This window comes from Pseudomonas parakoreensis (assembly GCF_021602155.1).
GTDB classification, from domain to species: domain Bacteria; phylum Pseudomonadota; class Gammaproteobacteria; order Pseudomonadales; family Pseudomonadaceae; genus Aquipseudomonas; species Aquipseudomonas parakoreensis.
The window spans coordinates 115,343-171,989 of sequence record NZ_BQHY01000013.1 but is presented as its reverse complement, the minus strand read 5'-3'; the positions used below and the strand labels follow the sequence as shown (position 1 = coordinate 171,989).

55 protein-coding genes and 1 pseudogene (2 of these 56 cut by a window edge) are annotated in these 56,647 nt (G+C 60.3%); 21 read left to right on the top strand and 35 right to left on the bottom strand.

What is annotated here, in order from left to right:
• The 4 genes from L6D63_RS20805 to L6D63_RS20790 all read left to right on the top strand — a co-directional run.
• A protein-coding gene (locus tag L6D63_RS20805) for a hypothetical protein (RefSeq protein ID WP_003223109.1) crosses the window boundary here: on the top strand, positions 1-116 show its 3' end. It extends 256 nt beyond the left edge of the window; 116 of the gene's 372 nt are visible here — the last part of the coding sequence; the start codon falls outside the window, past its left edge; its stop codon occupies positions 114-116.
• Complete coding sequence (locus L6D63_RS20800; RefSeq protein WP_047292920.1) at positions 117-515, top strand: SEL1-like repeat protein; 399 nt, start codon at positions 117-119, stop codon at positions 513-515.
• Positions 516-761: 246 nt separating this feature from the next.
• Positions 762-5,405, top strand: a complete 4,644-nt coding sequence (locus tag L6D63_RS20795) for an RHS repeat-associated core domain-containing protein (protein WP_131670028.1) — start codon at positions 762-764, stop codon at positions 5,403-5,405.
• A complete protein-coding gene (locus tag L6D63_RS20790) occupies positions 5,402-5,704 on the top strand; it encodes a contact-dependent growth inhibition system immunity protein (protein WP_121184442.1) in 303 nt (100 codons plus the stop codon). The genes L6D63_RS20795 and L6D63_RS20790 overlap by 4 nt, the downstream gene beginning before the upstream one ends.
• 81 nt (positions 5,705-5,785) lie before the next feature.
• Here L6D63_RS20790 and L6D63_RS20785 read toward each other — a convergent pair whose 3' ends face one another.
• Entirely contained in the window at positions 5,786-7,576 is a 1,791-nt protein-coding gene (locus tag L6D63_RS20785) for a bifunctional diguanylate cyclase/phosphodiesterase (protein WP_131670029.1), read from the bottom strand.
• A 133-nt stretch (positions 7,577-7,709) separates the two neighbouring features.
• Positions 7,710-9,794 carry a carboxy terminal-processing peptidase gene (locus L6D63_RS20780; protein ID WP_161794910.1) on the bottom strand — a complete coding sequence of 695 codons (2,085 nt, stop codon included), beginning with the start codon at positions 9,792-9,794 and terminating at the stop codon, positions 7,710-7,712.
• A 138-nt stretch (positions 9,795-9,932) separates the two neighbouring features.
• On the opposite strand from L6D63_RS20780, the gene L6D63_RS20775 reads away from it, so the two are divergent.
• Positions 9,933-10,895 (top strand): zinc-binding dehydrogenase, encoded by a 963-nt coding sequence (locus tag L6D63_RS20775; protein ID WP_121184446.1) that lies wholly within the window; start codon positions 9,933-9,935, stop codon positions 10,893-10,895.
• A 27-nt stretch (positions 10,896-10,922) separates the two neighbouring features.
• Here the strand turns inward: L6D63_RS20775 and L6D63_RS20770 are convergent.
• The 6 genes and pseudogenes from L6D63_RS20770 to L6D63_RS20745 form a co-directional block, all read right to left on the bottom strand.
• Positions 10,923-11,552, bottom strand: a pseudogene (locus tag L6D63_RS20770) (HAD family hydrolase); the annotation flags it as partial.
• A 34-nt stretch (positions 11,553-11,586) separates the two neighbouring features.
• Positions 11,587-12,576: an ABC transporter ATP-binding protein gene (locus L6D63_RS20765; RefSeq protein ID WP_047292927.1), complete on the bottom strand. Its 990-nt coding sequence runs from the start codon at positions 12,574-12,576 to the stop codon at positions 11,587-11,589.
• Positions 12,573-13,373, bottom strand: a complete 801-nt coding sequence (locus L6D63_RS20760; RefSeq protein WP_047292928.1) for an ABC transporter permease — start codon at positions 13,371-13,373, stop codon at positions 12,573-12,575. The genes L6D63_RS20765 and L6D63_RS20760 overlap by 4 nt, the downstream gene beginning before the upstream one ends.
• A complete protein-coding gene (locus L6D63_RS20755) occupies positions 13,360-14,196 on the bottom strand; it encodes an ABC transporter permease (protein ID WP_163005303.1) in 837 nt (278 codons plus the stop codon). Before L6D63_RS20755 ends, L6D63_RS20760 begins: the two co-directional genes overlap by 14 nt.
• Positions 14,197-14,201: 5 nt before the next feature.
• Positions 14,202-15,008 (bottom strand): alkaline phosphatase family protein, encoded by an 807-nt coding sequence (locus L6D63_RS20750; protein ID WP_041071912.1) that lies wholly within the window; start codon positions 15,006-15,008, stop codon positions 14,202-14,204.
• 133 nt (positions 15,009-15,141) lie between these two features.
• Entirely contained in the window at positions 15,142-16,209 is a 1,068-nt protein-coding gene (locus tag L6D63_RS20745) for an ABC transporter substrate-binding protein (protein ID WP_041071914.1), read from the bottom strand.
• Positions 16,210-16,561: 352 nt separating this feature from the next.
• Between L6D63_RS20745 and L6D63_RS20740 the strand changes: the two genes are divergently transcribed.
• Positions 16,562-17,275, top strand: coding sequence for a UTRA domain-containing protein (locus L6D63_RS20740; RefSeq protein WP_131670030.1), 714 nt, complete (start codon positions 16,562-16,564; stop codon positions 17,273-17,275).
• 414 nt (positions 17,276-17,689) lie between these two features.
• Here the strand turns inward: L6D63_RS20740 and L6D63_RS20735 are convergent, their stop codons facing one another.
• The 8 genes from L6D63_RS20735 to minC all read right to left on the bottom strand — a co-directional run bounded on the left by L6D63_RS20735 (position 17,690) and on the right by minC (position 25,917).
• Entirely contained in the window at positions 17,690-19,015 is a 1,326-nt protein-coding gene (locus L6D63_RS20735; RefSeq protein WP_131670031.1) for an amidohydrolase, read from the bottom strand.
• A 66-nt stretch (positions 19,016-19,081) separates the two neighbouring features.
• A complete protein-coding gene (locus L6D63_RS20730) occupies positions 19,082-21,235 on the bottom strand; it encodes a mechanosensitive ion channel family protein (protein WP_131670032.1) in 2,154 nt (717 codons plus the stop codon).
• Between the two features lie 77 nt (positions 21,236-21,312).
• Positions 21,313-21,489, bottom strand: a complete 177-nt coding sequence (locus L6D63_RS20725) for a hypothetical protein (RefSeq protein WP_177327380.1) — start codon at positions 21,487-21,489, stop codon at positions 21,313-21,315.
• Between the two features lie 196 nt (positions 21,490-21,685).
• A complete protein-coding gene (locus tag L6D63_RS20720) occupies positions 21,686-22,975 on the bottom strand; it encodes a M18 family aminopeptidase (RefSeq protein WP_131670033.1) in 1,290 nt (429 codons plus the stop codon).
• Positions 22,976-23,153: 178 nt separating this feature from the next.
• Positions 23,154-23,789, bottom strand: coding sequence for an RluA family pseudouridine synthase (locus tag L6D63_RS20715; RefSeq protein ID WP_007960625.1), 636 nt, complete (start codon positions 23,787-23,789; stop codon positions 23,154-23,156).
• A 124-nt stretch (positions 23,790-23,913) separates the two neighbouring features.
• The gene (gene minE / locus L6D63_RS20710) at positions 23,914-24,168 is read right to left on the bottom strand and encodes a cell division topological specificity factor MinE (RefSeq protein WP_003223146.1); all 255 of its coding nucleotides are present in this window, start codon (positions 24,166-24,168) and stop codon (positions 23,914-23,916) included.
• On the bottom strand, positions 24,168-24,980 hold the full coding sequence (gene minD / locus L6D63_RS20705) for a septum site-determining protein MinD (RefSeq protein ID WP_007960626.1): 813 nt from the start codon (positions 24,978-24,980) through the stop codon (positions 24,168-24,170). Before minD ends, minE begins: the two co-directional genes overlap by 1 nt.
• A 199-nt stretch (positions 24,981-25,179) precedes the next feature.
• On the bottom strand, positions 25,180-25,917 hold the full coding sequence (gene minC, locus L6D63_RS20700; protein WP_027613349.1) for a septum site-determining protein MinC: 738 nt from the start codon (positions 25,915-25,917) through the stop codon (positions 25,180-25,182).
• A 117-nt stretch (positions 25,918-26,034) separates the two neighbouring features.
• Between minC and L6D63_RS20695 the strand changes: the two genes are divergently transcribed.
• Both L6D63_RS20695 and L6D63_RS20690 read left to right on the top strand, forming a co-directional pair.
• The gene (locus L6D63_RS20695; RefSeq protein WP_047292940.1) at positions 26,035-26,970 is read left to right on the top strand and encodes a lipid A biosynthesis lauroyl acyltransferase; all 936 of its coding nucleotides are present in this window, start codon (positions 26,035-26,037) and stop codon (positions 26,968-26,970) included.
• Positions 26,971-27,005: 35 nt separating this feature from the next.
• Positions 27,006-28,178 (top strand): patatin-like phospholipase family protein, encoded by a 1,173-nt coding sequence (locus L6D63_RS20690; protein ID WP_047292941.1) that lies wholly within the window; start codon positions 27,006-27,008, stop codon positions 28,176-28,178.
• A gap of 137 nt (positions 28,179-28,315) precedes the next feature.
• Here the strand turns inward: L6D63_RS20690 and L6D63_RS20685 are convergent, their stop codons facing one another.
• The 8 genes from L6D63_RS20685 to puuE all read right to left on the bottom strand — a co-directional run bounded on the left by L6D63_RS20685 (position 28,316) and on the right by puuE (position 36,522).
• Positions 28,316-29,101 (bottom strand): outer membrane protein OmpK, encoded by a 786-nt coding sequence (locus L6D63_RS20685; RefSeq protein ID WP_041068818.1) that lies wholly within the window; start codon positions 29,099-29,101, stop codon positions 28,316-28,318.
• Positions 29,102-29,474: 373 nt separating this feature from the next.
• Positions 29,475-30,260 carry an outer membrane protein OmpK gene (locus L6D63_RS20680; protein ID WP_047292942.1) on the bottom strand — a complete coding sequence of 262 codons (786 nt, stop codon included), beginning with the start codon at positions 30,258-30,260 and terminating at the stop codon, positions 29,475-29,477.
• Between the two features lie 159 nt (positions 30,261-30,419).
• The gene (locus tag L6D63_RS20675; RefSeq protein WP_047292943.1) at positions 30,420-31,778 is read right to left on the bottom strand and encodes a nucleobase:cation symporter-2 family protein; all 1,359 of its coding nucleotides are present in this window, start codon (positions 31,776-31,778) and stop codon (positions 30,420-30,422) included.
• A gap of 192 nt (positions 31,779-31,970) precedes the next feature.
• Complete coding sequence (locus tag L6D63_RS20670; RefSeq protein ID WP_041068826.1) at positions 31,971-33,287, bottom strand: urate hydroxylase PuuD; 1,317 nt, start codon at positions 33,285-33,287, stop codon at positions 31,971-31,973.
• A gap of 51 nt (positions 33,288-33,338) precedes the next feature.
• The gene (locus L6D63_RS20665) at positions 33,339-33,842 is read right to left on the bottom strand and encodes an ureidoglycolate lyase (RefSeq protein WP_041068829.1); all 504 of its coding nucleotides are present in this window, start codon (positions 33,840-33,842) and stop codon (positions 33,339-33,341) included.
• Between the two features lie 157 nt (positions 33,843-33,999).
• The gene (alc, locus tag L6D63_RS20660; protein ID WP_007960036.1) at positions 34,000-34,995 is read right to left on the bottom strand and encodes an allantoicase; all 996 of its coding nucleotides are present in this window, start codon (positions 34,993-34,995) and stop codon (positions 34,000-34,002) included.
• Between the two features lie 88 nt (positions 34,996-35,083).
• Positions 35,084-35,599 carry a 2-oxo-4-hydroxy-4-carboxy-5-ureidoimidazoline decarboxylase gene (gene uraD / locus L6D63_RS20655; protein ID WP_047292945.1) on the bottom strand — a complete coding sequence of 172 codons (516 nt, stop codon included), beginning with the start codon at positions 35,597-35,599 and terminating at the stop codon, positions 35,084-35,086.
• Complete coding sequence (gene puuE, locus L6D63_RS20650) at positions 35,596-36,522, bottom strand: allantoinase PuuE (protein ID WP_047292947.1); 927 nt, start codon at positions 36,520-36,522, stop codon at positions 35,596-35,598. The genes uraD and puuE overlap by 4 nt, the downstream gene beginning before the upstream one ends.
• 420 nt (positions 36,523-36,942) lie before the next feature.
• Between puuE and uraH the strand changes: the two genes are divergently transcribed.
• A complete protein-coding gene (uraH, locus tag L6D63_RS20645) occupies positions 36,943-37,296 on the top strand; it encodes a hydroxyisourate hydrolase (protein WP_007913983.1) in 354 nt (117 codons plus the stop codon).
• A gap of 183 nt (positions 37,297-37,479) precedes the next feature.
• Here uraH and L6D63_RS20640 read toward each other — a convergent pair whose 3' ends face one another.
• From L6D63_RS20640 to L6D63_RS20630, 3 genes are all read right to left on the bottom strand, one after another.
• The gene (locus tag L6D63_RS20640; RefSeq protein ID WP_003223174.1) at positions 37,480-38,106 is read right to left on the bottom strand and encodes a LysE family translocator; all 627 of its coding nucleotides are present in this window, start codon (positions 38,104-38,106) and stop codon (positions 37,480-37,482) included.
• Between the two features lie 90 nt (positions 38,107-38,196).
• Complete coding sequence (locus L6D63_RS20635; protein WP_027613339.1) at positions 38,197-39,546, bottom strand: NCS2 family permease; 1,350 nt, start codon at positions 39,544-39,546, stop codon at positions 38,197-38,199.
• A gap of 298 nt (positions 39,547-39,844) precedes the next feature.
• Positions 39,845-40,291, bottom strand: a complete 447-nt coding sequence (locus L6D63_RS20630; protein ID WP_047293052.1) for a MarR family winged helix-turn-helix transcriptional regulator — start codon at positions 40,289-40,291, stop codon at positions 39,845-39,847.
• 82 nt (positions 40,292-40,373) lie between these two features.
• On the opposite strand from L6D63_RS20630, the gene L6D63_RS20625 reads away from it, so the two are divergent.
• On the top strand, positions 40,374-41,540 hold the full coding sequence (locus tag L6D63_RS20625; RefSeq protein ID WP_047292949.1) for an aminotransferase-like domain-containing protein: 1,167 nt from the start codon (positions 40,374-40,376) through the stop codon (positions 41,538-41,540).
• A 166-nt stretch (positions 41,541-41,706) separates the two neighbouring features.
• On the opposite strand, the gene L6D63_RS20620 is transcribed toward L6D63_RS20625, so the two are convergent.
• From L6D63_RS20620 to L6D63_RS20600, 5 genes are all read right to left on the bottom strand, one after another.
• Entirely contained in the window at positions 41,707-42,078 is a 372-nt protein-coding gene (locus L6D63_RS20620) for a glutathione S-transferase N-terminal domain-containing protein (protein WP_007960660.1), read from the bottom strand.
• Positions 42,079-42,180: 102 nt separating this feature from the next.
• Positions 42,181-42,726 carry a GTP cyclohydrolase I FolE gene (gene folE / locus L6D63_RS20615; protein ID WP_003442011.1) on the bottom strand — a complete coding sequence of 182 codons (546 nt, stop codon included), beginning with the start codon at positions 42,724-42,726 and terminating at the stop codon, positions 42,181-42,183.
• A gap of 77 nt (positions 42,727-42,803) precedes the next feature.
• Entirely contained in the window at positions 42,804-43,361 is a 558-nt protein-coding gene (locus L6D63_RS20610; protein WP_047292950.1) for a Smr/MutS family protein, read from the bottom strand.
• A 74-nt stretch (positions 43,362-43,435) separates the two neighbouring features.
• Positions 43,436-43,756 (bottom strand): hypothetical protein, encoded by a 321-nt coding sequence (locus tag L6D63_RS20605; protein WP_041068857.1) that lies wholly within the window; start codon positions 43,754-43,756, stop codon positions 43,436-43,438.
• Between the two features lie 130 nt (positions 43,757-43,886).
• Positions 43,887-44,477: a cysteine hydrolase family protein gene (locus L6D63_RS20600; protein WP_003223193.1), complete on the bottom strand. Its 591-nt coding sequence runs from the start codon at positions 44,475-44,477 to the stop codon at positions 43,887-43,889.
• A gap of 239 nt (positions 44,478-44,716) precedes the next feature.
• Here L6D63_RS20600 and prmB point away from each other — a divergent pair, with 239 nt between their 5' ends.
• Positions 44,717-45,625, top strand: a complete 909-nt coding sequence (gene prmB, locus L6D63_RS20595; protein ID WP_047292951.1) for a 50S ribosomal protein L3 N(5)-glutamine methyltransferase — start codon at positions 44,717-44,719, stop codon at positions 45,623-45,625.
• Between the two features lie 160 nt (positions 45,626-45,785).
• Here the strand turns inward: prmB and L6D63_RS20590 are convergent, their stop codons facing one another.
• Both L6D63_RS20590 and L6D63_RS20585 read right to left on the bottom strand, forming a co-directional pair.
• Positions 45,786-46,577, bottom strand: a complete 792-nt coding sequence (locus tag L6D63_RS20590; RefSeq protein WP_047292952.1) for a hypothetical protein — start codon at positions 46,575-46,577, stop codon at positions 45,786-45,788.
• Positions 46,578-46,676: 99 nt separating this feature from the next.
• Entirely contained in the window at positions 46,677-47,630 is a 954-nt protein-coding gene (locus L6D63_RS20585) for an alpha/beta hydrolase (protein WP_047293054.1), read from the bottom strand.
• Between the two features lie 130 nt (positions 47,631-47,760).
• Here L6D63_RS20585 and aroC point away from each other — a divergent pair, with 130 nt between their 5' ends.
• From aroC to mtnC, 5 genes are all read left to right on the top strand, one after another.
• Positions 47,761-48,852 carry a chorismate synthase gene (gene aroC / locus L6D63_RS20580; RefSeq protein WP_041068866.1) on the top strand — a complete coding sequence of 364 codons (1,092 nt, stop codon included), beginning with the start codon at positions 47,761-47,763 and terminating at the stop codon, positions 48,850-48,852.
• A 31-nt stretch (positions 48,853-48,883) separates the two neighbouring features.
• Positions 48,884-50,029: an MFS transporter gene (locus L6D63_RS20575; protein ID WP_131670034.1), complete on the top strand. Its 1,146-nt coding sequence runs from the start codon at positions 48,884-48,886 to the stop codon at positions 50,027-50,029.
• On the top strand, positions 50,026-50,652 hold the full coding sequence (locus L6D63_RS20570) for a methylthioribulose 1-phosphate dehydratase (RefSeq protein WP_047292955.1): 627 nt from the start codon (positions 50,026-50,028) through the stop codon (positions 50,650-50,652). Before L6D63_RS20575 ends, L6D63_RS20570 begins: the two co-directional genes overlap by 4 nt.
• A 92-nt stretch (positions 50,653-50,744) precedes the next feature.
• Complete coding sequence (locus L6D63_RS20565) at positions 50,745-51,290, top strand: 1,2-dihydroxy-3-keto-5-methylthiopentene dioxygenase (protein ID WP_047293056.1); 546 nt, start codon at positions 50,745-50,747, stop codon at positions 51,288-51,290.
• Positions 51,291-51,294: 4 nt separating this feature from the next.
• Entirely contained in the window at positions 51,295-51,978 is a 684-nt protein-coding gene (gene mtnC, locus L6D63_RS20560) for an acireductone synthase (protein ID WP_047292957.1), read from the top strand.
• Positions 51,979-52,149: 171 nt separating this feature from the next.
• Here mtnC and L6D63_RS28665 read toward each other — a convergent pair whose 3' ends face one another.
• The gene (locus L6D63_RS28665) at positions 52,150-52,428 is read right to left on the bottom strand and encodes a DUF3509 domain-containing protein (protein ID WP_027613327.1); all 279 of its coding nucleotides are present in this window, start codon (positions 52,426-52,428) and stop codon (positions 52,150-52,152) included.
• 377 nt (positions 52,429-52,805) lie between these two features.
• Here L6D63_RS28665 and L6D63_RS20550 point away from each other — a divergent pair, with 377 nt between their 5' ends.
• From L6D63_RS20550 to speE, 5 genes are all read left to right on the top strand, one after another.
• Positions 52,806-54,644 (top strand): long-chain-acyl-CoA synthetase, encoded by a 1,839-nt coding sequence (locus L6D63_RS20550; RefSeq protein ID WP_131670035.1) that lies wholly within the window; start codon positions 52,806-52,808, stop codon positions 54,642-54,644.
• 97 nt (positions 54,645-54,741) lie between these two features.
• Positions 54,742-55,260: an ankyrin repeat domain-containing protein gene (locus L6D63_RS20545; RefSeq protein WP_236170379.1), complete on the top strand. Its 519-nt coding sequence runs from the start codon at positions 54,742-54,744 to the stop codon at positions 55,258-55,260.
• A 204-nt stretch (positions 55,261-55,464) separates the two neighbouring features.
• Complete coding sequence (locus L6D63_RS20540; protein ID WP_047292960.1) at positions 55,465-55,995, top strand: hypothetical protein; 531 nt, start codon at positions 55,465-55,467, stop codon at positions 55,993-55,995.
• Positions 55,996-56,066: 71 nt separating this feature from the next.
• A complete protein-coding gene (locus tag L6D63_RS20535) occupies positions 56,067-56,258 on the top strand; it encodes a PLDc N-terminal domain-containing protein (protein ID WP_007960694.1) in 192 nt (63 codons plus the stop codon).
• A gap of 227 nt (positions 56,259-56,485) precedes the next feature.
• Positions 56,486-56,647: the start of a polyamine aminopropyltransferase gene (speE, locus tag L6D63_RS20530; RefSeq protein WP_041068886.1), read on the top strand. Its footprint extends 714 nt past the window's final position; only the first 162 of its 876 coding nucleotides appear in the window; the start codon lies at positions 56,486-56,488; the stop codon falls past the right edge of the window.

Below are 56,647 nucleotides of genomic sequence, written 5' to 3'. Positions count from 1 at the left end.
TTGAACGTCTGGGACGTTTCTCCGGGCCATCCGATGGCGTTGCGGCTGCCTCTTGGCATGCGTCGGAAGTGGTCAGGGTTTTCGAATACGAGTACCCGGAATCGGCGGAGGCCTGAGTGTTCTTTCGACTCAAGGCGTCGGCCAGTTACTGGTTGGCCCGCAGGCTGTTTCACTGGTCGTGGTTCGTCCGCCAGCCCAGAGGCTGGCGCTGGCTCGAAGGGCAGTTTGCGCGCATGGCCAATCTTGGCGATGTCGGCGCGCAAAGCTTTTATGGGCACATTCTGACGTTTCGCGGTGTTGGCCTGGGCGCCCGCGAAGAAGGTGTGCGGCTGTTGCGTCTGGCGGCGCTCGCCGGCGATGGCAAAGCGGCTTATCAGGTCGGCGTGATCAGCCTGGCCGGTACTCCGAGCAAAGCGCCGGATCCGACAGAAGCGGCGCGCTGGTGGACGCTGGCCGCCAAGGCCGGCCACCCGTTGGCCGAGCTCAAACTCCAAGAGTTGAGCGCTCGGGATTAAACCCAGTAAATCATTTTGTATCGTCCGATAAACGTGGCGTGAGGGAAACCTCACGCCACGTTTGCGTTTATCGCCATACGTTTTGTAGTAATCAGTCCTTTGCAGATTTGTCCTACAGCAAAAGCCTACTCGCCTGACTTCTTTCCTGATTGATCCCCCGCAAAGTCCCCGCGCCTAATTTTTGCGCGAGGGAACGCTCATGTTTGACCCGGTTTTTCATTCCACCCCGCATCGTTGCGTGCGCTGATGGAAGCCGTCAGCCGTATCGAGCAGGAACTCGACAGCTTTCCCGACACCCTCAGCCTCTATCGCCAGCAGCTTGAACACTGGTTCAGCAGCGCGGCGGATCAGGTCAGCCACGCGGCGGATTTGCCGTCGCTGATGGGCATGGAGCGGATCATCCGTTTCGGTGATCGCATCACCGCTGTCAGCACAGGAGACAGTGAGTTTGCCTCCGGCGTCGTGCAGTGCCCGAAAAGCGGGGTGCTGACGATCGAGAGCAAATTCGAGTCGCTGTACGACATTCCGCTGGGCGACATCGTGGTCGATGTGGTGGCGGTGGATGATGGCCAAATCTTCCCCGTCGGACTTGATGCGCAAGGCCGGGGAACATTCACCGGGACGCCCGGCAAGTTCTATCGCGTGCAGGTGCACAGCGAGGTTACCTCGGAGCAGATCGAGGCGCTGTTCAAGTCCTACGACGGCTTGACCGGTAATCTGGAGGGCTGGCTGCGCAGCGAGTGGCAGGGGTTCAAGCCGCAGTGGTCGCAGTCGGTGGCGACAGCGGCAGGCAACGGCATGCTCGCCGGGAGCTGGGCGGCGATCGAGGGGGTGTGGGACAGCCTCGGCATGCTGTCGGAAATTCTGCAGGATCCAGGCGCGTTTGCCGATCGCCTTGGAAGCGGCGCGGCCGATCTGATCCGCCTCGCAGAATCAGCTCCGGATGTCATGCAAAAGCTGCAGTTGCTGGTCAGCGATGAGGCGGCGCTGTGTTTGCTGCTGCGCAGTGCGAGTCTCTGGCTGGAGATGCTGCCGCCCAGCCAGATCGCCGGCAAAACCGCTGAAATGGCGTCGATGATGATCGTGCAGGTGCTGCTCGATGTGCTGATCGGCGTTGTGTTGACATTCGTCGGGGCTGGCGCAGGGATCGCTTATCTGACGCTACGTCTGGCGGATCGCGCCGCCCAGCTGCTCACGGTTGTGAAACGTCTGGTCAAGGCGATGTTCGGCATCGTCAACACGTTCATCCATTACATCGACCAGTACAAAACCGTCGCCGCGCGAGGCATTGCCGCCGGCGTTAAAAAGGGCCGTATGCAGTTGCGCTGGGATGCGAAGCGCAACGCCGCCCTGAAGAAAAACGAGCATCACGACGACTCGCCGGAACAAGCGAAAAACCCCAACGGCGACAGCGCCGATTGCGCGCCGCTGACCTGCACCAACGGCTGCCCGGTGTCGATGGTCACCGGCGAAGAACTGCTGACCCTGACCGATGGCACGCTCGATGGCTTGCTGCCGTTCGAGTTCACCCGGCTGTATCGCACCAGCGCGGTGGAGATCGATGTCGGGCTGGGGTTTGGCTGGAGCCATTCGCTGGCGCATCGGCTGGAGTTCGCTGGCGAGGCGGTGACCTGGGTCGATCACGAGAATCGCCGCACGCGGTTTCCGTTGCCCAGTGTTGAACGGCCGCAGATCCACAACAGCCTGTCGCGGGCGGCGATTTTTCTCGGCGATGAGCCGGAGGAACTGATCCTCGCGCTGGCGGGGGATGCGGCGCGGTTTTATCACTTTCGTGCCGGGCGGTTGACGGCGGTCAGTGATGCATATGGCAATCGTCTGACGGTGCATCGCGATCATTCCGAGCGTGTGCAGCGTCTGGATAGCGGGGCCGGGCGCTCGCTGCTGTTGCGCTACGACCGGGCGCATCTGGTGGCAGTTGATTACCAGGTGTTTGAGGCGGGTGGCTGGCGCACCGAGCAAACGCTGGTCAGTTATTGCTACGACGCCCGTCAGCGATTGTTGGCCGCGACCAATGCCGTCGGGGACAGCGAGCGTTACGACTACGACGATCAGCACGTCATCCTGCAGCGGCAACTGAGCGGCGGCGCGAGCTTTTTCTGGGAGTGGGAGCGTTCCGGCAAAGCCGCGCGTTGCGTGCGCCATTGGGCCTCGTTCGCGCAGATGAATACGCGGTATGTCTGGGACGACAGCGACCGCGTCACGGTGCATTACGTTGATGGCACCGAGGAAACCTACGTCCACGATGACAGCGCACGGCTGGTGCGCAAGGTCGAGGCCGATGGCGGTGAGCATCTCAAGGCGTATGACGCTGCGGGCCGGTTGATCGCCGAGCAGGATCCGCTGGGTGCGGTCACCGAATACCGCTACGACGACGTCGGACGGCTGATCGCGCTGCTTCCGCCGGACGATGAGCCAACGTCCTACGAGTATCGCAACGGTTTCCTGCACAGCCGTTCTCGTGGTGACGCGGTGTGGACGTATCGGCGCAACGCCGAAGGGGATGTCACCGAGGCGGTCGATCCTGACGGCCAGGTCACCCATTACTACTACGACACGCGCGGGCAGTTGCTGTCGATCCGCTATCCGGACAGCAGCCGGCACAAGTTGTCGTGGAATGACCTCGGCCAACTGATCGAGGAAACCCTGCCTGACGGCGGTGTACGGCGTTTTTCCTACGATGCGCTGGGGCGACGGACGACCACTTGCGACGAACACGGTGCCGTTACTCGCCAGCAGTGGGATGCCATTGGCCGACTGGTTCAGATGACTTTGCCTACAGGCGCCACCCGCGCCTACAGCTACGGCGCGTACGGCCAGGTCACGGCCGAGCGCGACGAGCTCGGGCGCATCACCCGCTACGAGTATGACGACGACCTGCACCTGGTCTCGCGCAGGATCAATCCCGACGGCACGCGGGTGCAGTATCGCTACGACCATGCGCAACTGCTGCTGACGGAAATCGAGAACGAGTCCGGGGAAAAGTACCGCCTGGACTACACGCCCACCGGATTGATCCGACAGGAAACAGGCTTCGACGGCCGGCGCACCGCATACGCCTACGACCGTAACGGGCACCTGCTGGAGAAGACCGAGTTCGGCGACGACGGCTCGACGCTGGTCACTGCCTACGCGCGTGATGCGGCCGGGCGTCTGCTGCTGAAAACCCTGCCCGACGGAGTTCAGGTCGAGTATCGCTATGACCGCCTGGGCCGGTTGATCGGCGTCGATGACGGCCAGCAACATCCACTGGCCTTTGAATACGACCTGCAGGACCGACTGATCACCGAGCATCAGGGCTGGGGCACCCTGCGTTATGCCTATGACGCCTGCGGTCAGCTCAAACGCCAGCGTCTGCCGGACAACAGCAAGCTCGACTATCACTACGCCAAGGGCGGTGCGCTGACCGCCATCGACCTTAATGGCACACGGCTGACCAGCCACATCTATCAATCGGGTCGTGAACAACAACGCCAGCAAGGCCTGCTGCTCAGCGAATACGCCTATGACGACCAGGGCCGTTTGCTGGCCCACGCTGTAGGTCATCAGCACGCTTCGCTGTATCGCCGCGATTATGCCTACAGCGCCAACGGCAATCTGGAACACATTGCCGACAGCCGTCACGGTCAGCGCACCTACGGCTACGACGCCCTCGACCGCTTGATCCGCGTACGTCATTCGCGCGACGAACTGCCGGAAGCCTTCGCCCACGACCCGGCCGGCAACCTGCTGATGCAGGACCGTCCCGGCCCCACGCGGATCAAAGGCAACCGCCTGCTGATGCAGGGCGACCGGCATTACGATTATGACGCCTTCGGCAACCTGATCCGCGAGCGTCGCGGCCGCGATCAACTGCTGATCACCGAATACCGCTACGACTGCCAGCACCGCCTGATCGGCCTGACCCGCCCGGACGGCCAAACCGCGACCTACCAATATGACGCTTTTGGTCGACGCATCCGCAAGACCGTCGACGGCCACAGCACCGAGTTCTTCTGGCAAGGCGACCATCTCGTCGCCGAAAGCAGCAAGGTCCAATACCGCAGCTACGTCTACGAACCCGGCACCTTCCGCCCGCTGGCGCTGCTCGACGGTAAAGGCCCGAAACGCGCCTGCCCGTTCTACTACCAGCTCGACCACCTCGGCACCCCGCAGGAACTGACCGATTACAGCGGCGAAATCGTCTGGTCGACGCAATACGACGCCTACGGCAAAGTCGCAGCCATCACCCTCGCCGGCGAGGACTACCTCGACCAGCCGCTGCGCTTTCAGGGGCAGTATTTCGACGCGGAGAGTGGGCTGCATTACAACCGGCATCGGTATTACGACCCGAGGTTGGGACGGTATCTGACGCCGGATCCCATCAAGTTGGCAGGTGGGTTGAATCAGTACCGGTATGTGCCGAATCCGACGGGGTGGGTGGATCCGTTGGGGTTGGCTTGCAATCCGTGTCCGGGGGCAATACAAGCTGAAGGGCCTTACAGCGAGATAGTTCCAGGTGGGGGCTTGGCTGCGCATGAGGCTCAGGGCGGACATCTAATAATCAAACATATTGGTAGAACAGATGCGCAGTTAGCCCAAAGATTAATGGCGGAGCCACATATTCCAGCAGCTTCTACATTTTCCAACCGCGCCGGAGCTGAGGCCGCTGTTTCAGAAGCTTTGAGGGTGAATGCGCAAAAGGTGCAAGATTTTTTAAATAGCACAAAGGGAAAGACAACTATCACCCACGATCTCAACCAGCCGGTGGGAGTGAGCTTGCTGAATGGCGCCACACATCCTCGGTCGGCACTAAAACTCCTGCTAGTTCTGAAAAAAGACCCTACACTCCCTTTGGGATATTTTTTGCTGACCGGATTTCCAGAACTATGAATCAAGAATTTCCCGAGCTTCACGACTTTTTTGGGGCCTACTTTCATCAAGATTGGCTAATAGAGTACGACACCCCCGATAAAGTTATTGCTGACTTCTTACAAACCTCAGATCCGGAAATAATACTTTTGGTTTGTGAAGAGTTGCAGTCTTTGCTGAGTCAAGATAAAGATGAGGTGACGATAAGAGATTACTTGTTGAGAGATCTCAGTTGCTACTACTGCTATTGGAATAAGTGGACTTCCGGTCAAGAATGGTTAAGCCACGTGCTGGCTATGCTGCAAAGTGGAAAAAATTAGAGTGAGTTGCTTTTTTAAGTTCTGGAGTTGATCTGAATAATTTTTTTCAGATTTGGAAAAGTGGTTATGTCGTCTGTGGAATCATCGTTGACCAATCAGTTGCGGCAGTTGAAGGTCGGCAGCACTGAGACTATCAATCACATGCACGCTATACCCCGGAACATTCTTCGCATGATGCTTCGCCTGCGAAGCCATTTCCGCGAGTTGGCTGGCATCCAGTTCTGCGCAGGCCTCGGGTTGCAGGTGGACGACGCCGATCGATAACGAGAGCAGCGGAAACTCCTGCCGCACACCCTGGCGATTCGGCGCGATGAAGCAGCCAGCTTCAAGGTGCTCCGGGCGATAGAAACGACGGCATTGGCTCTGGAAGTCGTCGAGCAGTTGATTGAGGCGTTTGCGCCAGTCTTCCGGGCCGAGCACCAGCAGGAAGTCGTCGCCGCCGATGTGGCCGACGAAGTCGCGGGACGGGTCGACGCGTTCGTTCAGGCATTGCGCCAGGCACAGCAGGACTTCGTCGCCACGGCCGTAGCCGTAGATGTCGTTGAAGGGTTTGAAGCTGTCGATGTCGACGTAGCAGATGATCGACTCGCGGCCCTGTTGCAGCAGGCGGGTCAGGCATTGCTGGATCGGCACGTTGCCGGGCAGCAGGGTCAACGGGTTGGCGTAGCGCGCCTGCTGGATTTTCAGTTCGGTGATCAGTTTGAGCACGTCGATCACCCGACCGAGGCCGAGATAGCCGCCATTGAGGGTGATGATGAAATCTTCTTCGATGCGCTGTCGGGCGCGGCTGGTGATCAGGCGGCTGACCTGTTGCAGCGACTGGCTCATTTCCACGGCGAGGAAGTCGTCGTTCATCAGGCGGCTGATCGGTTTGCGCGCGAACAGGTCGGTGGCGAACGGTTTCAGCAGTGCGTCGGACAGCGAATGGCGATGGACGATGCCGCATGGCTGGCCCTGTTCGTCGAGCACTGCCAGTGAATTCAGATTGGCTTGGCGGCGGAAGGCCTCCAGCACCGTGGCAGTCGGCGTGTCGCGATGCACCGCCGGTTGGTCGTTGAGCAGGGCGCTGAGGTCGCTGCCTTCGTCATTCAACGCCACGGCGCTGCTGTCGTGTTTCGGCATCAAGGCCCGGGCATCGCGAGATGGATGTTCCTGTGGGCGACCGAGCAGGTAGCCCTGCACCAGATCGACACCCATTTCGGTCAGCACCGCCAATTCTTCCGGCAACTCGATCCCCTCGGCGATCACCTGCGCGCGCGAGGCCTTGGCGATTTGCAGGATCGAGCCGACGAACTCTCGTTTCAACGCGTCCTGATGAATGCCGTCGATAAAGTGCCGGTCGATCTTCACGTAATCCGGGCGCAGTTCTGACCACAGACGCAGGCTCGAATAGCCGGCGCCCAAGTCATCCAGCGCAATCGAAAAGCCCATCGCCCGATAGTGATGCAGCGCGGTTTGCAGCAACTGGAAATCGTCGATCGGCGTCTGTTCGGTGAGTTCGATGACCACTTGGCTCGGCGGAATGCCGAAGTCCTGCAGCAGTTGCAGGGTTCGTCCCGGTTGGTGCGCGGCTTCGAGCAGGGACTCCGGCGAGACGTTGAGGAACAGCTTGCCCGGCAGTTGCTGCTCGTTGAAACGACGGCAGGCCGACTGGCGGCAGGCGATCTCCAGTTCGCTCAAGCGGCCAGCCTGACGCGCCACGGCGAACAGCGCGATAGGCGAGTGTAGCGGGCTGTTGGACGGGCCTCGGGTAAGGGCTTCGTAGCCGAGAATGCGACGCTCGGAGAGACAGATGATCGGCTGGAACAGGCTGTGCAAACCGCTTTGAGTCAGGATCGAGCTCAAGGCACTCAGCTGTTCGGTCGTGGTCATGGCAATCTCTGGCGATAAAAAAAGGACTGGGAGCGCTCTTGTTTGAAGAGGCGCTCCCAGTCCTTTATTTCACGACAGAATGATGACTGTTTGATGACGCTCCGGGGAGCGTCACCACTAAATTGCCATCATCTTACTTCTTGGCCACCTGATTGCTCAGCTTCAGGTAATCCAGCAGCACGCGCCCGGTTTCGCTCAGGTAGGCGTCGTCTTCTGGTTTGACCTTGTCCGGCTCGGCTGCAGCCAGCGCGTCTTCATCTTCTTTCTTCAGCTCTTTGAGCGGCTCTTCGCCTTTGGCTTTGCGACGGATGTTTTCCATCGCCAGTTGCTTGGCATCGATGTCCGCGTGCTGGGCACGACGATCAGCTTCGTTGAGGCTGACGGTTTTTTCTTCCATCAGCTTCTGCGCCAGGGCCAGCTTGTCGCGGATGAACACGAACTCGGCGTCTTTGGCGCTGCGTGCGTCGTGCTCGGACTTGAGCTGCGCGAGGAACGGTTTGAACGGATCGGAGGCCGGCTTGATTGCCGCCTTGATGGTGTCCCACGGCATGGCTTCCGGCAGGGCACTTTCGCCGATTTCCTTGGTGTCGATGATCGACGGGTAGTCGATGTCCGGCAGCACGCCCTGATGCTGGGTACTCTGCCCGGACACCCGGTAGAACTTGGCCAGCGTCAGTTTCAGTTCGCCATGGTTCAGCGGCTGAATGGTCTGTACGGTGCCTTTGCCGAAGGTCTGGCCACCGATGATCAGTGCGCGATGGTAGTCCTGCATGGCGCCGGCGAAAATCTCCGAAGCCGAAGCGGACAGGCGGTTGACCAGCAGTGCCATCGGGCCTTTGTAGAACGCGCCCGGGTTTTCATCTTCGAGGACATCGACGCGGCCATCGGCATTACGCACGAGGACGGTCGGGCCCTTGTCGATGAACAGGCTGGTCAGTTCGGTGGCTTCCTGCAGGGAGCCGCCGCCGTTGTTGCGCAGGTCGATGACCACGCCGTCGACTTTCTCTTTCTGCAGTTCGGTCAGCAGTTTCTTGACGTCACGGGTGGTGCTCTTGTAATCCGGATCACCGGCACGGAACGCCTTGAAGTCGAGGTAGAAGGCCGGGATCTCAATGACGCCGAGCTTGTAGTCCTTGCCGTCCTGTTTGAGGTTCAGCACGGACTTTTTCACCGCCTGGTCTTCAAGCTTCACCGCTTCGCGAGTGATCGGCACGATCTTGCTGGTCTGGTCGTTCGGCGCATTGCTCGCCGGAATCACTTCCAGGCGCACCACGGTGCCTTTCGGGCCGCGGATCAGCTTGACCACTTCGTCCAGACGCCAGCCCACCACGTCGACCATCTCTTTGTTGCCCTGGGCAACGCCGATGATCTTGTCGGCCGGTGCGACCTGTTTGGTCTTGTCGGCCGGCCCTGCCGGCACCAGACGCACGACTTTCACTTGATCGTTGTCGCTCTGCAACACGGCGCCGATGCCCTCCAGGGACAGGCTCATGTTGATGTCGAAGTTCTCCGCGTTATCCGGCGACAGATAATTGGTGTGCGGGTCGTAGGACATGGCGAAGGTGTTGATGTACGCCTGGAAGATGTCTTCCGCGCGGGTCTGATCGAGGCGCGCCAACTGATTCTTGTAGCGCTTGGTCAGGGTTTCCTGGATCTGCTTGGAATCCTTGCCGGCAATCTTCTGCCGCAGCACTTCGTCCTTGACGCGTTTGCGCCACAGGTCGTCGAGTTCAGCGGTGGATTTGAGCCAAGGGGCGTCCTTGCGATCGATCAGCAAGGTCTCCTTGGTGGTGAAGTCCATCTTGTCGACGCCCTTGTTCAGCTCCGCAATGGCGAAGTCCAGACGCGCCTTGACGCGGTCCAGATAGCGCTTGTAGATGGTGAACCCGGCGTTGAGGTCGCCGCTTTTGAGGAAGTCGTCGAACTGGGTCTTCCACTTGTCGAATTCGGCGATGTCGCTGGCCATGAAATAGCTGCGCGACGGGTCCAGCAGCTTGATGTAGCTGTCGTAGATGATCACCGAGCGCGCATCGTCGAGCGGCGGCTTGCTGTAGTGGTGACGCTTGAGCAACTCGACGACGTTGAGACTGGCGATCACTTCGTCGCGATCAGGCTGCAAGTTGTCCCAGCTGTTGGCTGCGAAGGTTTTGCCCGACATCGGCAACAAGCCGATACCGATGAAAAGAGCGAGGGCGGTGCTGGGGAGCAAATGCTTCATGCTGATTCGACGCGGGGACAATTGATAACGCATATTAGGCCGTCTTTGAAGTCGCCGGTTCTACGAGAGCCGGTCGCATAATGCAAAAAGCCCGGCGCTACAGCTTCGGGCTCAGTCCAGACTCACTATGGAGGCACTGTGAAGGCATTGCAAGGCGTTGAAGGTCAAGTGGCATGGGTTGAAGAGCCGAGTCCGGCATGTGATGTAGGACAAGTGCGCATTCGTGTGGCGGCAGCCGGCCTCAATCGCGCCGATTTATTACAGAAAGCCGGGCTTTATCCACCGCCGCCCGGTGCCAGTCAGGTGCTCGGTCTTGAGTGCTCCGGGGTGATCAGCGAAGTCGGCGCCGGCTCGTCCTGGCAGGTCGGCGACCGGGTCTGCGCGTTGCTGGCCGGGGGCGGAATGGCTGAAGAGGTGGTCGTCGACGGACGGCACGTGCTGCCGGTGCCCGAAGGTGTTTCGTTGATCGAGGCCGCGGCATTACCCGAGGTTTATGCAACGGTCTGGCTCAACGTGTTTCAACTGGCGGCGTTGAAACCGGGCGAGAAGGTTCTGCTGCATGCTGGCGCGAGTGGAATTGGTTCAGCCGCCATTCAGCTGTGCAAGGCGTTTGGCAATCCCTGTTGGGTCAGCGTTGGCTCGCCCGAGCGTCTGGCCTACTGTGAAGCGCTGGGTGCCCAGGGCGGGGTGGTGCGCAGCGATGACCTGGAGAGTCTGCGCGACTTCGGTCCGTTTGACGTGATCCTCGATCCGGTCGGCGGCAATTACGCGGCGCTGAACCTCAAGCTGACGGCGCTGGATGGACGCTGGGTGCTGATTGGTCTGATGGGCGGGCGTGAGGCGAAACTGGACCTGGCGCAGGTACTGGCCAAACGTGTGCAGTTGCTCGGTTCGACGTTGCGCAGTCGCGATGATCAGTTCAAGGCCGACCTGTTCAGCGACTTGAGCCAGCATGTATGGCCGCTGTTTGCCGAAGGACGGTTGAGTCCGCAACTGGCGAAAACCTTTCCGGTGAAAGACGCCGAGGCGGCGTTTGCCGAGCTGGCGAGCAATACGGTTTCGGGGAAAGTGGTGCTGGTGATTGACGACAGTCTGAGCTGATTGGAAGGGCAAGATCAAAAGATCGCAGCCTGCTTTTTCGGCATGCTCCAGCAGCACCGGATCCGGATTCACCACATGCGGGAAGTCCACCTTCAGCAGCAACGGCAAGTCATTGCGTGAGTCGGAGTAGAAACTCGCGCCTTCCAGGTTCTCTTCCTCGGCGTCCAGCCATTCCAGCAGGCGGGTGATCTTGCCTTCGCGGTAGGTCAGGGTGCCGACGGTCTGGCCGCTGTAAACACCGTGTGCGACGTCCAGTTCGATGCCGAGGATTTCGTCGATGCCCAAGCGCTCGGCGATCGGTTTGACCAGGTGCGTGCCCGAGGCCGAGATCACCAGGATCCGGTCGCCGGCCTTGCGGTGAGCGGCGATGGTTTTGGTCGCGTCGCTGAAGATGATCGGTTCGATAAAGTCTTCGACCCATGGGCCGACCAAGTGCTCGACCTCTTCCGGGGTACGCCCGATCAACGGTTCGAGGCTGAACACCATGAATTCTTCCATGCGCAATTTGCCATGGCTGTAGGCGTCCATCAGCTCGTTGTTCTTGCGCATGAACGACTCGGGATCGACCCAGCCCAGGCGCCCCATCTGCTCGCTCCAGAGGGTGGCGCAGTCGCCGTGGATCAGGGTTTCGTCCAGATCAAAAATTGCCAGGGCCATCAGTGCAGTTCTCTCTTCAACGTCAGCAAAGTCATCAGGCTACCTCACACAGGGCCGTCGGATCGATGGAAAGCGCCAGACGCTGACCGTCGGGATGCAGATCCGCCGCCGAGCGGTTGAGCACATCCACCACCAGTTCTACGCCGCGCGCCTCGACCCGATAGCGGATCACGTTGCCGAGCAGGCTGTGGCTGCGGATCTGCGCATCGAGTTCGCCATTGAGGCTCAGTTCGATGGCTTCCGGACGTATGGCGATGCGGTGGTTGATCGGCCGTTGCAACAGCTTTGAGGCACTGTCGGCGTCGAGCAGGTTGTAGTTGCCGATGAAGCCGGCGGCGAACACATCGACCGGTGCGGTGTAGAGGGTTTCGGCGTCTCCGCTTTGCACGATCTTTCCCTGGTTCATCAGGAAAATCCGGTCGGACATGGTCAGCGCTTCTTCCTGGTCGTGTGTGACGAAGATGGTGGTCAGGCCGAGTTCGCGCTGGATCTGGCGGATCTGTTCGCGCAGGTGTTTGCGGATTCGCGCATCCAGCGCCGACAGCGGTTCATCCAGCAACAACAGGCGTGGGCGGGTGACCAAGGAGCGGGCGAGGGCGACACGCTGGCATTGGCCACCGGACAACTGATGCGGATAGCGGCTGGCGAAGTCGTGCAGTTCAACCAGTTTCAACACTTCGCTGACGCGTTTGTGACTGTCGTCAGGATTCACCTTCTGCATGCGCAGACCGAAGGCAACGTTCTGCTCGACGGTCATGTTGGGGAACAGCGCGTAGCTCTGGAATACCATGCCGATCCCGCGTTTCTGCGGGCTCAGCGGCACGATGTCGACGCCATCGAGCAGGATCTTGCCGCCATCCACCGGCGTCAGCCCGGCGATACAACGCAGCAGGGTGGACTTGCCGCAACCGGACGGGCCGAGCAGGGTGACGAATTCGCCCTTGTTGATCTCGCAGTTGATGTCGCTGAACACCGTGGTGCCCGCGTAGTTTTTCTGCAGGTGTTGGACGCTGACGTAGCTCATTCGTTTTTGTCCTTGTTCAAGATGTTGGCGATCCAGGTCAGGACCAGCACGAAAAAGAAGTACGAGATCACCAGCGCACTGGTGAAGTGGCCGCTGCTGTTGCGCATGTTGTTCAGGTATACCTGCAGGGTTTCGTAGCGCGTGCCGACGAGGATGTTGGCGAACACGAATTCCCCGAACAGGAACGAGAACGACAGCAACAACGCGACCATCAGGCCTTTGCGCAGGTTCGGCAGTACCACCAGAAACGCGGCCTGAAAGGTGCTGGCGCCGAGCAGTTGCGCGGCGTCCATCAGGTCGCGCAGGTTGATCGCCTGCAGGTTGTTGGTGATCGCCCGGTACATGAACGGCAGCGCCACGGTGAAGTAGCAACCGATCAGGATCCACGGCGTACCGACCATCGCCAGCGGCCCCGAACCGTACAGTTGCAACAGGCCTACCGACGACACCACTGGCGGCACCGCGAAGGGCAGCAGGATCAGGATGTTCATCAGCGCATCGAGTTTCGGGAAGTGGTAATGCACCACGAACAGCAACGGCAGGATCAGCACCACCGACAGCACCAGCGCGCCCACGCACACCAGCAGCGACTGGCCGAAAGCATGCAGGAAGCGTGGATCGCTCCACAGCTGGAGGTACCACTTGAAGGTGAAGCCGCTGGGCAGAATGGTCGCCGACCAGCTGCTGGCGATCGAATAGATCAGCGTACCCACCAGCGGCAGCAGCAGGATCGCGAACAGCAAATAAACCACGACGCGGTGGTAGACGCCGGCCGGGCCGGATTCAGCGCGAGACATGGTAGCTCCTCTTCAGCAGCAATTGATGCACGACGGTGACGATAGTCATCAACGCCACCAGCACCACGGCCAGGGCACTGGCGAGATTCGGGTCGAGGGAAATGTCCCCGGAAACCATTGCCGCGATGCGGATCGGCAGCACGTTGAAGTTACCGGTGGTCAAGGCGTACACCGTGGCGTAGGCGCCGAGAGCGTTGGCCAGCAGGATCACAAACGTACCGAGCAGTGCCGGGGTCAGCACCGGCAGACCAATATGCCGCCAGAACTGCCAGCCGTTGGCGCCGAGCAGCGCAGCGGATTCGCGCCAGTCTTCACGCAAGGCGTCGAAGGCCGGGTAGAGCAGCAGCACGCCGAGGGGAATCTGGAAGTAGGTATAGAGGATGATCAGACCGGTTTTCGAGTACAGGTTGAAGTCCTGAATGATCCCGGCCTGCTTGAGCATGATGGTGATGCTGCCGTTGAAACCGAGCAGGATGATGAACGCGAAGGCCAGGGGCACGCCGGCGAAGTTGCTGGTCATGTTGGCGAAGGCATTCACGAAGTTGCGCAGTTTCGAGTCGACCCGGCGCAGGGAATACGCACCGAGCACGGCGATGATGATGCCGAACACACTCGACCAGAAACTGATCTCCAGGCTGTACTGAATCGCCTGCAGATAGAACTTGGAACTGAAGATCTTGCTGAAGTTGGCGAAGCCCCAGCCGAATTCTTCCGATTGCAGGCTGTTGATCATCACCCAGACCAGCGGGGCGATTTCGAACACGATAAAGAACAGGGCGAACGGCACCAGGCACAGGGCTGCCAGCCATTTGCCGCGAGTCATGGCATTCACTTGAGCAGCTCCCGGCATACAGGTTTGTCGTGGGGGGCGCCGAGCAGTTCGCAGACGGTGCCGCAGATCTCGGTTTGTTTCGGCGCGGCATCAATATTGAAGCTGAAGGCGTCACCGAGAACGAACAGCGGCACCTGGCGTTCTTCCGGCAGCAGGCCGTTGTGCGAGCGGTCGTTGTTCATGCCGTGGTCGGCGGTGACCAGCACCTGATAGCCCGCATCGAGCCAGCCTTGCAGGTAGTCGGCGAGGATGATGTCCGCCGAGCGTGCGCTGTTGCGGTATTGCGTGGAGTCGAGGCCGTGCTTGTGGCCGGCGTCGTCGATGTTCATCGGGTGAATCAGCAGAAAGTTCGGCGCATGGCGCAGGCGCAGGTTTTCCGCGTCGGCAAACAGGTGCGAATCCGGGTAGTGATCACTCCAGTAGAAGTGGCCGTGCTGGATCGGCAATGACAGGTTTTCGGTATGCCGGTCGCGGGCCACGACGAACGGCGAGCGGTTATACAGCTCGCTGACCCAGTGATAGGCCGCTGCGGCGGTTTTCAGGCCGGCGTCGCGGGCGTAGTGATAGATGCTGCGCTGGTTGGACAGACGCGCGACGTTGTTGTGGACGATGCCACTGTCGATCGGCGGCACGCCGGTGAGGATGCATTCGTAAAGCGGTCGGGACAGGGCCGGCAACTCGCACTCCAACTGATAGAGCGCGGCGCGTCCTGCGCCAACGTAAGCCTGCAGATGCCCCATGGCGTGACGCGCGACCTCGTAGTTGAGACCGTCGAGCACGACAAGGATGACGTTGTGCTTCATAGGGGCAAAAACTCCGAAAACAAAACTTGGATCGTTCAATGTAGGAACTGCCGCAGGCTGCGATCTTTTGACTCTGCCTTTTAAAAGCAAGATCAAAAGATCGCAGCCTGCGGCAGCTCCTACAGATGAAGGATTACTTCATCTCGACGATGACTTCTTCGTTCCACTTCTGCGGCAGGGCCTTGGAGGTTTTTTCCCACGCGTCGGCGTCCTTGATTGGCGTGACCTTCTTGTACTGCTCGTTTGGCAGCAGCTTGGCTTTCACGTCTTCCGGCAGTTGCAGATGTTCGGCACGGATCGGACGGGCGTTGCCGCGCGCCAGGTTGGTCTGGCCGGCGTCGCTGAAGATGTATTCGCGGGTCAGCTTGGCGGCGTTCGGGTTTTTTGCGTACTTGTTGATGATGGTGGTGTAGCCGGAAATCACCGAGCCGTCGGACGGGATCAGCACCACGTAGTCATCCGGGTTGGCCATCTTGGCCTTGTAGCTCAGACCATTGAAATCCCAGACCACGCCGACTTCGATCTCGCCTTTTTCCATGGTGGCGATGGTCGGGTTGGCCATCGACAGGCGACCTTGCTTGGCGATGTCTGCAAACAGCAGCAGGGCCGGCTGGAGGTTCTTCTCGTCGCCACCGTTGGCCAGGGCCGCGGCGAGTACGCCGTTGGCGGCTTGCGCGGCGGTGCTCACGTCACCGATGGAAACCTTGTATTTGCCGCCCTTGAGGTCAGCCCATTTGGTCGGTACTTCGGAACCGTGCAGCAGTTTCTTGTTGACGATGAAGGCGATGGTACCGGTGTAGGCCAATGCCCAGTTGCCGTCCTTGTCCTTGGCCCAGGCCGGCACCTGATCCCAAGTGCTCGGTTTGTAGGGTTGCACCACGCCCTGCTTGACCGCGATCGGGCCGAAGGCGGCGCCGACGTCGCCGATGTCGGCGGTGGCGTTGTCTTTTTCAGCGGCGAACTTGGCGATTTCCTGGGCCGAGCTCATGTCGGTGTCAATGTGTTTCAGGCCGTAGGTCTTGGCCAGGTCTTCCCAGGTGCCTTTCCAGTTGGCCCAGTCATCGGGCATGCCGACGCTGTTGACGGCGCCTTCCGCTTTCGCAGCGGCTTCGAGGGTTTTCAGATCGGTGTCGGCCGCCATGGCGGCGGTGCACATTGCAATGGTCGAGCCTAACAGTGTTGCCAGGAAAAGCTGTTTCATTCCGAAGCTCCTTGGTCGTGTTCAACGCTGCGATTGCGGTTTGTGTTGGTCTAGGTCAGCAATACCTGAGCCAATTTAAGGGGGCTGGATGACACTTTGATGTCGGCGGTCGCCCGGCAGGCCTTTTATTGGCCCGGTTTCGGCGCTTGCCCGCTAAGCGTAGACCAAGGTCAAAGCCCCGGCTGGCAAGGGACTTGGCCGAGGTATTGCAAGTCATGAGGGCGACCGTCGGGCGGGTTTGTCATCTCTCGGTCATCTGCACTGCCTAGGCTTGCAAGACATGGAAACGGCTTGCAGGCCGTACGGTTTTTGCCCCGAAACAGTGCTGGTCTAGTCCAGATAGGTAACGTTGATGCGCGATGAGGCAACAAAAGCGGTGACAGCCATCGGCCAGGTGCTGCAGGAGCAGCTCGATCACGGCCTGTTGGCGCCGGGCAGCAAGCTGCCGGCCGAGCGCAAGCTCAGTGAGTTGTTCGGCACTACGCGCATTACTGTGCGTGAAGCGTTGTTGCAGCTGGAGGCGCAGGGGCAGATTTATCGCGAGGAGCGCCGTGGCTGGTTCGTTTCGCCGCCGCGTCTGGCGTACAACCTGATGCAGCGCAGTCACTTTCACGCGATGGTCAGTGCGCAGGGCCGGGAGCCGTCGACCGAGGTGATTTCCGCGCGTCTGCAGCCGGCTTCGGCGGCGGTGTGTGCGTGGTTGCAGTTGCCGGCGTTGTCCAGCGTGATCCAGATTTGCCGGTCGCGGCGGATTGACGGGCGGCTGGTGCTGTATGTGGAGCATTATCTGAATCCGCAGTATTTTCCGGGGATTCTGGGGTTCGATTTGAATCAGTCGATGACCGAGTTGTATGCGCGGCATTACGATTTGCACTATGGGCGGGTGCGGTTCGAGATTGTGCCGACGTCGTTGGCGGTGGATGCGGCGGCGGCTTTGCGGGTTTCTGTGGGGAGTCCGGGGTTACGGATTGCTCGGGTCAATTATGATCAGCATGAGCGGTTGATTGATTGTGATCTGGAGTTTTGGCGGCATGATGCGATTCATGTGGGGGTTGATGTGGTTTGATCGTTTTGGGTGAATATCCGTTGCTGCGGTAACGGCGGCTTAGGGTTCCGCCCTTACGGCGGGTCACTTTTGACAAACGCCTCAAAAGTAACCAAAAACGCTTGCTCCTGCGTTCGGCCCGCTCGCTGGGGCTCGGGGTTCCTTCGCTCCGGGATTGTTCCGGGGGCAGCGCCTACGGTTTGCTTCGCTGCACCTCCTCTCGCTGTGTTTGGCTGCGCCAAACGGTCGCTGCGCTCCCACCCCGGATCAATCCCTCCACTCAGCCTTCCGACGTCGCCCGTGGATCAAGATCAAGAGCTGCAGCCGAGCTAACGCTCATCCTGTGTAGGAGCTGCCGAAGGCTGCGATCTTTTGATCTTGATCTTCAGCACACTAAAAGATCGCAGCCTCGTTGCACTCGTCAGCTCCTTCAGGTTAGTGGGTGTTGGTGTAGAGGTAGTCTGTTGCCAGTGAGGCCAGTGTGCGTACGCCCACCACCAGCGCCGACTCATCCACAAAGAACCCCGGATTGTGATTCGGCGCGGCCTTGCTCATGTCCTGATCCCGTGGTGTGACGCCGAGAAATACGAACAACCCCGGTACTTCCTTGGCGAAGAACGAGAAGTCTTCCGCGCCGCCCACCAGCGGCGCATTGACCACGTCATCCTTGGCTGCCCACTTCAACGTCGGCAGCATTTTTTCCGTCAGTGCCGGGTTGTTGATCGTGGGGTCGTATTTTTCGATGATGGTCACGTCGGCTTTCGCGCCGCCGCTTTCGGCGATGTTTTCGATGGTCTGGCGTACGTCGGCGTGGAGTTTCTGGCGGATGCCGTAGTCGTAGGAGCGGATGGTGCCGCTCATGTCCACGGACTCGGGAATGATGTTGTAGCGGGTGCCACCATTGATGGTGCCGATGCTGACCACCGACGGGTAAGACGAAATATCGGTGCGCCGACTGACCACGGTTTGCAGGCCGACGATGGTTTGTGCGCCGACGGTGATCGGGTCGATGCCGTCCCACGGGCGGCCGGCGTGGGTTTGTTTGCCGAGGATTTTGATGCGCAGGTCGTCGGAGCTGGCCAGGGTGGCGCCGGGGCGGTAGGCAATCTGTCCGGCGGGAACGCCGGCCCAGACGTGCAGACCGAATACGGCGTCGGGTTTGGGTGATTTCATCACGCCTTCCTGCACCATCATTTTTGCGCCCCAGGTGTTCTTGCCGTCGGGGATGAAGTCGCTCGGGCCTTCTTCGGCGGGCTGGAAGTAGAACACCACGGTGCCGGGCAGGGTGTCGTGCAGACCGGTGAGGATTTTCGCCGTGCTCAACAGGATCGCAATGTGGGCGTCGTGGCCGCAGGCGTGCATCACGTCGACTTCTTTGCCGAGGTAGGTGCCTTTGGCTTTCGAGGCGAAGGGCAGGTCGGCGACTTCCTTGACCGGCAGTGCGTCCATGTCGGCGCGCAAGGCCACGGTCGGGCCGGGCAGGGCGCCTTTGAGGATGGCGACCACGCCGGTGCGGGCGACGTTGGTTTTCACTTCCAGGCCCATGGCCTTGAGCTGTTTGGCGACCAGTTCAGAGGTGCGTGTTTCGGTGTTGCCCAGTTCCGGATGGGCGTGGATGTCGCGGCGGGTTTCCAGCAGCTCCGGTTCAAGTGCCTTGGCTTGCGCGGCGATCTGTTCGCGGGTGCTGTCCAGGGTGGCGGCGCTGGCGGTGCCGGCCAGCAGGGTGAGCAGAACAGTCTGGGCGATACGTGTCAGCTGCATCGGGTTTCTCCATGGTTATTGTTTTTCTGGCCTCCCTGCCTGTGACCCGAGTGTCTGCGCGAAGTGCTATTCCTTCGGCTGGCCACCACCGGCAGTGATGACCTGCACGCTCATGCGTGGAGTCGCCAGATCGAGCCCGGCCTCGTCCAGATGGCGTTTGAGCGACAGGTTGAACGCGCGGGAAACTTCCCATTGCTTGATTGGCGCGGTCTTGAAGCGCGCACGCAAAATTGCGCTGCCGGACTCGAAACTCTCCACGCCCTGGATCTCCAGTGGCGACCAGATGTTGCGCCGTTGCAGCGGGTCGGTGCGCATTTTCTGGCCGACTTCGCGCATCAGTTTGATCGCGTCGTCGATTTCCATGTTGTACGGCACCGCCACGCGGAAGATCGCGTAGCCGAATTCCCGTGAGTAGTTCTTGATGCTTTTGATTTCGCTGAACGGGATGGTGTGAACGATGCCGTCGATATCGCGCAGGCGCACGGTGCGGATGGTCAGGCCTTCGACAGTGCCCAGATGCCCGCCGACATCGACGTAGTCATCAATGGCCAGCGAGTCTTCGATGATGATGAACAGGCCGGTGATCAAATCCGCCACCAGCGATTGCGCACCGAAACCGATGGCCAGGCCGATCACACCGGCACCGGCCAGCAGTGGCGTGACGTTCATGCCCATGTTCGCCAGGGCGACGATCAGCGCAATGATGAAAATCGCCACGAACAGCACGTTGCGGATCAGCGGCATCATCGTCTGCGCGCGGGCATTCGCCAGGCCTTTGCGCGAGCGGGTGAGGGCGTGATGCACGGCGGTGTCGGCGAGGATCCAGACCAGCCAGGAGAAAATCAGCGTGCCGATCAGGCTGAACAGTTTGACGCTGACGTCGTGGCCTTCGCCCTCGGCAAAGCCGATCAGCGATTTGCCCCATACGCGCAGGCCGAGCTCGATGAAGATCAGCCACACCAGCAGGTGGGCGAGGGTGTAGAAGAAGCTTTTCAGGCGCTCGGAGTACAAGGCATGGCGCTTCGGCCCGCGTTGCGGTTTGAGTGAGTGCCGGCGCACCAGACCGTTGATCACCATGCACATCACCAGCAGCACCGTGCAGATCAGTGACTGGCGCAGGGCGGTGCTGGTGTCGCCGGCGGAGACGAAGGTGGCGAACAGCGAAATCCCGACCAGCACCAGCGCCGGCACGTACCAGAAGGTGCCGAGGATATCGATGGTGTCGCTGAGGGCGCGGCGGGTCAGGCGACGGGACAATGGCTGGTTGCGGATCAGATGGGCGATTGGCCGGCGGAAACGCAGGATGAACAGCCCGGTGAACAGCGCCGCGAGGACATTGGTGACGGTCGCGGTGGTGTGCGCCAAATGCACGCCGAGGCTTTCCACCAGGCGCGGGTCGTTGAGCGCTTCACCGAACGCGGCGAAGCTGCCGATCAGCCATAACGGACGGAACGCCTGATGCCGCAGGATGTACAGCGCCCGGTGCCGGTGCGGGCCGTCGAGCAGCGAGAAGGCGATCACGCAGATCGCCGAGAAACAGGTGCCGACCACCAGCGCATACGCCAGCACCATCGCCAGGCTCTTGCCCAATGACGACGGCAGCGCGTAGCTCATGTAAACGGTGATGACCAACGCGATCAGCCATGGCCCGAGCTTGCGCAGGGCGAAGCGCAGCATGTCGAGGGCCTTGGGGTGCTGCGGCAGTTCTTCGGTCAGGCCGAAGCGCATGCGCACCCGGTGACCGAGCCAGATCAGCGCGGCGGCGAGCAGGCTCCAGACCATCAGGATCACCGCGAAGCCGAAGATGATCGGCAGCCACTCGCTGGCTGGCAACATCAGGTTATCGAGTTCGTCCTTGGCCAGATCGAACTCGTCGGACCAGCGGGTCAGCGGACTGTCGTCGCCGGAGAACTGCTTCTCGAAACTGGCCAGCGTGCCGCCAATCAGGCCCAGCACGCCTTCTTCCGGTGAAACCTGGGCTTTCTTGGTGGCGTCGCGCAGCTTTTTCAGATCGCTCAGCAACTGTGCGCGTTGCTTGTCGTTTTCCAGCGACTTGATGACTTCATCCAGCGACTGGCCCAACGGTTCCTGCGCCTCGGGCTGCGCCTTGGTGGAGTTGAGCAGTCCCGGCAAGCCGACCGCGTGGGCAGGGGCCAGCGGCAGCAGCGTCATCAGGCAGACAAGGAACAGGCAGGGCAGAGCAAACAGACGAGCGAACACTAGGCGGTCAACCTCGCAAAGGGGCGAATTGAGCGAGTGTACGAGGCAGTCAGAATCAATGCGAGCCGGGCGCGGATTTATTCGTTGAGTTTGGCGAGGATCTTGTAGACCACGGTCGCCAGGATCATCAGCATGCCGATCCACATGGCGAAGACGCCGGCGTTCTTGTCGCGGAAGTTGAAGCCGATGGCCAGCAGGATCATCCCGCTCAGGATCGGGACGAGCATGGCGTGGAACGAAGACATCGAGATCATGGAGACTGCCTTGTCGAAGGGGATGATGTAAGTCTAGGTCGGTTTCATTGAAGCTGTATTGATCTGTGTAGGAGCTGCCGCAGGCTGCGATCTTTTGATCTTGCTTTTGAACTGCAAAAAACAAGATCAAAAGATCGCAGCCTGCGGCAGCCCCTGCAGGGATTTGTGATCATCCCGAGAGATGATCGTTTAGCGATTACGGCAATTCACGGGAGGCGTAGAACGCGCTCAGCACTTTGACCAGGTGTGCCAGGTCATGGCTGCCGCACAGTTCGCGGATCGAGTGCATGGCGAAGGTCGGCAGGCCGATATCGACGGTGCGCACGCCCAGGTGGCTGGCGGTGATCGGGCCGATAGTCGAACCGCAACCCATGTCGCTGCGTACCACGAAGCTCTGCACCGGCACTTCTTCGGCCATGCACAGGTGGCGGAAAAATCCGGCGGTTTCGCTGTTGGTGGCGTAGCGCTGGTTGCTGTTGACCTTGATCACCGGGCCGGCGTTGAGTTTCGGGCCGTGGTTGGCGTCGTGCTTCTCGGCGTAGTTGGGGTGTACGCCGTGGGCGTTGTCGGCCGAGACCAGCAGCGATTTCTGAATGGTGCGCACGAACTCGTCGCCTTCCGGCAGCAGGCGGCGCAGGGTCTGTTCGAGCATCGGGCCATCGGCGCCGCACGCCGAGCAGGAGCCGACTTCTTCGTGATCGTTGCACACCAGCACGCAGGTTTCTTCGGTGTCGGCGCTGAGCAGGGCTTGCAGGCCGGCGTAGCAGGACAGCAAGTTGTCCAGGCGCGCGCCGGCGATGAAGTCGCCATGCAGGCCGATGATCGCCGCGCTTTGGGTGTCGTAGAAACTCAGCTCATAATCCAGCACCACGTCGGCGTTCAGGCCGTGTTCGCGAGCCAGTTGATCGGTCAGTACCGCACGGAAGTCGACGCGCTCGTCACCGGCGAACTGCGCGAGTATCGGCGGCAGCTCGGTCTGTGCGTTGATCGCCCAGCCTTGGTTGGCTTCACGGTTGAGGTGAATCGCCAGGTTGGGAATGATGGCGATCGGTGCCTTGAAGTCGATCAACTGGCTTTCGACCTTGCCGTCGCGACGGAAGGTGACGCGGCCGGCCAGCGACAGGTCGCGGTCGAACCACGGCGCCAGCAGCGCGCCGCCGTACACTTCAACGCCCAGTTGCCAGAAGCCCTGACGTTGCAGTTCCGGTTGCGGCTTGACCCGCAGGCACGGGCTGTCGGTGTGGGCGCCGACCAGGCGGATACCGCCGTGCAGCGGCGAGTTGCGGCCCATTTTGATCGCGACGATCGAGGAGTCGTTACGGGTGACGTAATAGCGGCCGTTGGCCTCGGTGGTCCATGGCTCGCGCTCATCGAGGCGCACGTAACCGGCGGCCTCCAGACGCTGAACAAGGCTGGCGGTGGCGTGGAACGGGGTAGGGGAGGCCTTGAGGAAGTCGATCAGGCCTTGGTTCAACTCTTCGCGCATAAGAAGCTCCAGACAGCAATGGGCGCGAGTTTAACGCATCGGCCGGGGAATTGAATCCGGACAGGATCCCTGTGGGAGCGAGCCTGTTCGCGAAAGCGCTATGACATTCAACATTGATGCTGACTGATCAATTGCTTTCGCGAGCAGGCTCGCTCCCACATGGGCTCGGTGGTGCTTGTCAGAACGGTGCCGGGCATTCGAAGCGCAGACGTTCGCCGGTTTGCGGGTGGGTGAAGCTGAGCATGCTGGCGTGCAGGCACAGGCGCGGCCAGGCGGCGAGGGCCTGTTCGTGGGCGTAGAGCCCGTCGCCCAGCAACGGGTGCCCGATGGACAGCATGTGCACGCGCAACTGGTGCGAGCGCCCGGTGATTGGCGTCAGTTCGACGCGGCACCAGTCGCCGCAACGTTCCAGTACGCGCCAGAAGGTCAGTGCGTGTTTGCCGAATTCGTGGTCGACCACGTGGCGCGGTTTGGTCGGTGGGTCGTAGCGCAGCGGCAAATCGATGCTGCCGCTGTCCAGTTCCGGCTGACCCCAGGCCAGGGCGGTGTAGGCCTTTTCGGTTTCGCGGTCGTGAAACTGTCGCGACAGTTCGCGGTGGGTGTCGGCGTCACGGGCCAGCAGAATGATGCCGGAGGTTTCCCAGTCCAGGCGATGGACGATACGCGCCTCCGGGTAGCCGTTTTCCTGCAGGCGGGTGATCAGGCAGTCCTTGTTGTCGTCGGCGCGACCGGGCACCGAGAGCAGCAAGGTCGGCTTGTCGACCACCAGTACAGCGGCGTCCTGATGGATGATGCGGATGTTGGACAACGGCATTAAAACAGCCTCGTAACAAATGCCAACGGCGGCTCAGACTGTTGATAACCCTGTAGGCGCAGCCTTCGGCAGCGCCTACAGGGTTATCAACAGCCCGAGCCGCCGTAGCGACTGCCGGATCGACTCAGCGATCAGGCAGGGTGATGTTGAGTTCCAGAATCGAGCAACTGCCCTGGCTTTCCAGTGCAACATGTACGTCGTCGTTGCCGATGTTGACGTACTTGCGGATCACGTCGACCAGTTCCTTCTGCAAGGCTGGCAGGTAATCCGGCGTGCTGCGCTGGCCGCGCTCATGCGCCACGATGATCTGTAGACGCTCTTTCGCTACCGAGGCGGTACTTGGCTTTTTGTTGGCACGAAAGAAGTCAAAAAGGTTCATTACCTACCTCCAAACAGGCGCTCGAAGAATCCCTTCTTCGTAACATCGAGGAAACGATGTTCTTTTTCTTTGCCCAGCAGACGATCAACGGCATCGCTGTAGGCCTGACCGGCATCGCTCTGGTCGTCGAGAATCACCGGGACACCCGAGTTGGAAGCCTTCAGGACTGCCTGCGACTCAGGGATGACGCCCAGCAGGGTCACGGCCAGGATTTCCTTCACGTCTTCGACGCCCAGCATTTCGCCATCGCTGACACGCTGCGGGTTGTAACGGGTCAGCAGGAGGTGTTCCTTGATCGGCTCTTCGCCGAGTTCGGCACGCCGCGATTTGCTGGCCAGCAGGCCGAGCATGCGGTCCGAGTCACGTACCGAGGACACTTCCGGGTTGGTCACGATGATCGCTTCATCGGCGAAGTACATCGCCAGGTGTGCGCCTTTCTCGATGCCTGCCGGGGAGTCGCAGACCACGAAGTCGAAGTCTTCCTTCAACTGCATCAGGACTTTTTCCACGCCTTCCTGGGTCAGCGCGTCTTTGTCGCGGGTCTGGCTGGCGGCCAGTACGTAGAGGTTTTCCAGGCGCTTGTCTTTGATCAGGGCCTGCTGCAGGTTGGCTTCGCCGTTGACCACGTTGACGAAGTCGTACACCACGCGACGCTCGCAACCCATGATCAGGTCGAGGTTACGCAGGCCCACGTCGAAGTCGACGATCACTGTTTTGTGGCCGCGCAGAGCGAGGCCGGTACCGATAGCGGCGCTGGTGGTGGTCTTACCCACACCACCCTTGCCGGATGTAACCACGAGAATCTTGGCCAAGGTGTTTCACCCCTAAGGAAGAAGGACTGTTTAGCCCCTGAAAAACATCTCTTGAAAACTACTGCAGTCGGACAGCCTTGGCTGGAATTCGGTGCAAGTCGCACTTGCCGGGGGCAAACGCTCCTTGATCCTTTTTCCTACTTCGTTTGAGCCGTTTTCGCTACGTTTTAGAGATGCTTGGAAAATGCGGCAGTATCCGTTAAAGCCGAATGATGTTCAACACGTCGGCCGACAGGCTGACCTGTACACCGGAGCCCCACAGTGGATCGCGGCGCAAATCTTCGGAAACCTTGTAATGCCCGGCGATGGAGATCAGTTCAGCGCTCAATTGCTGACAGAAAATCCGCGCCTTGGTGTCGCCTTTGACGCCGGCCAAGGCGCGACCGCGCATCGGGCCGTATACATGGATGTTGCCATCGGCCAGAAGTTCCGCCCCCGGACTGACCGACGACACCACGACCAGATCGCCACCCTGGGCGTATATCTGTTGGCCACCACGTACTGGCGTGGTGATGACGCGGGTCGGTTTGACCGTCGGCTCCGGCGGCTTTTCCGGCTTCTTTTTGACTTCCGGTTCCGGGGCTTCCAGCGGCCGCTCACGGGCACCGGACGGCGGCAGCACCGGGATGTCGATGGCGATGGCGGCGGCGATGTCTTCGATACGGCTGGCGCGGATCGCCAAGGTGCGCAGACCATGCTGGCGGCACACGCGCATCAGACCGGGCAGATCGACCGCGCCTTCGCCGGGCGGCAGTTTGTCCAGCGCCAGGACCAGCGGCGCATTGCTGAAGAAATTCGGTGCCTGGGCGACTTTGGCGGCCAATTGCCGATCAAGGCTGTCGAGGTCGTTGCGGGACAGTTCCAGCACCGTAATGGCCAGCATGCTGCCCTTCAACTGGAACACGGGATCTCGGTCTGGCGATTCGTTTTGGCTCATATCGGCATACAACGGCTTGTCACTAAAAGTGCCGAGACTTATAACGAGAACGCCCGCGAGCCGCAAGCCGGGTCGAACGATGTAGAATGCGCGGCCACTGAATTTACGGAAGCTTTAATGGATCGCCCGCGTTTTCGAAGAGCCTATCTTTCTCCCCGCTTCTGGCCGCTCTGGTGCGGTCTGGGGCTGTTGTGGCTGGTCGTGCAGTTGCCCTATGCGGTGTTACTGACGATCGGTCGTGTGCTGGGCGCAGTGATGTATCGCGTGGCCGGCGACCGGCGGCGCATCGCCAAACGCAATCTGGAGCTGTGCTTCCCGGAAAAATCCGCCGCCGAGCGCAAGCGTCTGCTCAAGGAAAACTTCGCCTCCACCGGCATCGCGTTTTTTGAAATGGCGATGAGCTGGTGGTGGTCCCGTGAGCGTCTGGCCAAACTGGCTCACGTCGAAGGCCTGGAGCATTTGCAAAAGGCTCAGCGCGAAGGCAAAGGCGTGATCCTCATGGCCGCGCACTTCACTACCCTGGAAATCGGTGCGGCACTGCTCGGCCAGCAGCACACCATCGACGGCATGTACCGCGAGCACAAGAACCCGTTGTTCGACTTCGTCCAGCGTCGCGGCCGCGAGCGGCACAACCTCGATTCGCTGGCGGTGGAGCGTGACGACGTGCGCGGCATGCTCAAGCTGCTGCGTTCGGGCAGGGCGATCTGGTACGCGCCGGATCAGGACTATGGCGCCAAGCAGAGTATCTTTGTGCCGCTGTTCGGCATTCAGGCAGCGACCGTGACCGCGACCACCAAATTCGCCCGGTTGGGTAAAGCGCTGGTGGTGCCGTTCACTCAGGAGCGTCTGGCCGACGGCAGCGGTTACAAGCTGGTGATTCATCCGCCGCTGGAAGACTTTCCGGGTGAAACTGAAGAGGCCGACTGCATCCGCATCAACCAGTGGGTGGAAAGCGCCTTGCGCGCCTGCCCTGAGCAATACTTGTGGGCGCATCGCCGCTTCAAGAGCCGTCCACCGGGCGAGCCGAAGCTTTACCCGAAACGGCGCGGCTGATTCACTCACCCTTTCAAGCACCACGGAGCGTTGCGATGAGCCCAGCTGAACCGGTTACAGGTTTGATTCTTTCCGGCGGCGGGGCTCGGGCGGCATATCAGGTGGGGGTGCTGGCGGCGATTGCCGAATTGCTGCCGCTGGGCGCGGACAATCCGTTTCCGGTGATCGTCGGCACCTCGGCCGGGGCGATCAATGCGGTCAGCCTGGCCAGTGGCGCCACTGATTTTCGCGCGGCCATCGAACGCCTCACGCTGTTCTGGCAAGGTTTTCGCAGCCATCGGGTGCTGCGCAGCGACTGGCCGGGGGTGATCCGTCAGGCCAGCCGCTTTGTCAGTCACAGCCTGCTGGGTATGGGGCGACACCTGCCGGTGGCGCTGCTCAACAGTTCGCCGCTGCGCGACCTGCTCAATGAAAAACTGCACATGCCCGGCATCGCCGAATCCATCGCCCGCAAGCAGTTGCATGCGGTGGCGGTAACCGCGTTCGGCTACGAGTCGGGGCAGGCGGTGACCTTTTATCAGGGCGGCGGCACGATCGATGCGTGGTTGCGCCATCGACGGATCGGCGTGCCGGCGCAATTGTCGGTGGACCATTTGCTGGCCAGTTCGGCGATCCCGTTGCTGTTTGCCCCGGTGAAAATCGGTGAGGAATATTTCGGCGACGGCGCAGTCCGCCAATCGGCACCGATCAGCCCGGCGCTGCACCTAGGCGCGAGTCGGGTGCTGGTGGTGGGGGTGAGCGGCAACCCGCGCGGTTTTGATCCGCAGCAGCCGTTGGAACGCGCCTACACCGGTCAGCAACCCACCCTGGCGCAGATCGGCGGGCACATGCTCAACAGCACGTTCATTGACAGTCTGGAAAGCGACATCGAGTTGCTCCAGCGTCTGAACCAGTTCAGTCGACTGATGCCCGATGGCGTGCCGACTCGCGAACTGGGGGTAGCGCCAGTGGACGTGCTGGTGATTGCGCCGAGTCAGCCGATCGACGAGATCGCCGCGCGGCATCGCCAGGAGTTACCGGCGGCGTTGCGTCTGTTCCTGCGCGGCCCGGGGGCGACCAAGACCAGTGGGGCAGGGGTGCTGAGTTATCTGCTGTTCGAGGCGGGATATTGCAGCGAGCTGATCGACCTGGGACGGCGCGATGCGTTGGCCAAGCGCGAGGAGTTGTGCCGGTTTCTGGGGATCACCGAGTCGGTGGTTCCGGCCTGAGATTTGCGGTACGGCGAATCGCTGGCAAGCCAGCTCCCACAGGTTTTTGGATGGGTACAAAAAAGTGAACGACACATAACCTTGTGGGAGCTGGCTTGCCAGCGCAGGCGTCCTTGCAGACGCCAGCGATACCAGGATCAGAAGTGGAACTTCACCAGGAAGCTGGTCACGTTCTGATTGGTGGTGAAGCCACGGGTGTCGTCGATCCCGTACTTGTCTTTCCAGTAGTCGTATTCAACACCGACGTACAGTTGCTTCTCGCCGAAATGCAGCGCCTTGCCCAGGTCGTATTTGACCTGCGGGTTGAAGTGCAGGTTGGCGTGGTATTCGCCTTTGCTGTTGACGTCGTTGTCGACCACCCAGTCCATGTAACCGTCGATCAGCACGTTCGAGCTGCCGACCGGGATGGTGTAGGACCAGACCGGGGTGATCTGCCAGACGTTGTCACCCGGACGCGAGCCGTCGGTGTGGCGCTGGTAGAAGTTCAGCTGGAAGTAGTCGAAACCCGGGATCGCCAGGTCGAAGCCAGGACCGATCAGGTACGACTCGACGTCGCCTTCACCGAACTCGTAAGTCATCGCCAGCAGCACGTCTTTGATCGGACCGAACTCGAGCTTCTGGTCGAGGACTTTGCCCAGCGAGATGCGCGGCTGGAACTCACCGTAATAGGTGTTGTTGCCGACGCCGCCGTCTGGTTTGCCGTTGTAGAAGATCTTGTCGATGAACAGGAAGTTATCCCCGTACTTCCAGGCATCGGCGTGCTCGAAGGTGACGGTCTGCTGGATCGCCGGGTTGACCTTGAAGTCTTTGCCGTAGAGATAGGTCAGGCTGTTGTTCTGCCATTGCAGCAGGCCATCGGCCATGGCCTGGCCGCCGGCCAGCATCGATCCCGCGAGCATCAGGCTGGTGCACATACGTTTCATTCGGTTGCTCCCAAAGTAGGTGTTCCACGTTTATTTTTTTAAGATCGGCGCTCTGGTGTGGCGCCTTTTTTCGTTGCTGCAAAAGTCATCCGATCGGTCAGCTTCGCTGGTGATAGCAAGAGCTGGGCCAACGCTTTCGAAAAGCAAAAAAACGCCCGTTCGGCTGCTGAAAAACAGTCGATTGCGCGTGTTTTCGGGATGCCTCGGTACTGGCCGGGGCCGGGATAAGTTGGCCTGTCGGTCAGGAATTAAATCCGGGCTTTTTTTTAGACCGAATTCAAGAGGCCGCGGAGAATACTGACTCCTCGGCCAGCTCTCAAGTGCCCCGCAACAGAGCACCGACGACAGGTATGGGGCACGGTTGCGGGCCATCTCAGAAGTGCACCTTCACCAGCAGGCTGGCGGTGTTCTGGTTGGTGTCGAGGTTGTGACTGCTTTCGACGCCATATTTGTTCTTCCAGTAGCTGTATTCGGTGCCGACGTACAGCTGCTTCTGGCTCCAGCCCAAGGCTTTGCCGAGGTCGTATTTGATCTGCGGATTGATGTGCAGGTTGGCGTGGTAAGTGCCGCGCGAGTTCTGATCGTTGTCGACCACCCAGTCCAGATAGCCGTCGATCAGCAGGTCGGAGTTGCCCAGCGGCACGCTGTACGACCAGCCCGGGGTGATCTGCCAGACGCCGTCGCCGGGGCGCGGGCCTTCGGTCTGGCGGCGGAAAATGTTCAGGGTCACGTAGTTGAAGCCGGGCACTTTCAGGTCGAAGCCGGGGCCGATCAGGTAGGCTTCGCTGTCGCCTTCGCCGTACTCGTAGGTCATCGCCAGTAGCACGTCCTTGATCGGGCCGAATTCGATTCTCCGGTCGAAGATCTTGCCGAACGAGAAGCGTGGGGTGAATTCGCCGTAGAAGGTGTGCGGGCCTTTGTTGCGGTCTTCCTGGCCGTTGTAGAAGATCTTGTCGACAAACAGGAAGTTGTCGCCGTACTTCCACTTGTCGGCGTGCTCGAACGTCACCGTCTGCTGGATCGACGGGTTGATCGCGAAGTTCTTGCCGTACAGGTAGCTCAGGCTGTTGGTCTGCCACAGCAGTAAATCGCCGGCCATGGCCTGACTCGCGGCCAGCAGGCCGCCACTCAACAGAACGTTGGTTTGCGTGCGAATCATCGGTTGCTCCCTCTTGTTTTTATTGTTGAGGCAGGGTGTTGCACGTCCCCTGTGGGTGCGAGCCTGCTCGCGAAGAGGGCGTGTCAGTCGCCATCACTGTTGAATGACACAACGCTTTCGCGAGCAGGCTCGCTCCCACAAGGTTTTGTGGTGACTTGGTTAATGCTGATGTGCGTGGCAGTCGTTGATCGCGGCGCGTTCGGCGCCGCCGAGGATGTTGAACAGCAGGTTCAGGGTCAGTGCGCTGAGCGTGGCCATGGCGATACCGCTGTGAGTGATCGGGCTCATCCACAGCGGCAGATGCGCGAAGAACTCCGGACGCACCACCGGGATCAGGCCCATGCCGATGCTCACTGCCACCAGCAACTGGTTGCGACGGTCACCGATGTCGGCTTCCTGAAGAATCTTGATCCCGGTGGCAGCGACCATGCCGAACATCGCAATCGCCGCGCCACCCAGCACTGCCGGTGGAATAGACGCGACGAGGAACGCCGCTTTCGGCAGCAGGCTCAGCACGATCAGCAGGCCACCGGCGACGATGGTCACCGAGCGGCAGCGCACGCCAGTCATCTGCACCAGGCCGATGTTCTGTGCGAACGAGGAGTGGGTAAAGGTGTTGAAGAAACCGGCGACGAACGAGGCGCCGGCATCGCACAGCAGGCCGCGACGCAGCATGCGTGGGCAGACTTCCTGACCGGTGATCTTGCCCAGCGCGAGGAACATCCCGGTGGACTCGACGAAGATGATCACCACCACCAGACACATCGACAGGATCGGCGCCAATTCGAATTTCGGCATGCCGAAGTGCAGCGGGGTGACGAACTGAACCCATGGCGCGTTGGCCATGCCGCTCAGGTCGACCATGCCGATGGCGCCGCAGAGCACGTAGCCCAGGCACATGCCGATCAGCACGGAAATATTGACCCAGAAACCGCGCATGAAGCGGTGGATCAGCAAAATGGTCGCCAGCACCAGCGCGGCGATGGCCAGATAAATCGGTGAACCGAATTGCGCCGCGGCGGCTCCGCCACCGGCCCAATTCACGGCCACGGGGAACAGCGACAGACCGATCGAAGTGATGACCGTGCCAGTCACCAGCGGCGGGAAGAAACGCACGACTTTGGACATGAACGGCGCGATCAGCATGCCGAAGAAACCGGCGGCGATGGTCGCACCGAAGATCCCTTGCAGACCGATACCGGGCATGCCGGCCATGGCGACCATACTGCCGACCGCCGCGAAACTGGCGCCCATCATCACCGGCATGCGGATGCCCATCGGGCCGATCCCGAGCGACTGGACGATGGTGGCGATACCGGCGACCAGCAGGTCGGCGTTGATCAGGAAGGCGATTTCTTCACGACTCAGGCCAGCGGCCTGTCCGATGATCAACGGCACCGCGATGGCACCGCCGTACATCAGCAGAACATGTTGCAAACCGACCAGGATCAGTTGCAAAAGGGGCAAACGCTGAATGGCGGGTGCGTCGGGGATGCGCGCTTTGGACAGCTCGGACATGCAACACCTCGGATCTTTTTTATTCTTGTGATTAACAGCTGTCGGGTTGCTCACAGCTGTTTCTTTGCATCAGGTCTGTGGCGAGGGAGCTTGCTCCCGCTGGACTGCGTAGCAGTCCCTGCTCTTCAGGCAAAGAGAGGGGCCGCTTCGCGACCCAGCGGGAGCAAGCTCCCTCGCCACAATTTGTGTTGCTTAGTTGGTCTGGGCTCCCTGCGCGATCCATGCACCGATCAGGTCACGTTCCTGCTGGGTCATCTGTGTGATGTTGCCCAGTGGCATGATCTGCGTGGTGATGGCTTGCGCCTGGATCCGCGCCGCGTTCTGACGGATCTGCTCGGGGGTGTCGAACATCACACCGGCCGGTGCCGCGCTGAACAACGGGCTGGTCGGTTTGGCCGAGTGGCAAACCGCGCAGCGTTCCTGGATCACGTTGTGCACCTTGTCGAAGGCCGGACCGGCGTTGGACGCTTGCGCCGGTGCCGCAGCCGGGGCTGCTGCTGGCGCCGCAGGTGCCGCCGCTTCAGCCGGTTTCGCGCCACCGCCCAGTGCCGTTTCCGGCAGCGGTTGGTACTCGATTTTCGCGGGTGCCTTGGCCACGTCCGGTGCGGTCGGCATCGGCGCCGGGCCGGTGACGTACGCCAGGGTGATCATGCCCACCGCTGCCACGGGCAGGGTCCAGGCAAACTTGTGGCTGTCGTGACGGGTGTTGAAATAGTGACGTACCAACACCGCCAACACCGCGATCCCGGCCAGGATCAACCAGTTGTACTGGCTGCCATAAGTGCTCGGGAAGTGGTTGCTGATCATGATGAACAGCACCGGCAGGGTGAAGTAGTTGTTGTGACGCGAACGCAGCAGGCCTTTGGCGGGCAGCGCCGGGTCCGGCGTGCGGTTCTCGGCAATCGCCGCCACCAGTGCACGCTGCGCCGGCATGATGATGCGGAACACGTTGCCGACCATGATGGTGCCGATGATCGCGCCGACGTGCAGGTACGCTCCACGACCGCTGAACACTTTGCTGAAGCCATACGCCGCGCCGATGATCAGCACGAACAGGATGAAGCCGAGCAGGGCCGGTTTCTTGCCAAGGGCCGAATCGCAAAGGAAGTCGTAGATGAACCAGCCGGCGATCAGCGAACCGATGCCGATGGCCACGCCTTCAGGGCCGGTCAGGCCGCTGCCGGGTGCCACGAGGTAGAGCACGGGGTTGGAGTAGAACACCACGCACAGCAGCGCGATCCCCGACATCCAGGTGAAGTAGGCTTCCCATTTGAACCAGTGCAGGTTCTCCGGCATCGACGGTGGGGCCAGTTTGTATTTTTCCAGGTGATAGATACCGCCGCCGTGGATCGCCCACAGATCGCCGGCCAGACCGGTTTTCGGGTTGACGCGGTTGAGGTTGTTCTCCAGCCAGACGAAGTAGAACGACGCGCCGATCCAGGCCACGCCAGTGATCATGTGAACCCAGCGCACGCTCAGGTTCAGCCATTCCAACAGATGTGCTTCCACAGTCTTTACCTCTCGCCTGTCACTCTTGTTGTCGAGTGATCAGACCTTCTCTTATTGGTGGGGGGCGAGGATCAACCGCTCATCCTCTTTGAAAAAATGCTCATCGCAGTTATTGCCTGTGCCACTGCGATCAACCACCAGGAAGTCATCCCGCTTTTCGATCGTCAGCACCGGGTGGTGCCAGACGCCGCGATGGTAATTGATGCCCTGCCTGCCGTTGGTGACGAAGGCGCGGACCAAGCCTGATACAGGTACATCGCCAAGTGGCGCGACCACGATCAGAAAGGGGTTGCCGAGCAGCGGAATGAAAGCCTGGCTGCCCAGCGGATGGCGTTCCAGCATGCTCACGGTCAACGGCATGTCCTGCGCGTCGGCGCGGAAGATGCTGATGATCGCGTTGTCCTCAGGCGTAGCGGTTTCGACCGTCGCCAGTTTGTGGAAGCGCATGGTCGAACCGTTATTGATCATGAAGTGGTCGCTGCCGTCGGTTTCGATCACGTCACCGAAGGGGGCGAAGGCTTCTTTGGTCAGCGGTTCAATCTGTAGTGTGCGCATGCTGTTCTTATCCGAATTCTGTGTTGTTCAACTTGTCAGTGCGTCTTGCGCGATCCCTGTAGGAGCTGGCGAAGCCTGCGATCTTTTGACTTTGTTTTTTAAGATCAAGATCAAGATCAAGAGATCGCAGCCTGCGGCAGCTCCTACAGGCTCAGCATTACTTCGCGACCTTGCCCAAAACGCGCAGGCGACTCACACCACCATCCGGGAACACGTTCAGACGGATGTGGGTGATCGGGCCCAGTGCCTTGATCTGCTCGACGAAGGTGTGCTCGGCGTGCATTTCCAGTTTCTGGCTCGGCAGCAGTTCGCGCCAGAACAGGGACTGGGTTTCGATCTGGCTGTCGGTGCCGCCCTTGACGAACGCGCCCTGGATCGAGCAGGTGTCCGGGTAGTTGCCCTTGAAATGCAGGGTGTCGACGATGATTTTTTCGATCTCGCCCGGGTGGCCCAGCGCGACGATCACCCAGTCATTGCCTGGCGTGCGACGACGTGCGGTTTCCCAGCCGTCGCCCATGTTGATGCCACGGCCCGGGTTGAGGATGTTGCTCATGCGGCCGAAGTGTTCGTCGGAGCAGGCGAGGGCGCGGCCACCGTTGAGGGCTGCTGCCAGGTCGACTTGCTCGTTGTCGCCAACTGCGGACCAGTCGCGGAACGGAATGCCGTACACGCGCAGACGGGCGACACCGCCGTCCGGGTAGATGTTAAAGCGCAGGTGGCTGAACGCTTTGTCGTTGCTGATTTCATGGTAGTGGTGGCTGTTGCCCTGCAGCTCGACGGCCGACAGCACTTCAGTCCACTGGGTGTTTTCGTCCGGCTCGCCGGAGGCCAGGAAGCACGCTTCCAGCGAGGCCGATGGCGGGAAGTTGCCGGTGAAGAATGAAGTGTCGATGTCCACGCCTTTGATCGAACCTGGTACGCCCAGGCGGATTACCGCGCTGTCGTAGCCTTCGAAGCGCTTGCGGCGCGATTCCCAGCCATCCATCCACTTGCCGTTGTCGTCGAACACACCCTCCTTCCACACGGCCGGGGTCGGCTGAAACAGACGATTGGCGTCTGCGAACCAGTCATCGGTGACCGAGATGATTTTGGTGCCCAGACGGGCATCGGCCAGGTTGACGAACTTCTCGAAAGGTACGGCGTAAGCTTTCATTCTTCTTGTCTGCCTTTAATAAGTTGGCTGGGGATGCTTGCAAGGCCCTGGGTGCTCTCCGCGTTTGACGCACTCGGGCCAGGCTTCGCTAGAGAGTCAGTAAACGGAACAGGGCGATCTTGTTGATCTCCGCCAGCGCGCATTTGAATTCGGTGTCGACCGAGTTGTGAATGCGCGTTTCGAACGCCGCGAGGATCTGATGCCGGTTGCTGCCTTTTACCGCCATGATGAAGGGAAACTTGAACTTGGCCTTGTAGGCGTCGTTCAGCTCGGTGAAGCGCTGGAACTCTTCGGCCGTGCATTGGTGAATACCGGCGCCAGCCTGTTCATTGGTGCTGGCTTCGGTCAGTTGGCCCTGGACGGCGGCTTTGCCGGCCAGGTCCGGGTGAGCGTTGATCAGCGCAAGCTGGCTGGCGTGATCGGCGCTCAACAGGATGTCGCTCATGCGCTGGTGCAGGGTTTCGATCTCGTCGATCGAAGCGTCCGCGCCCAGGTCGTAGGCCTTCTCGGCCACCCATGGCGAATGTTCGTAGATGTCGGCGAAAGCGTTGACGAAAGCGTCGCGGCTCAGGGTCGACGGTTGCAGGGTTTGAAAGCGGCTCATTTTGTGGCCCCTTGATACGGATGGGTTTCGTGCCAGTGGCGCGCAATATCGACGCGACGGCTGAACCACACCTGTTCATGACTTTTGGCGTATTCGATGAAGCGCTTGAGCGACGCCAGACGCGCCGGACGACCGATCAGGCGGCAGTGCAGACCGATCGAAAGCATCTTCGGCGCTTCGGCGCCCTCGGCGTAGAGCACGTCGAACGCGTCTTTGAGGTATTCGAAGAAATCGTCGCCCTTGTTGAAACCCTGCACCTGGGTGAAGCGCATGTCGTTGGTGTCGAGGGTGTACGGGATCACCAGGTGCGGCTTGCCGGTCGGGTTGTTCGGTTCCCAGTAGGGCAGGTCGTCGTCGTAGGTGTCGCAGTCGTAAAGGAAACCGCCTTCTTCCATCACCAGGCGCCGGGTGTTCGGGCCGGTGCGGCCGGTGTACCAGCCCAGTGGGCGTTCGCCGGTGAGTTCGGTGAGGATGCGGATCGCTTCGAGCATGTGCTCGCGCTCCTGCGCCTCATCCATGTACTGGTAGTCGATCCAGCGGTAGCCGTGGCTGCAGATCTCGTGGCCGGCTTCGACCATCGCGCGGATCACATCCGGGTGGCGCTGGGCGGCCATGGCCACGGCGAAAATGGTCAGCGGAATGTCGAATTCCTTGAACAGTTTCAGGATCCGCCAGACGCCGGCACGGCTGCCATACTCGTAAAGCGATTCCATGCTCATGTTGCGCGCGCCTTGCAGCGGCTGGGCAGCAACCATTTCCGAGAGGAAGGCTTCGGATTCTTTGTCGCCATGCAGGATGTTGCGCTCGCCGCCTTCTTCGTAGTTGAGCACGAAGGACAGCGCGATGCGCGCGTTGCCCGGCCAGTGTGGGTGAGGAGGGTTACTGCCGTAACCGATCAGGTCGCGTGGGTAGTCAGCGCTCACTGCAGTCTTCCTTCTTATTCGTTGACAGGTTTGTGTAACGGCCTGCGCAGGCTGGCGTCACAGCGATGGGCTGATTGTATACAACTTTATTCGCAATTTGTAAGCCTGAATTTTTGCATTTTTCACCGACTGTCATCTTTTGCTGCTAATGGCGTGAGCCTGCAAGAAACCTGCCTGATCAGTCAGCTAATGGCTGTGAGGTTCAATACTCTGGCGCTTGAGGGGCAGATCAAGGTGAAACACCCGAATGGCGGGGGTGGTGCGAAAAATGTCGTTTTTATTGTGTACAATTTTTTTGAAAAGTGTCTTAATCAGTCGCTCGCCGCAGCTTTTCGTGCTCCGAATCGGTGCGGTCTCCTTTTACCTGACTTCGGGAGGCGCGAAGTCTGACTGCTCTTTGCGGCCAGGCGCGCAGAATCAATGGGACGTTTGACAACACACGTTTTGGACGCTGCACACGGTTGCCCGGGCAGTTCGATCAAGGTCGAGCTGTACCGCGTTGAAGGTTCGCATCTGGAATTGGTCGCCAGTGCCGTTACCAACAGCGATGGCCGGGTCGATGCGCCGCTGCTGCAAGGCGATGACTACCGCACCGGGGTCTATCAGGTGCAGTTCCACGCCGGCGATTACTACCGCGCCCGTGGCGTGCAACTGCCGGAACCGGCGTTCCTCGACGTGGTGGTGCTGCGTTTCGGCATCTCTGCCGAACAGGATCACTACCACGTGCCACTGCTGATCTCGCCTTACAGCTATTCCACCTACCGGGGCAGCTGACCCCCAAGCAGCTGCCCCCACCGGGAAGCGACTGCGCATATAGCTTCTTTGGTCTTTCGCCCGCTCACACTGCGGGCTTTTTTTTGTCTGCCTTAAAGTCAAAAGATCGCAGCCTGCGGCAGCTCCTACAGAGGATTGCATTCCAAACTGTAGGAGCTGCCGCAGGCTGCGATCTTTTGCTCTTTAACGGCTCAACAGCGACGCAGCGCCCGCACCACTGAACAACCCGGCACTCACCCGGTTGAACCAGCTCTGCCCCTTGCCGCTACGCAAATAGCGCGCCGCACCATGCGCACCCAGCCCGTAAGCCAGTTTGCAGCACAGGTCGAGCACCACCCAGGTCGCGATCATGATCAGTAACTGCGGCAAGAACGGTTGTTGCGCGCTGAGGAACTGCGGCAGAAACGCAGCGAAAAACAGAATGTCCTTCGGATTGCTCGCGCCCAGCACAAACGCGCGGCCGAATAGGGTGCGGAAACGTGGCACCGGTGCGGCCTGCGGCACTTCGGCGCCCACCGCTGGCTGACGCGATTGCTGCCAGCTCTGCCAGGCGAGGTAGAACAGGTACAGCGCGCCGACGATTTTCAGGGCGCTGAACAACTGTTCTGACGCCAGCAGCAGAGCGCCAAGCCCCAGCGCCGACGCGCTGAGCAGGCAGATCGAGGCGATCACGCCGCCGAGAAACGCCGGGTAAGAGCGGCGCAAGCCGTAGTTCAGACTGTTGCTGATCATCAGCAAAGACAGCGGCCCCGGAATCAGGATCACCACCAATGCAGCGCCGCTGAACAGCAGCCAGGTTTCCAGACTCATCACTTTGCTCCTTTTTTTGTTGTACTCAAGAATGTGCAAAAGCCCCACCCGTGAGGGTGAGGCTGGTTTGACGCTTGAACCGCGTGACGCTTACAAGAAGATGAACTTGGCGATGAAGATCGCGCAGAGCACCCACAGGCTGACGGAAATTTCCTTGTACTTGCCGGTACCGGCCTTCAACGCCACGTAGGTGATGAAGCCCAGCGCAATGCCGTCGGCGACCGAGAAGGTCAGCGGCATCATGATTGCGGTGACGATCGCCGGAATCGCATCGGTGGCTTCGTCCCACTCAATGTGGGCCATGCCGCCCATCATCAGCATCGCGACGTAAATCAGCGCACCGGCGGTGGCGTAAGCCGGAATCATCCCAGCGAGTGGTGCGAAAAACATCGCGGCTATAAATAGCACACCCACGGTGACTGCGGTAAGACCAGTCCGACCACCAGCGGCTACGCCAGCGGCACTTTCCACATAGCTGGTAACAGGAGGAACACCGACCACCGCGCCGAAAACACTGGAGGCACTGTCGGCTTTCATCGCGCGGGAGAGGTTTTCGATACGCCCGTCAGCGTTGACCAGATTGGCCCGCTGGGCGACGCCCATCAGCGTGCCGGCGGTGTCGAACATGTGTACGAAGAGGAAAGCCAGGACCACGCTGATCATGCTGACGTTGAACACGCCCGCGACGTTCATTGCCATGAAGGTCGGCGCCAGGCTTGGCGGGGTCGACATGATTCCTTCGTAGTGCACGATGCCCAGGCCCCAACCGGCGAGGGTCACGGTGATAATGCTGATGAGGATCGCGCCGAATACTTTGTGGTAGCTGAGGATCGCAATCATCAGGAAGCAGATCGCCGCCAGCAGCGGGCCGGGTTCACGCAGGGAGCCGAGCTTGATCAGAGTCGCCGGGCTGTCGACGACGATACCGGCGGTTTTCAGTCCGATCAGCCCGAGGAACAGACCGACACCGGCGCCCATCGCAAAGCGCAGGCTGACCGGGATGCTGTTGAGCAGCCATTCGCGAATCCGCGAGAAGGTCAGGATCATGAACAGCACGCCGGAAACGAACACTGCACCCAGCGCGGTTTCCCAGTTGTAGCCCATGGTGCCGACCACGGTGTAAGTGAAGAAGGCGTTGAGGCCCATGCCCGGTGCCAGGCCCACCGGCCAGTTGGCGTACAGGCCCATCAGCAGGCAGCCGAGTGCGGCGGCGATGCAGGTGGCGACGAAGGCTGCACCGTGATCGATCCCGGCATCGGCCATGATGTTCGGGTTGACGAAGATGATGTAAGCCATGGTGATGAAGGTTGTCAGACCGGCAATCAGCTCGGTCTTCACCGTGGTGCCATGCAAGCTGAGTTTGAAGATGCGCTCCAGCACGCCTGTGCGTAATGGCGGCGAGAGTTCCAGCGTCGATGCTTCGGATTTGCGGCTTTCCACAGCGAGTACTCCTCAAGAGTTTTATTGTTATTTCCAGGGCCGGACCCATGAGGGGTGGCAGCAGCCCTTTGAGGCATACGCGAATTTGTTGACCATGCGGTCAGGAACTCGCACGCAGTGGATTATGCTTTTGTGTACAAATAAAGCAAATATTGTTTTTGGTTTTGTTTACGAAAGGTCAGGCGATAGGGATATATCGCCCTCAGAGGCCCCATCGCTGGCAAGCCAGCTCCCACAGGTTTTGTGTACGCTGCCGATCATTGTGGGAGCTGGCTTGCCAGCGATCAGGCCGGATCAGTCAATCAAGATGTGACTGAGTGCTCCCAAGCGCCATGTTCACCGCCAACCACCCATTCACCGCCGCTTCCCCAGCCTCGGCAAACACCCGCTCGAGCAACTTCACCTGCTCACGGCGCAACGCCTGCTCGAACTTCGCACCCTCTACGGTCAGCTCCAGCAGGCGCTTACGCTTGTCCGCCTCCGACGCCACGCTGTCTACCAAGTGCATTTCCTGCAGCTGGCGCAACGGCATGTTCAGCGCCTGCTTACTCACGCCGAGCAATCCCAGCAACTCCTTCACGCTCAAATTCGGATAACGCGCGATGAAAAACACAATCCGCTGATGCACCCGGGACAGGCCGCGACGTTCGAGCATTTCGTCGGCCTTGGCGGTGAACGCCTGATAGCCGAAGAAAAACGCTTCCATCGCCTGCTGCTGGCTGGCGGGGTTTTTAAGGTCAAGCATGTTGACGTACTCGCTCAAGCTGTCGTAGTTTCAGTCAACCAGTTTGACTCATTTTCTCCAGCCCTCGCTACCGGTGACTCCCATGGCTTTTTCCGAACGTGTTTCGCGCCTTAAAAGTTCTCTGATCCGTGAAATCCTCGCCGCCGCCCAGCGCCCGGAGGTGATGTCGTTTGCCGGTGGCTTGCCTGCTGAAGCCATGCTGCCGAAAGTCGAATGGGCCGACATGCCGCTGTCCCTCGGCCAATACGGCATGAGCGAAGGCGAGCCGGTGCTGCGTGAAGCGCTGGCGGCGCAGGCGCAAGCTTTGGGTCTGGCGTGCACGGCGAGTCAGGTGCTGGTGGTCAGCGGTTCCCAGCAGACTCTCGATCTGGCCGCCAAGTTGTACATCGACAAGGGCACCGAAATTCTTCTGGAAGCCCCGACCTACCTGGCCGCGTTGCAGATCTTCCAGCTGTTCGGCGCCGATTGCCTGACCGTGCCGCAAGAGGCCGATGGCCCGAACCTGGCTCAACTGCGCAGTCGACTTGAGCAACACCGCCCGGCATTCATCTATCTGATCCCGACATTTCAGAATCCATCCGCCGTGCGCTACAGCGAAGCCAAGCGCGCTGCCGTCGCCGCGCTGCTGGACGAATTCGGCGTGACCCTGATCGAAGACGAGCCGTATCGCGAACTGACGTTCGATGGCGGCAGCGCCAAACCGATTGCCGGGCGTTTGAAGAAAGCCAGCTGGATCTACACCGGCACCGTGTCGAAAACCTTGCTCCCGGGTTTGCGCGTCGGCTACCTGATCGCCAGCCCGGACCTGTTTCCGCACCTGCTCAAGCTCAAGCAATCGGCGGATCTGCACACCAACCGCATCGGCCAGTGGCAGGCATTGCAATGGATCGGCAGTGAAAAATATCAGCAGCACCTGGGTGAGTTGCGCGGCTTCTACCGGCAGCGCCGCGATGCGTTTCAAGCGGTGCTGGAAACGCATTTCTCTGATCTGGCGGACTGGAACATGCCGCAGGGCGGGCTGTTTTTCTGGCTGACGCTCAAGCAACCGCTGGATACGCGAACGCTGCTCAACGAGGCGCTGGCCAATGACGTGGCGTTCATGCCGGGCGAACCGTTTTTTCCCGAACCGGATAAAAACCTTGGGCACCTGCGTTTGAACTTCAGCCACATCGACCCGGCGCGACTGGATGAAGGGCTCAAGCGACTGGCGGCGGTGGTGCGTCAGGCGCAGATAAATAAAGCGGCGTGAAAAATAAATAAACCGGCTCGAGGGCCGGTTTATTTTTGTCTGAGTAATGTGTTGCTCTTGCGGGCCGCATCGCTGGCAAGCCAGCTCCCACAGGTTTGTGAACGCCACAGATCACTGTGGGAGCTGGCTTGCCAGCGATGGGGCCATAAGCAACACAACATCAATATCAGACCGCAGCAAACCGCTTATCCAGATAATCAATGATCACCTTGGACTCATACATCCACGTCGTCTGCCCATTCTCTTCAATGCGCAGGCACGGCACCTTGATCTTGCCGCCCTGGTCCAGCAGGGTCTGGCGATCCTGTTCGTTGTTCTTCGCGTCCTTCAGTGCGACCGGCACATTCAGGCGACGCAGGGTGCGGCGGGTTTTCACGCAGAACGGGCAGGCGTGGAACTGATACAGGGTCAGGCCTTTGGCGGCCGCGTTGACTTGCGCCTGTACCTCGGCGGGGCGCTGTTTCTTGCCCGGGCGGGTGATGAAGTCGATGAAGATGATCAGTTGGCCAAGGCCGACACGAAGCGCTTTTACGAACACGTTGAAAGCCTCACGGTGCAAAGAGAGAAGGGCGCGCAGCTTACCCGATTTTTCACGGACGAAAAAAAACCGGCGATCAACGCCGGTTTTTTCTGCAGCCGATTATTTGATCAGGCTGAGGAACTCGCTGCGAGTCGCCGCGTTTTCGCGGAACTCACCGAGCATCACCGAAGTGATCATCGACGAATTCTGTTTCTCGACACCGCGCATCATCATGCACATGTGCTTGGCCTCGATCACTACGGCCACGCCCAGCGCACCGGTGACTTGCATCACTGCATCGGCGATCTGGCGGCTGAGGTTTTCCTGGATCTGCAGGCGGCGGGCGTACATGTCGACGATCCGCGCGACCTTCGACAGGCCCAGCACCTTGCCGCTCGGGATGTAGGCGACGTGCGCCTTGCCGATGAACGGCAGCAGGTGGTGTTCGCACAACGAGTACAGCTCGATGTCCTTGACCAGCACCATTTCGCTGTTGTCGGAGCTGAACAGGGCACCGTTGGTGACCTCTTCGAGCGTCTGTTCATAACCGCGGCAGAGGTACTGCATGGCTTTGGCGGCACGCTTTGGCGTGTCGAGCAGGCCCTCGCGGGAGACGTCCTCGCCCAGTTGGCCGAGAATCGCGGTGTAATTCTGTTCCAGGGACATGAAACTACCTGTGGGGATTTTCGCAAAGGGCAAGGGTACGGTGGCGGACACAACCCTGCAAGTTCGGTGTTACGCGATTATTCGTCGCGGCCTTCCATCATGGTGCGTTTGAGCATCACATACACCGCACCGGCACCGCCGTGTTTTGCCTGACATGAGCAGAAACCGAGCACTTGCGGATGCTGGCGCAGCCAGGTGTTGACGTGGCTTTTGATCATCGGCCGCTTGCCGTCCAGGCGCACGGCCTTGCCGTGGGTGACGCGCACGCAGCGGATTTCGAATTTGGTCGCCTCGGCGAGAAACGCCCAAAGCGTCTCGCGGGCCTTTTCCACGTTCATGCCGTGCAGGTCGAGGCTGCCTTCGAACGGGATCTGCCCGATCTTGAGCTTGCGCATCTGGCTTTCCTGCACCCCGTCGCGCGCCCACATCAACTCGTCTTCGGGGCCGACGTCGATCACGAACTGATCGGACAGGCCATCCACGGTGGTGGTGTCGGTGCGCACGGTGGCGGACTGGCGCAGCTTGGCAATCTGCGCGCGGTCAGCCTTGGGTTTGCCGGTGTCGGCGCGGTCGTGCTTGATCGGCTTGACGCCTTGGATCGCATTTTTGAACAGGGAAAAATCGTCGTCTTGCATGTCAGCCTCCGCGAAGGGCGGCCAGTTTACCCAAGTCGAAACAAAACGGCCCGGCAAAAAGCCAGGCCGTGCAGTCAGTCGTGTTTTTTCATCAGGTGCGGGGACATGTTCAGTTCCCGCGATTGCCGGGCGCGACGCCGGCATCGACGCCACAGGGCCACGCCGAAGTACAGGAACAACAAGCCGACCGCGAGAATGATCGCCGAACCCATCGGCGTGGCATTCAAGTCGCCGAGCGCCGGCGGGCGTCCCAGCAGGCTGGCGGCACCGGCCATCGCCAGCAGCACACCGAACGTCGCCAGCATGGCGGCGATCGCTGCGCCGAATCGAAAACGCCAGTTGCTTTGGCCTTTGGGCCGCAAGCGGCGTGCGTCAAATCCATCGGATAACTTCATTCCGACCTTCCTCAATGGGTATCGGCCCTTCGACCGGGAGTTGACCGGGTTGTTCCTGAGGCTAAGGCAATTGAAGCAAATGCGAGGCTTTTGCGGATGAGCGGCGCGGTGAGCCGCTCATCAGAGCAGATCAGATCAGATCCTGAGTCAGGGCAAGGGTGGCGAAGTTGTCGGCCATGATCGCCATTTCCGCTTCCTGCACCACGGCGGCGCTGAGCACGCGGCCCTTGAACGGCAGGTCACGGGTGGCGCAGGCGTCTTCGACCAGCGTGCAACGGAAGCCCAGGTTCTTCGCCGCGCGTACGGTGGTGCTGACGCTGGAGTGGCTCATGAAACCGCAGACGATCAGGTCCAGCGAGCCAAGATTCTGCAAACGGTCGAGCAGTTCGGTGCCGTGGAACGCGCTCGGCAGCAGTTTGCCGATGATGGTTTCGTCACCTTGTGGCTCAAGGCCGGGGATGAATTCGCCGCGTTCGCCCTGCGGGTCGAACAGGCCACCGACGGTGCCGAGATGACGCACGTGCACGATCGGCCGACCGGCTGCACGGGCCGCAGCGACCAGTTGTTTGATGTTCGCGACGGCCGCGTCCATGCCGCTCAGGGCCAGCGGGCCACTGAGGTACTCTTTCTGGGCATCGATGATGACCACGGTGGCATGGCTCAGTGTGGCCGCTGCATAACCGCGGCCGCTGAGTTGAAACATCGTTTTTGGAACGGACATTCTGGGGCTCCTTGGGGTGGGGCTTTTGCGGCATTGTCCTCTGGCTGAGCGCTTCTGTGAACCGCTACCATCGTAGACGCCGTCGTTACTGGCCTGCAGCCTTGTCAAGTTACACGTTCTGTTCAATAGCTGATGCAAAAAACAGAAAGGTCCTACTGTCGCTCCGCGGATTTTCCTGCGTCGTCGGCGCGCGATTTGGCTGGTAGAATCGCCAGTCGTTTTTTCTGGAGTTCTGCCCCGTGATCACTTCCCGACTTCGTACCCTGCGCGACCACATCCGTTGGGCCGTCAGCCGCTTCCATGGGGAGGATCTGTTTTTCGGCCATGGCACCGACAATGCCTGGGATGAAGCCCGGCAGTTGGTCCTCGGTGCCTTGCACCTGCCGTGGGAGATCGCCGACAGCTACCTCGACTGCGCGCTGGAAGACGACGAGCTGGTCAACCTGCAACGCCTGCTCAAGCGCCGCATCGAAGAGCGCATCCCGACTGCCTACCTGCTGGGCGAGGCGTGGTTCTGCGGCATGTCGTTCATCGTCGATGAGCGCGTGCTGATCCCGCGTTCACCGATTGGCGAGCTGATCGAAAACCGTTTTGCCCCATGGATCGGTGACGAACCTGCGCGGATTCTCGACCTGTGCACCGGCTCCGGTTGCATCGGCATCGCCTGCGCCTACGAGTTCCAGAACGCTGAAGTGGTGCTGGCCGATCTGTCGTTCGAAGCGCTGGAAGTGGCCAACCAGAACATTGAGCGCCACGGCGTCGATGAGCGCGTGTACACCGTGCAGGGCGATGGTTTCGATGGTCTGCCGGGGCAGCGTTTCGATCTGATCGTGTCGAACCCGCCGTACGTTGACGCAGAAGATTTCGCCGACATGCCGGACGAATACCAGCACGAACCGGAGCTGGGTCTGGCCTGTGGTGATGACGGCTTGAACCTGGTGCGACGGATGCTCGCCGAAGCGGCGGATCACCTGACCGAGAAGGGTTTGCTGATCGTGGAAGTGGGCAACAGCCAGGTGCACGTCGAAGCGTTGTACCCGGAAGTCGATTTCGCCTGGCTCGATTTCGAGCGCGGCGGGCATGGCGTGTTCATGCTGACCGCAGAGCAGTGCCGCGCTCATCAGGCCCTGTTCGCCTCCCGCGTTTGACCTGACTGACTTCTGTGGCGAGGGAGCTTGCTCCCGCTGGTCTGCGAAGCAGACCCAAAATATGCAATGACGGTGCACCAGACATACTGCATGTGCATGTTTTACGACTGCTTCGCAGCCGAGCGGGACCAAGCTCCCTCGCCACAGGTCATCGCTGATTTCAGCGGTGTGTGGCAATCCAGATCAACAACCCCGCCTGAAACACCGCAAACGCCACCAGACAGGTAATGGTGAAGCGCAAGCCAGCGTCTTCACGCTTGAACTTGCTGACCTTCTCTTCCTGCTTCTTCAGCTTTACTTCCTGCTCGGCCAGGTTCTGCTCGGCCTGCTGCAGCATCTGCGCCGCTTCGAGAATCTCGACGATCTGCAGCTTCTCGCTGTTCCAGTCGCCCAGCAAGTCACCGACCTGCACCTCTTTGACGCTGCCCTTCAAATGTTGGGCGTCGGCGTAGACCACGTCAAACCCATGCACGCGCAAGAAGTGATCGCGACGCAGGCGGGTGTCTTCATTCAGCGCGTCTTTGTTGTTCAGGTCCATGCCGTCGACGGTGTAGGCGGGCCAGCGTTTTTTCGCCCAATTGATGCCTTGCGCGGCCAGGAAGCGACCGATGCCACGGTTCAGCGGTTCGATCTGCAAGCCGCTGTCGGGGCCGAAATGTACACGCTTGCTGGTGTGATTGACCCACACATCGAGATGGTTCTGTTCTTTGCGCACGCGCTGGCCGGGCAGTTTGATTGCCATGCGCATCAGGCTGTGCTCTTTGCTGTTGCGCTCGGCATAGCCGAATTCGACAAAACGCAACGGCCGGCCACCGGTGTGACGGTCAGTCTGCAGCGGAGCCAGGCGGAGCATCTTGTGGTGCTCGACGCTGACGTCCGCCCATGGCAGCTCGACCGCTGGCGGTGCGTCTTTTTCAGCGGTGGTGTCGGGTGAAGTCTGGGTATCAGTCATAACGGCGAGATCCTGTCCAAGCCCTGCTTGTCGCCAGCCGGTACGCTGGCGACAAAGGCTTATCGGCCGTTTTTTTCAGGACTGGAGGGTAAACACCGTTTAACGGCTGCGAAGTCCGTCAATAAATTCGATGAGTTTGCCGCCCAGCTCCGCCGCCAGTGGCAAATTCGGGTCCTTGTAGGAGGCCAATTGCCGCTTCACATCGGCGGCGACGATGCGCATGACGTGGTTCATGCCGTCGATCACCACCAGTTCGGCATTGGGATTGGCCGCTTTGAGCGCCTGTGCATCGCCGACGCCGACCTGCATGTCGTTGCTGCCCTGAACGATCAGCGCCGGCATCTTCAACTGTGCAAACGCCTTGGCCGGATCCTGACGGAACAGCGAAATCAGGTACGGCTGCACGCTCGGGCGAAAAATCGGTTGCAGTGGCGCCGGCACGTTGGCGTCGGTATGGCCGGCCTTGAGGCTGTCGAGCAGCTGATTGCTGCGCAGCATCAACGGTGGTGGCAGGCTGCGCGCCAGTTGTTCGCGAATCACTTGATCCACTGGCCTTGCGCTGCCGGACAGGGAAATCAGCGCAGCAGCCTCCGTGCGCGGGGCAGCGAGGGTGGCGATGAGGGCGCCTTCGCTGTGACCGAGCAGAATCAGCGGGCCGAAGCGCGGATCACTTTTCAGCTTCTGGCTCCAGGCCACAGCATCGTTAACGTAGGCCTCCACCGACAGATTGCGCTCGTCGGGCGTGGCCGCGAAGCTCGCAGCGACCCCGCGCTTGTCGTAGCGCACGCTGGCAATGTTGTGTTTGGCCAGCACCCAGGCCAGCCGTTTCAGGCTGTCATTACGCCCGCCATCGGGGTTGTTGCCGTCACGATCCGTAGGACCGGAACCGGCAAGGATCAGGACAACCGGTACCGGGGTGTCGGATTTTGGCAGCAACAGCGAGCCGAAAAGCTCACCGTTGCCGGTGTCCAGAGAGATCGGGCGCTGCAGGACAGTCGCATGGGCAAAACCGGTCAACAGGGTAAGACTCAAGATCAGAACTCGCAGCATCATCACGCCATCATTCGCCAAGGTGCCGGTTGGACTCACCAACACCACTAAGGTTCGAGGATGAACTACTCGGTTAGCCTGCGTATACTGGCGCGCATCACGAATTCGGGTTTGATTTCACGGAGCGTCCTGCATGTCCGGCAATACCTACGGCAAGTTGTTCACTGTCACCACCGCTGGCGAGAGCCATGGTCCGGCGTTGGTCGCCATTGTCGACGGCTGCCCGCCGGGCCTGGAGATCTCCCTTGAAGACCTGCAGCGCGACCTCGATCGGCGCAAGCCGGGCACCAGCCGCCACACCACCCAGCGTCAGGAAGCCGACGAAGTCGAAATCCTCTCCGGCGTGTTCGAAGGGCGCACCACCGGTTGCTCGATCGGCCTGTTGATCCGCAACACCGACCAGAAGTCCAAGGACTATTCGGCGATCAAGGATCTGTTCCGTCCGGCGCACGCCGACTACACCTACCACCACAAATACGGTGAGCGCGATTATCGCGGCGGTGGACGCAGCTCGGCGCGCGAAACGGCCATGCGCGTGGCGGCCGGGGCGATTGCGAAGAAATTCCTCGCCACCCAAGGCATTGTCATTCGTGGCTACATGAGCCAGCTCGGCCCGATCGAAATTCCGTTCAAGACCTGGGATTCCGTGGAACAGAACGCCTTCTTCAGCCCGGACCCGGACAAGGTGCCGGAGCTGGAAGCCTACATGGACCAGTTGCGCCGCGATCAGGACTCGGTCGGGGCGAAGATCACCGTGGTTGCGGAGGGCGTGATGCCGGGCCTGGGCGAGCCGATTTTCGATCGCCTCGACGCTGAACTGGCGCACGCGCTGATGAGCATCAACGCGGTGAAAGGCGTGGAAATCGGCGCCGGTTTCGCCTGCGTCGCCCAGCGTGGCACCGAGCATCGCGATGAACTGACCCCGGAAGGTTTCCTCAGCAACAACGCTGGTGGCATTCTTGGCGGGATCTCGTCCGGTCAGCCGATTGTTGCGCACCTGGCGTTGAAGCCAACGTCGAGCATCACCACCCCGGGTCGTTCGATCGACATTCATGGCAACCCGGTGGACGTGATCACCAAGGGCCGCCATGACCCGTGCGTCGGCATCCGCGCCACGCCGATTGCCGAAGCAATGATGGCCATCGTGCTGATGGACCACCTGCTGCGTCACCGTGGGCAGAACGCCGACGTGCGCGTCAGCACGCCGGTGCTGGGTCAGCTTTGATGGTTGATCGCCAAGCCGTCGCGGTCTGACCGTGGCGGCGCTCCCATACTGGCGGCTGTCCAGTTTCTATCTGTTCTATTTCGCCTTGCTCGGTTCGACAGCGCCGTTTCTGGCGCTGTATTTCAATCACCTCGGCTTCAGCCCCGCGCGCATCGGCGAACTGGTGGCGATCCCGATGCTGATGCGCTGTGTGGCGCCGAACATCTGGGGCTGGCTCGGCGACTACACCGGCAAACGCCTGGCCATCGTGCGCTTCGGCGCAGTGTGCACGCTGCTGACGTTCTCGCTGATTTTCGTCAGCAAGACCTACGCCTGGCTGGCGATGGTCATGGCGCTGCATGCGTTCTTCTGGCACGCGGTATTGCCGCAATTCGAAGTCATCACTCTCTCGCATTTGCAGGGACAAACCTCGCGCTACAGCCAGATTCGCTTGTGGGGTTCGATCGGTTTCATCATCACCGTGGTCGCGCTGGGGCGCTTGTTCGAATGGCTCAGTCTCGATATCTACCCGGCGGCGCTGGTGCTGATCATGGCCGGTATCGTCCTCAGTAGCCTGTGGGTGCCGAATGCGCAACCGCCGCAGGGTAACCGGCCAAACGGCGAAGGCTTCCTCAAGCAACTGCGCAGCCCCGGTGTGCTGGCGTTTTACGTCTGCGTCGCGCTGATGCAGATGAGCCACGGCCCGTATTACACCTTTCTGACCTTGCACCTTGAACGACTCGGTTACAGCCGAGGCGTGATCGGCATGTTGTGGGCCGTCGGCGTAGTGGCGGAAGTGCTGATGTTCATGGCGATGAGCCGGATTCTCGCGCGGTTTTCCTTGCGTCGGGTGCTGATGGTGAGTTTTCTGCTGGCGGCGCTGCGCTGGTTGCTGCTAGGTTCGTTCGCCGAATTCCTGTGGCTGCTGTTGTTTGCGCAGGTGCTGCACGCGGCGACTTTCGGCAGCTTTCATGCGGCTGCCATCGCTTTCGTGCAACGTAGCTTCGGTGCGCGCCAGCAAGGTCAGGGCCAGGCGCTTTACGCCGCGCTGGCCGGCACCGGTGGCGCGCTCGGTGCGTTGTATTCCGGTTACAGCTGGAATGCCCTCGGCGCGACATTGACCTTTAGTATTGCCAGTCTCGCGGCGCTCGCTGCTGCCGTTATCATTGCCACACGTATGCAAGAGGACAGGCCATGAGCCTTACGCGTGAACAGCTCGCCCAGCAAATCGTCGACGCCGGGCGTTTTCTTTATGGTCGCGGCTGGTCGCCGGCCACCAGCAGCAATTACTCGACGCGCCTGTCGCCGAGCCAAGCGCTGCTGACCGTGTCCGGTAAACACAAGGGCCAGTTGGGGCTGGACGATGTGCTCGCCACGGATCTGTCCGGCAACAGCCTGGAACCGGGCAAAAAACCGTCCGCCGAAACCCTGCTGCACACCCAGCTCTATAGCTGGCGCACGGAAATCGGTGCGGTGCTGCACACCCATTCGGTGAACGCCACGGTCCTGTCGCGGCTGACACCGCAAGACTTTATCGAGTTCGAAGACTACGAACTGCAAAAAGCCTTCAGCGGCATCTCCACCCACGAATCCCGGGTGCGCGTGCCGATCTTCGACAACGATCAGGACATTGCGCGCCTCGCCGCCAAGGTGCAGCCTTGGCTCGACGCCCATCCCGATTGCGTCGGTTACCTGATTCGCGGCCACGGCCTCTACACCTGGGGTGCGCAGATGAGCGACGCCCTGCGGCAGATCGAGGCTTTTGAATTTCTGTTTGAATGCGAGTTGAAAACCCGCAGCGTCATGAACCGCCAAGGCTGACTTCACCAGAAGCCGCCCGTTTGCCTGATCAAATGCACTGCCCGACCGGTCTGCAAGAACCGGACGGCAAGGCCGTTACCGAGGAATTGCCCATGAGCAGCCTGTCCGTTTATCACGTATCCAGTCCCGAGATTCCGAACAAGGTGCTGACCCATTTCGAAGACATCGCCTCGACGCTCGCCGAGCAGGGCGTACGCTTCGACCGCTGGCAAGCCGCGACGAAAATCCAGCCCGGCGCCAGCCAGGAAGAGGTGATCAGCGCCTATCAGGAGCAGATCGACAAACTGATGACCGAGCGCGGTTACATCACCGTCGATGTGATCAGCCTCAACAGCGATCACCCGCAAAAAGCCGAGCTGCGCGCCAAGTTCCTTGAAGAGCACCGCCATGGCGAGGACGAAGTGCGCTTTTTCGTCGCCGGTCGTGGCTTGTTTACTTTGCACATCGACGATTACGTCTACGCGGTGCTGTGCGAGAAGAACGACCTGATCTCGGTGCCGGCCGGCACCAAACACTGGTTCGACATGGGCGAGCACCCGCACTTCGTGGCGATTCGCCTGTTCAACAATCCGGAAGGCTGGGTCGCCAACTTCACCGGCGAAGACATCGCCGGGCGCTTCCCGCGTCTGGAGGACTGAGCCGATGTCGATCAAAGTCATCCTCACCGACATTGAAGGCACCACCAGCGCGGTGAGTTTCGTCTTCGACGTGCTGTTCCCGTATGCCGCCAGACACCTGCCGGACTTCGTGCGGCAGAATGTCGAGCGCGCCGATGTCGCCGAGCAGATCGCCGCCGTGCGCCGCGACAGCAACGAGCCGCAGGCCGATGTTGAACGGGTGGTGGAAATCCTCCTGAGCTGGATCGCCGAAGACCGCAAGGCCACGCCGCTCAAAGCGCTGCAAGGCATGGTCTGGGCGCAGGGCTATCAGGCCGGGCAGTTGAAAGGCCACGTTTACCCGGACGCCGTTGAAGCGCTCAAGCGCTGGCATCAGGCTGGTTATCAACTGTTTGTGTATTCGTCCGGTTCGATCCAGGCGCAGAAACTGATCTTTGGTTGTTCCGAAGCGGGGGATCTGACGCCGCTGTTCAGCGGGTATTTCGACACCACGTCGGGGCCTAAACGCGAAGAACAGTCCTATCGCAACATCCAACAGGCAATTGGCGTCGAGCCGGGGGAGATTCTGTTTCTGTCGGATATCGTCGAGGAACTGGATGCCGCGCAGGCTGCCGGTTTGCAGACCTGTGGCCTGGCCCGCGAGGGTGGAGAACTGGCAAGCCATATCACCGTCGACAGCTTCACCGGCATCGAACCCGAAGCCTTCTAACCACACAAGTCCCTGTAGGAGCTGCGGAACGCTGCGATCTTTTGACTTTGATTTAAAAGATCAAGATCAAAAGATCGCAGCCTTCGGCAGCTTCTACATAAGAATCGCGTACAAACAAAAGGCCGTGGAGCATCTGCTCCACGGCCTTTTTTGTTTAATGCGTTTACGTTTTTACAGCGAGTGATACGTCGGCAGGGCAAAACGCTGCTGGCTTTGCAGCATTGCAATCTGCGGCAGTTCACTGGCTTCTTCTGCCAGGTCACGACGGATGGCGCTGATTGCCCACGACAGTTGGTCGGCGTTGTGCATTTGCTGGTAGGTCAAGGCGCGCTTGAACACTTTGCCTTCGCTGCTGCGCAAGGTCAGCAAAATCCCGCCATCAGGACGCGGTGCAGTGGTGACGTTGAAGTTGGAGAACAGGGAGGTAAATTTTTCTTGAATCAGGCTCATGTCTTTCAGCTCCGTATGCACTTGAAGGGCAAGCATGCACAGGAGGTTGCAGCGATTGTGCCAGCATTTGAAAAATAAAAAATCCTTTAAAATCAATTGCTTAAAAATCATGAAATTTGCACGGGTCGTGCAAACTGCATGAATGGCCATCGTGCATCCTGCATTTTGCGGGATTCTCTTCAGTTGGACGGAACCAAATGGCAAAGGCGCAATCTCCGCTGCCAGGCATGAGCGGGCGGATACAAAACATTGCAAAAACCGCGTGTACAGCTTGAGAAGCGCTGTCGTATTTTCGATCCCGACCTTGCCCGCAACGCAGGTCATGCCACGGCCCGAACAATAAGAAACCGGCCAGTCAGGTCGAACGGGGAACTGCCATGCGTCACGCGCCGAGCGACACGATTACCTGGAGCATGATGCTCCGCAAACTGCCGACAATCGCCAAAGCCATCCCGCGGGTGGTCAAGGGCATGAAAGTCGCCAACGTCACGGATCCGACCCAAACGTGTGGCCTCGGCTGGACCTTCGAGCAGGCAACCCTGCGTAACCCTGAAGGCCTGGCGATCCTGCAGGACAACGTCTTGCTGACCTACGCGCAGGTCAACCAGTGGGCCAATCGCATCGCCCACTATTTGAGTACGCAGGGCATCGGCAAGGGCGATGTGGTCGCGGTGTTCATCGAAAACCGCCCGGAACTGCTGGTGACCATTCTGGCCTTGGCCAAACTCGGCGCGGTCAGTGCGCTGCTCAATACTTCGCAGACCCGCGACACGCTGATTCACAGCATCAATCTGGTAGCGCCGGTGGCGATCGTGCTCGGTGAAGAACTGCAACCGGCGTTTGCCGCGATCCGCGAGCAGGTGTCGATCCCGGCGCAGCGCACCTGGTTTATCGCTGACCGCGACACCTACAGCCACCCGGGCATTGCGCCCGAGGGCTACATCAACCTGATCAGTGCCAGCGCCGATGCGCGCGGTGACAACCCGCCCAGCAGCGGCGAAGTGTTCTTCAACGACCCGTGTTTTTACATCTACACCTCCGGCACCACCGGCCTGCCCAAGGCCGGGGTGTTCAAGCACGGCCGCTGGATGCGCAGCTCGGCCAGCTTCGGCATGATCGCTCTGAACATGACGCCCGACGACGTCGTCTATTGCACCTTGCCGCTGTACCATGCCACCGGCCTCTGCGTGTGCAGGGGCTCGGCGATCAATGGCGCTTCCGGGTTCGCCATCCGCCGCAAGTTCAGCGCCAGCCAGTTCTGGCCGGACGTGCGTCGCTATAACGCGACCACGCTCGGGTATGTCGGCGAATTGTGCCGCTACCTGGTCGATCAGCCGCCCAGCGCCGATGACAGCCGTCACGCCGTGCGCAAGATGATCGGCAACGGCTTGCGTCCCGGCGCCTGGGCCGAGTTCAAGACCCGGTTTGCCGTCGAGCACATCTGCGAACTGTACGCGGCGAGTGATGGCAATATCGGCTTCAGCAACATTCTCAACTTCGACAACACCATTGGTTTCTCGCTGATGGCCTGGGAACTGGTGGCTTACGACCACGACAGCGGGCAGCCGCTGCGCAGCGCCAACGGCTTCATGCGCAAGGTCGGCAAGGGCGAGCAGGGCTTGCTACTGGCACGGATCGACGAAAAGGCCCCGCTGGACGGCTACACCGACCCAGAGAAAACCGCCAAAGTGGTGCTGCACGATGTGTTCAGCAAGGGCGACCGCTTCTTCAATACCGGCGACTTGCTGCGCAATATCGGTTTCGGCCATGCGCAGTTTGTCGATCGCCTCGGCGATACCTACCGCTGGAAGGGCGAAAACGTCTCGACCACGGAAGTGGAAAACCTGTTGTTGCAGCATCCGCACATTTCCGAGGCGGTGGCCTACGGTGTAGAAGTGCGCAACACCAACGGTCGCGCCGGCATGGCCGCCATTACGCCCGCCGAGTCACTGGCGACCCTGGATTTCACTGAATTGCTCGCGTTCGCCCGTCAGCGTATGCCGGCGTATGCGGTACCGCTGTTCCTGCGGGTGAAGGTGAAAATGGAGACCACCGGGACGTTCAAATACCAGAAGACCCGTTTGAAAAACGAAGGCTTCGACCCCGCCCAGACGGGGGATGACCCAATCTATGCCTGGTTGCCCGGCACCCAGACTTACGTGCAGGTGACGGATCAGGTGCTGGCCGATATTCATCAGGGCAAGTACCGCTATTGAGATTGGCTATGGCAGGACTTGAGAAAAAGGGGGTGACAGCTATCGTCGCGCTCGGGAAACTGTCGGCTTTGCGAATAACCGAAAGTGGAGTTGCCCCATGTCTGACCAAAGCCGCCAGATGACCCCTGAAGAAGCTGCCGAATTCACCGAGCAGGTGTTCAACAAGGCGCGCGAAGGTGATGCGCTGATGCTTGATCGGCTGATCAGCGCCGGTTTGCCGGTGAACCTGAAAAACAGCAAGGGCGATACGCTCTTGATGCTCGCCAGTTACTACGGCCACGTCGACGCGGTGCAGGTGCTGCTCAAGCACAAGGCCGACCCGGAAATGCGTAACGGCAACGGCCAGAGCCCGATTGCCGGCGCCGCGTTCAAGGGCGATCTGGCGGTGGTCAAGGCGCTGGTGGAAGCGGGTGCCGAGATCGAAGGTTCGTCCTTCGACGGGCGCACGGCGTTGATGATGGCGGCGATGTTCAACCGCGTTGAAATCGTTGAATACCTGATCAGCAAGGGCGCCAACCCGCAAGCCAAGGAAGCCAACGGCATCACCGCGCTGGACGCGGCCCGCACCATGGGCGCAGTCGATACCACGGCGCAGCTGGAAAAACTGCTGGCCTGAGGACTGTCGAGATGTTGTGGCGAGGGAGCTTGCTCCCGCTCCAGTGCGCAGCGCTGGTAAAAATGGTGAATTCACTGTTTGGGGGCCGCTTCGCGCCCCAGCGGGAGCAAGCTCCCTCGCCACATTGTTCTGTGTGCAGCCGGAGGTCGCAATGCGCTATCCTTCGCGCCCTCGAAATTCACCTTCGCCACAGGATCCGCCCCCATGAAAGCCGCACTCGTCGAACTCATCAGCAAAATCAGCTCCGGCTGCATGGGCGAGGACGAGATCCTGAACGTGGCCGACGAAGCGGCGCAGGCTTACGCCGATGCCGATGCGTTCCTCGCGGCCAACCCGGACATCAACTACGACGACACCTTCCCGATTCCGCTGGGTGAGTGGGTGGTGGTCGGCAGCCTGCCGGACACCGTGCTGTTCCAGGCCGACACCTACGTTGACCTGTTCGCACAGATCGTCGCCTCGTTTGGCCCGGGCGTCGAATTCAACCTCAAGCCCAAGCAACTGGCCAAGACCGAGGCACTGACCGCACTCAACCGCATTCAGGTGCAGATGAGCAGCCTGAACAAGGAAAACGGCGGTTACACGCTGATGAACTTCAGTCAGCTGCTCGATGACGAGCTGCAAGTGGTGCTGGTCTACGGCAACGACGTGCCACGAGTGCTGGAGCTGTGTGCCGAAGTCGGCATCGCGGCGGCGCCGTCGCTGGAAGCGCTGAAAGTCGCCGTTCACGTCTGAACGCAATAAAAGGGAACCCTGCGCGCGACCGTCTATCCTAAAAGTGCATGCCACTAATCTGGAGTGACACCATGGGTTCCACGTTCAACGGGCTGATTGGCCTGATCATTCTTGCCCTCGACATCTGGGCCATTATCAACGTACTGAAAAGCGGTGCCGAGACCGGGATGAAAATCCTCTGGGTCCTGCTGATCATCCTCCTGCCGGTGCTGGGCCTGATCATCTGGGCGATTGCCGGACCGCGGGGCAATGTGCGGGTCTGAAGAACACTGTAATACCCCTGTAGGAGCTGCCGAAGGCTGCGATCTTTTGACTTTGTTTTTTTTAAAACAGAGATCAAAAGATCGCAGCCTTCGGCAGCTCCTACAGGGATTGTGGATTGTCGATGAACAGAGGTTCGACCTGTCATCTTCGGCAACGTAGAATGCGCGCCTTTCCCGGGCAATCGTCCCCACGATCGACGCCCGCGCATTCATCGGAGCACTTGACCATGACCGTCACCAAGACCAGCGAGTACCTGGAAACCCTTTACGAAGGCTACGGCCAGCGTTTTCGCATGGAAAAACTGCTGCACGAAGTGCGCACCGAACACCAACACCTGGTGATCTTCCAGAACCCGCGCATGGGGCGGGTGATGGCGCTGGACGGCGTG

Coding starts and splice junctions, on each gene's coding strand:
- L6D63_RS20795 (WP_131670028.1), top strand. CDS start 762: ATGGAAGCCGTCAGCCGTATCGAGCAGGAACTCGACAGCTTTCCCGAC.
- L6D63_RS20790 (WP_121184442.1), top strand. CDS start 5,402: ATGAATCAAGAATTTCCCGAGCTTCACGACTTTTTTGGGGCCTACTTT.
- L6D63_RS20785 (WP_131670029.1), bottom strand. CDS start 7,576: ATGACCACGACCGAACAGCTGAGTGCCTTGAGCTCGATCCTGACTCAA.
- L6D63_RS20780 (WP_161794910.1), bottom strand. CDS start 9,794: ATGAAGCATTTGCTCCCCAGCACCGCCCTCGCTCTTTTCATCGGTATC.
- L6D63_RS20765 (WP_047292927.1), bottom strand. CDS start 12,576: ATGAGCTACGTCAGCGTCCAACACCTGCAGAAAAACTACGCGGGCACC.
- L6D63_RS20760 (WP_047292928.1), bottom strand. CDS start 13,373: ATGTCTCGCGCTGAATCCGGCCCGGCCGGCGTCTACCACCGCGTCGTG.
- L6D63_RS20755 (WP_163005303.1), bottom strand. CDS start 14,196: ATGACTCGCGGCAAATGGCTGGCAGCCCTGTGCCTGGTGCCGTTCGCC.
- L6D63_RS20750 (WP_041071912.1), bottom strand. CDS start 15,008: ATGAAGCACAACGTCATCCTTGTCGTGCTCGACGGTCTCAACTACGAG.
- L6D63_RS20745 (WP_041071914.1), bottom strand. CDS start 16,209: ATGAAACAGCTTTTCCTGGCAACACTGTTAGGCTCGACCATTGCAATG.
- L6D63_RS20740 (WP_131670030.1), top strand. CDS start 16,562: ATGCGCGATGAGGCAACAAAAGCGGTGACAGCCATCGGCCAGGTGCTG.
- L6D63_RS20735 (WP_131670031.1), bottom strand. CDS start 19,015: ATGCAGCTGACACGTATCGCCCAGACTGTTCTGCTCACCCTGCTGGCC.
- L6D63_RS20725 (WP_177327380.1), bottom strand. CDS start 21,489: ATGATCTCGATGTCTTCGTTCCACGCCATGCTCGTCCCGATCCTGAGC.
- L6D63_RS20720 (WP_131670033.1), bottom strand. CDS start 22,975: ATGCGCGAAGAGTTGAACCAAGGCCTGATCGACTTCCTCAAGGCCTCC.
- L6D63_RS20715 (WP_007960625.1), bottom strand. CDS start 23,789: ATGCCGTTGTCCAACATCCGCATCATCCATCAGGACGCCGCTGTACTG.
- minE (WP_003223146.1), bottom strand. CDS start 24,168: ATGAACCTTTTTGACTTCTTTCGTGCCAACAAAAAGCCAAGTACCGCC.
- minC (WP_027613349.1), bottom strand. CDS start 25,917: ATGAGCCAAAACGAATCGCCAGACCGAGATCCCGTGTTCCAGTTGAAG.
- L6D63_RS20695 (WP_047292940.1), top strand. CDS start 26,035: ATGGATCGCCCGCGTTTTCGAAGAGCCTATCTTTCTCCCCGCTTCTGG.
- L6D63_RS20690 (WP_047292941.1), top strand. CDS start 27,006: ATGAGCCCAGCTGAACCGGTTACAGGTTTGATTCTTTCCGGCGGCGGG.
- L6D63_RS20685 (WP_041068818.1), bottom strand. CDS start 29,101: ATGAAACGTATGTGCACCAGCCTGATGCTCGCGGGATCGATGCTGGCC.
- L6D63_RS20680 (WP_047292942.1), bottom strand. CDS start 30,260: ATGATTCGCACGCAAACCAACGTTCTGTTGAGTGGCGGCCTGCTGGCC.
- L6D63_RS20675 (WP_047292943.1), bottom strand. CDS start 31,778: ATGTCCGAGCTGTCCAAAGCGCGCATCCCCGACGCACCCGCCATTCAG.
- L6D63_RS20665 (WP_041068829.1), bottom strand. CDS start 33,842: ATGCGCACACTACAGATTGAACCGCTGACCAAAGAAGCCTTCGCCCCC.
- alc (WP_007960036.1), bottom strand. CDS start 34,995: ATGAAAGCTTACGCCGTACCTTTCGAGAAGTTCGTCAACCTGGCCGAT.
- uraD (WP_047292945.1), bottom strand. CDS start 35,599: ATGAGCCGCTTTCAAACCCTGCAACCGTCGACCCTGAGCCGCGACGCT.
- uraH (WP_007913983.1), top strand. CDS start 36,943: ATGGGACGTTTGACAACACACGTTTTGGACGCTGCACACGGTTGCCCG.
- L6D63_RS20640 (WP_003223174.1), bottom strand. CDS start 38,106: ATGAGTCTGGAAACCTGGCTGCTGTTCAGCGGCGCTGCATTGGTGGTG.
- L6D63_RS20630 (WP_047293052.1), bottom strand. CDS start 40,291: ATGCTTGACCTTAAAAACCCCGCCAGCCAGCAGCAGGCGATGGAAGCG.
- L6D63_RS20625 (WP_047292949.1), top strand. CDS start 40,374: ATGGCTTTTTCCGAACGTGTTTCGCGCCTTAAAAGTTCTCTGATCCGT.
- folE (WP_003442011.1), bottom strand. CDS start 42,726: ATGTCCCTGGAACAGAATTACACCGCGATTCTCGGCCAACTGGGCGAG.
- L6D63_RS20610 (WP_047292950.1), bottom strand. CDS start 43,361: ATGCAAGACGACGATTTTTCCCTGTTCAAAAATGCGATCCAAGGCGTC.
- L6D63_RS20605 (WP_041068857.1), bottom strand. CDS start 43,756: ATGAAGTTATCCGATGGATTTGACGCACGCCGCTTGCGGCCCAAAGGC.
- L6D63_RS20600 (WP_003223193.1), bottom strand. CDS start 44,477: ATGTCCGTTCCAAAAACGATGTTTCAACTCAGCGGCCGCGGTTATGCA.
- L6D63_RS20590 (WP_047292952.1), bottom strand. CDS start 46,577: ATGACTGATACCCAGACTTCACCCGACACCACCGCTGAAAAAGACGCA.
- L6D63_RS20585 (WP_047293054.1), bottom strand. CDS start 47,630: ATGATGCTGCGAGTTCTGATCTTGAGTCTTACCCTGTTGACCGGTTTT.
- aroC (WP_041068866.1), top strand. CDS start 47,761: ATGTCCGGCAATACCTACGGCAAGTTGTTCACTGTCACCACCGCTGGC.
- L6D63_RS20570 (WP_047292955.1), top strand. CDS start 50,026: ATGAGCCTTACGCGTGAACAGCTCGCCCAGCAAATCGTCGACGCCGGG.
- L6D63_RS20565 (WP_047293056.1), top strand. CDS start 50,745: ATGAGCAGCCTGTCCGTTTATCACGTATCCAGTCCCGAGATTCCGAAC.
- mtnC (WP_047292957.1), top strand. CDS start 51,295: ATGTCGATCAAAGTCATCCTCACCGACATTGAAGGCACCACCAGCGCG.
- L6D63_RS28665 (WP_027613327.1), bottom strand. CDS start 52,428: ATGAGCCTGATTCAAGAAAAATTTACCTCCCTGTTCTCCAACTTCAAC.
- L6D63_RS20550 (WP_131670035.1), top strand. CDS start 52,806: ATGCGTCACGCGCCGAGCGACACGATTACCTGGAGCATGATGCTCCGC.
- L6D63_RS20545 (WP_236170379.1), top strand. CDS start 54,742: ATGTCTGACCAAAGCCGCCAGATGACCCCTGAAGAAGCTGCCGAATTC.
- L6D63_RS20540 (WP_047292960.1), top strand. CDS start 55,465: ATGAAAGCCGCACTCGTCGAACTCATCAGCAAAATCAGCTCCGGCTGC.
- L6D63_RS20535 (WP_007960694.1), top strand. CDS start 56,067: ATGGGTTCCACGTTCAACGGGCTGATTGGCCTGATCATTCTTGCCCTC.